Annotated in this window: 52 protein-coding genes and 1 riboswitch (1 of these 53 only partly in view); of the genes, 35 read left to right on the top strand and 17 right to left on the bottom strand. The window is 71.6% G+C overall.

Translation table 11 applies throughout. From position 1 onward, the window contains the following. Positions 1-227: hypothetical protein (locus KZ829_RS21145; protein ID WP_220145645.1), on the bottom strand; the 227-nt coding region annotated here is incomplete at its 3' end. 252 nt (positions 228-479) lie between these two features. Next, a complete protein-coding gene (lexA, locus tag KZ829_RS21140) occupies positions 480-1,253 on the bottom strand; it encodes a transcriptional repressor LexA (RefSeq protein WP_183216292.1) in 774 nt (257 codons plus the stop codon). Between the two features lie 253 nt (positions 1,254-1,506). On the opposite strand from lexA, the gene KZ829_RS21135 reads away from it, so the two are divergent. The 4 genes from KZ829_RS21135 (at position 1,507) to KZ829_RS21120 (ending at position 6,212) form a co-directional block, all read left to right on the top strand. After that, complete coding sequence (locus KZ829_RS21135; RefSeq protein ID WP_220145644.1) at positions 1,507-1,644, top strand: hypothetical protein; 138 nt, start codon at positions 1,507-1,509, stop codon at positions 1,642-1,644. A 350-nt stretch (positions 1,645-1,994) separates the two neighbouring features. Then, on the top strand, positions 1,995-2,513 hold the full coding sequence (nrdR, locus tag KZ829_RS21130) for a transcriptional regulator NrdR (protein WP_220145643.1): 519 nt from the start codon (positions 1,995-1,997) through the stop codon (positions 2,511-2,513). 86 nt (positions 2,514-2,599) lie between these two features. Continuing rightward, the gene (locus KZ829_RS21125; protein WP_220145642.1) at positions 2,600-5,503 is read left to right on the top strand and encodes a vitamin B12-dependent ribonucleotide reductase; all 2,904 of its coding nucleotides are present in this window, start codon (positions 2,600-2,602) and stop codon (positions 5,501-5,503) included. A 160-nt stretch (positions 5,504-5,663) separates the two neighbouring features. Next, positions 5,664-6,212 carry a hypothetical protein gene (locus KZ829_RS21120; RefSeq protein ID WP_220145641.1) on the top strand — a complete coding sequence of 183 codons (549 nt, stop codon included), beginning with the start codon at positions 5,664-5,666 and terminating at the stop codon, positions 6,210-6,212. A gap of 19 nt (positions 6,213-6,231) precedes the next feature. On the opposite strand, the gene KZ829_RS21115 is transcribed toward KZ829_RS21120, so the two are convergent. Further along, positions 6,232-7,131, bottom strand: coding sequence for an alpha/beta fold hydrolase (locus KZ829_RS21115; RefSeq protein WP_220145640.1), 900 nt, complete (start codon positions 7,129-7,131; stop codon positions 6,232-6,234). Further along, entirely contained in the window at positions 7,128-7,586 is a 459-nt protein-coding gene (locus KZ829_RS21110) for a MerR family transcriptional regulator (protein WP_220145639.1), read from the bottom strand. The genes KZ829_RS21115 and KZ829_RS21110 overlap by 4 nt, the downstream gene beginning before the upstream one ends. Positions 7,587-7,639: 53 nt before the next feature. Between KZ829_RS21110 and KZ829_RS21105 the strand changes: the two genes are divergently transcribed. Together KZ829_RS21105 and KZ829_RS21100 are read left to right on the top strand one after the other, a co-directional pair. Further along, on the top strand, positions 7,640-7,870 hold the full coding sequence (locus tag KZ829_RS21105) for a DUF5522 domain-containing protein (protein ID WP_220145638.1): 231 nt from the start codon (positions 7,640-7,642) through the stop codon (positions 7,868-7,870). A 72-nt stretch (positions 7,871-7,942) separates the two neighbouring features. After that, entirely contained in the window at positions 7,943-8,503 is a 561-nt protein-coding gene (locus KZ829_RS21100) for a hypothetical protein (protein ID WP_220145637.1), read from the top strand. Here the strand turns inward: KZ829_RS21100 and KZ829_RS21095 are convergent. Continuing rightward, positions 8,500-9,186, bottom strand: a complete 687-nt coding sequence (locus tag KZ829_RS21095) for an iron-dependent transcriptional repressor DtxR (protein ID WP_308285598.1) — start codon at positions 9,184-9,186, stop codon at positions 8,500-8,502. The two genes, KZ829_RS21100 and KZ829_RS21095, sit on opposite strands and share 4 nt — an antisense overlap. Before the next feature lie 151 nt (positions 9,187-9,337). On the opposite strand from KZ829_RS21095, the gene KZ829_RS21090 reads away from it, so the two are divergent. Both KZ829_RS21090 and KZ829_RS21085 read left to right on the top strand, forming a co-directional pair. Further along, complete coding sequence (locus tag KZ829_RS21090; RefSeq protein WP_220145635.1) at positions 9,338-10,519, top strand: acetoin utilization protein AcuC; 1,182 nt, start codon at positions 9,338-9,340, stop codon at positions 10,517-10,519. Between the two features lie 2 nt (positions 10,520-10,521). Continuing rightward, positions 10,522-13,068, top strand: a complete 2,547-nt coding sequence (locus KZ829_RS21085) for a bifunctional acetate--CoA ligase family protein/GNAT family N-acetyltransferase (protein ID WP_220145634.1) — start codon at positions 10,522-10,524, stop codon at positions 13,066-13,068. An 11-nt stretch (positions 13,069-13,079) separates the two neighbouring features. Here the strand turns inward: KZ829_RS21085 and sigB are convergent, their stop codons facing one another. Beyond that, a complete protein-coding gene (gene sigB / locus KZ829_RS21080; RefSeq protein WP_220145668.1) occupies positions 13,080-14,033 on the bottom strand; it encodes an RNA polymerase sigma factor SigB in 954 nt (317 codons plus the stop codon). Between the two features lie 270 nt (positions 14,034-14,303). Between sigB and KZ829_RS21075 the strand changes: the two genes are divergently transcribed. Next, positions 14,304-15,092 carry a sporulation protein gene (locus KZ829_RS21075; RefSeq protein ID WP_220145633.1) on the top strand — a complete coding sequence of 263 codons (789 nt, stop codon included), beginning with the start codon at positions 14,304-14,306 and terminating at the stop codon, positions 15,090-15,092. Here KZ829_RS21075 and dtd read toward each other — a convergent pair. Then, on the bottom strand, positions 15,089-15,508 hold the full coding sequence (dtd, locus tag KZ829_RS21070) for a D-aminoacyl-tRNA deacylase (protein ID WP_220145632.1): 420 nt from the start codon (positions 15,506-15,508) through the stop codon (positions 15,089-15,091). The two genes, KZ829_RS21075 and dtd, sit on opposite strands and share 4 nt — an antisense overlap. 34 nt (positions 15,509-15,542) lie before the next feature. On the opposite strand from dtd, the gene KZ829_RS21065 reads away from it, so the two are divergent. Together KZ829_RS21065 and KZ829_RS21060 are read left to right on the top strand one after the other, a co-directional pair. After that, positions 15,543-16,130, top strand: a complete 588-nt coding sequence (locus tag KZ829_RS21065) for an HhH-GPD-type base excision DNA repair protein (RefSeq protein WP_220145631.1) — start codon at positions 15,543-15,545, stop codon at positions 16,128-16,130. 67 nt (positions 16,131-16,197) lie between these two features. Next, positions 16,198-16,578, top strand: coding sequence for a DUF3099 domain-containing protein (locus KZ829_RS21060; RefSeq protein ID WP_220145630.1), 381 nt, complete (start codon positions 16,198-16,200; stop codon positions 16,576-16,578). A gap of 150 nt (positions 16,579-16,728) precedes the next feature. Here the strand turns inward: KZ829_RS21060 and KZ829_RS21055 are convergent, their stop codons facing one another. Next, positions 16,729-17,610, bottom strand: a complete 882-nt coding sequence (locus tag KZ829_RS21055) for a carbohydrate kinase family protein (protein ID WP_220145667.1) — start codon at positions 17,608-17,610, stop codon at positions 16,729-16,731. Positions 17,611-17,612: 2 nt separating this feature from the next. Beyond that, complete coding sequence (locus tag KZ829_RS21050; RefSeq protein ID WP_220145629.1) at positions 17,613-18,566, bottom strand: pseudouridine-5'-phosphate glycosidase; 954 nt, start codon at positions 18,564-18,566, stop codon at positions 17,613-17,615. A gap of 103 nt (positions 18,567-18,669) precedes the next feature. On the opposite strand from KZ829_RS21050, the gene KZ829_RS21045 reads away from it, so the two are divergent. The 5 genes from KZ829_RS21045 to KZ829_RS21025 all read left to right on the top strand — a co-directional run bounded on the left by KZ829_RS21045 (position 18,670) and on the right by KZ829_RS21025 (position 22,107). After that, the gene (locus KZ829_RS21045; protein WP_220145666.1) at positions 18,670-18,894 is read left to right on the top strand and encodes a DUF3039 domain-containing protein; all 225 of its coding nucleotides are present in this window, start codon (positions 18,670-18,672) and stop codon (positions 18,892-18,894) included. 7 nt (positions 18,895-18,901) lie between these two features. Next, complete coding sequence (locus KZ829_RS21040; RefSeq protein WP_220145628.1) at positions 18,902-19,516, top strand: trimeric intracellular cation channel family protein; 615 nt, start codon at positions 18,902-18,904, stop codon at positions 19,514-19,516. A 91-nt stretch (positions 19,517-19,607) separates the two neighbouring features. After that, positions 19,608-21,338, top strand: coding sequence for a DEAD/DEAH box helicase (locus tag KZ829_RS21035; protein ID WP_220145627.1), 1,731 nt, complete (start codon positions 19,608-19,610; stop codon positions 21,336-21,338). Positions 21,339-21,385: 47 nt separating this feature from the next. Then, the gene (locus KZ829_RS21030; protein ID WP_220145626.1) at positions 21,386-21,883 is read left to right on the top strand and encodes a hypothetical protein; all 498 of its coding nucleotides are present in this window, start codon (positions 21,386-21,388) and stop codon (positions 21,881-21,883) included. After that, positions 21,883-22,107, top strand: a complete 225-nt coding sequence (locus KZ829_RS21025; RefSeq protein ID WP_220145625.1) for a helix-turn-helix transcriptional regulator — start codon at positions 21,883-21,885, stop codon at positions 22,105-22,107. The genes KZ829_RS21030 and KZ829_RS21025 overlap by 1 nt, the downstream gene beginning before the upstream one ends. A gap of 77 nt (positions 22,108-22,184) precedes the next feature. On the opposite strand, the gene KZ829_RS21020 is transcribed toward KZ829_RS21025, so the two are convergent. Both KZ829_RS21020 and KZ829_RS21015 read right to left on the bottom strand, forming a co-directional pair. Next, complete coding sequence (locus tag KZ829_RS21020) at positions 22,185-22,427, bottom strand: DUF7455 domain-containing protein (RefSeq protein ID WP_183216247.1); 243 nt, start codon at positions 22,425-22,427, stop codon at positions 22,185-22,187. A 246-nt stretch (positions 22,428-22,673) separates the two neighbouring features. Beyond that, a complete protein-coding gene (locus KZ829_RS21015; protein ID WP_220145624.1) occupies positions 22,674-24,224 on the bottom strand; it encodes an RNA polymerase sigma factor in 1,551 nt (516 codons plus the stop codon). A 253-nt stretch (positions 24,225-24,477) separates the two neighbouring features. Between KZ829_RS21015 and KZ829_RS21010 the strand changes: the two genes are divergently transcribed. Further along, on the top strand, positions 24,478-25,299 hold the full coding sequence (locus KZ829_RS21010; RefSeq protein ID WP_220145623.1) for an inositol monophosphatase family protein: 822 nt from the start codon (positions 24,478-24,480) through the stop codon (positions 25,297-25,299). A gap of 4 nt (positions 25,300-25,303) precedes the next feature. Here the strand turns inward: KZ829_RS21010 and KZ829_RS21005 are convergent, their stop codons facing one another. After that, positions 25,304-25,852 carry a LytR C-terminal domain-containing protein gene (locus tag KZ829_RS21005; protein WP_183216242.1) on the bottom strand — a complete coding sequence of 183 codons (549 nt, stop codon included), beginning with the start codon at positions 25,850-25,852 and terminating at the stop codon, positions 25,304-25,306. A gap of 334 nt (positions 25,853-26,186) precedes the next feature. Between KZ829_RS21005 and KZ829_RS21000 the strand changes: the two genes are divergently transcribed. Beyond that, positions 26,187-26,483, top strand: coding sequence for a DUF4193 domain-containing protein (locus tag KZ829_RS21000; protein WP_014446959.1), 297 nt, complete (start codon positions 26,187-26,189; stop codon positions 26,481-26,483). 144 nt (positions 26,484-26,627) lie between these two features. After that, entirely contained in the window at positions 26,628-27,440 is an 813-nt protein-coding gene (locus KZ829_RS20995; RefSeq protein ID WP_220145622.1) for a hypothetical protein, read from the top strand. Here the strand turns inward: KZ829_RS20995 and KZ829_RS20990 are convergent. Continuing rightward, on the bottom strand, positions 27,403-27,903 hold the full coding sequence (locus tag KZ829_RS20990) for a DUF3093 domain-containing protein (RefSeq protein ID WP_220145621.1): 501 nt from the start codon (positions 27,901-27,903) through the stop codon (positions 27,403-27,405). The two genes, KZ829_RS20995 and KZ829_RS20990, sit on opposite strands and share 38 nt — an antisense overlap. Positions 27,904-27,996: 93 nt before the next feature. Here KZ829_RS20990 and dut point away from each other — a divergent pair, with 93 nt between their 5' ends. The 4 genes from dut (at position 27,997) to KZ829_RS20970 (ending at position 30,434) form a co-directional block, all read left to right on the top strand. Continuing rightward, the gene (dut, locus tag KZ829_RS20985) at positions 27,997-28,449 is read left to right on the top strand and encodes a dUTP diphosphatase (RefSeq protein WP_220145620.1); all 453 of its coding nucleotides are present in this window, start codon (positions 27,997-27,999) and stop codon (positions 28,447-28,449) included. A gap of 29 nt (positions 28,450-28,478) precedes the next feature. Next, positions 28,479-29,153 (top strand): DUF3710 domain-containing protein, encoded by a 675-nt coding sequence (locus KZ829_RS20980; RefSeq protein ID WP_220145619.1) that lies wholly within the window; start codon positions 28,479-28,481, stop codon positions 29,151-29,153. An 88-nt stretch (positions 29,154-29,241) separates the two neighbouring features. After that, on the top strand, positions 29,242-29,619 hold the full coding sequence (locus tag KZ829_RS20975; protein ID WP_183216232.1) for an OB-fold nucleic acid binding domain-containing protein: 378 nt from the start codon (positions 29,242-29,244) through the stop codon (positions 29,617-29,619). A gap of 122 nt (positions 29,620-29,741) precedes the next feature. Then, positions 29,742-30,434, top strand: a complete 693-nt coding sequence (locus tag KZ829_RS20970) for a DUF3159 domain-containing protein (RefSeq protein WP_372453885.1) — start codon at positions 29,742-29,744, stop codon at positions 30,432-30,434. Here KZ829_RS20970 and KZ829_RS20965 read toward each other — a convergent pair. After that, the gene (locus KZ829_RS20965; protein ID WP_183216229.1) at positions 30,431-31,093 is read right to left on the bottom strand and encodes a potassium channel family protein; all 663 of its coding nucleotides are present in this window, start codon (positions 31,091-31,093) and stop codon (positions 30,431-30,433) included. The two genes, KZ829_RS20970 and KZ829_RS20965, sit on opposite strands and share 4 nt — an antisense overlap. Before the next feature lie 2 nt (positions 31,094-31,095). After that, positions 31,096-31,761 carry a potassium channel family protein gene (locus tag KZ829_RS20960; protein ID WP_220145617.1) on the bottom strand — a complete coding sequence of 222 codons (666 nt, stop codon included), beginning with the start codon at positions 31,759-31,761 and terminating at the stop codon, positions 31,096-31,098. A gap of 112 nt (positions 31,762-31,873) precedes the next feature. Here KZ829_RS20960 and KZ829_RS20955 point away from each other — a divergent pair, with 112 nt between their 5' ends. Further along, entirely contained in the window at positions 31,874-33,895 is a 2,022-nt protein-coding gene (locus KZ829_RS20955) for an APC family permease (RefSeq protein ID WP_220145616.1), read from the top strand. After that, positions 33,892-35,169 (top strand): class I SAM-dependent RNA methyltransferase, encoded by a 1,278-nt coding sequence (locus KZ829_RS20950; protein WP_220145615.1) that lies wholly within the window; start codon positions 33,892-33,894, stop codon positions 35,167-35,169. Before KZ829_RS20955 ends, KZ829_RS20950 begins: the two co-directional genes overlap by 4 nt. A 246-nt stretch (positions 35,170-35,415) precedes the next feature. Here the strand turns inward: KZ829_RS20950 and KZ829_RS20945 are convergent, their stop codons facing one another. Then, complete coding sequence (locus KZ829_RS20945) at positions 35,416-36,273, bottom strand: bifunctional 5,10-methylenetetrahydrofolate dehydrogenase/5,10-methenyltetrahydrofolate cyclohydrolase (protein WP_220145614.1); 858 nt, start codon at positions 36,271-36,273, stop codon at positions 35,416-35,418. Positions 36,274-36,286: 13 nt separating this feature from the next. After that, positions 36,287-36,369, bottom strand: a riboswitch (ZMP/ZTP riboswitch). Between the two features lie 142 nt (positions 36,370-36,511). Between KZ829_RS20945 and dxs the strand changes: the two genes are divergently transcribed. The 10 genes from dxs (at position 36,512) to KZ829_RS20895 (ending at position 48,636) form a co-directional block, all read left to right on the top strand. Then, positions 36,512-38,425: a 1-deoxy-D-xylulose-5-phosphate synthase gene (gene dxs / locus KZ829_RS20940; protein WP_220145613.1), complete on the top strand. Its 1,914-nt coding sequence runs from the start codon at positions 36,512-36,514 to the stop codon at positions 38,423-38,425. A 16-nt stretch (positions 38,426-38,441) separates the two neighbouring features. Next, on the top strand, positions 38,442-39,749 hold the full coding sequence (locus KZ829_RS20935) for an outer membrane protein assembly factor BamB family protein (protein ID WP_220145612.1): 1,308 nt from the start codon (positions 38,442-38,444) through the stop codon (positions 39,747-39,749). A gap of 16 nt (positions 39,750-39,765) precedes the next feature. Further along, positions 39,766-41,118: an outer membrane protein assembly factor BamB family protein gene (locus KZ829_RS20930; RefSeq protein WP_220145611.1), complete on the top strand. Its 1,353-nt coding sequence runs from the start codon at positions 39,766-39,768 to the stop codon at positions 41,116-41,118. A gap of 25 nt (positions 41,119-41,143) precedes the next feature. Next, complete coding sequence (locus KZ829_RS20925; RefSeq protein WP_220145610.1) at positions 41,144-41,563, top strand: hypothetical protein; 420 nt, start codon at positions 41,144-41,146, stop codon at positions 41,561-41,563. A 50-nt stretch (positions 41,564-41,613) separates the two neighbouring features. Then, positions 41,614-42,453 (top strand): hypothetical protein, encoded by an 840-nt coding sequence (locus KZ829_RS20920; RefSeq protein ID WP_220145609.1) that lies wholly within the window; start codon positions 41,614-41,616, stop codon positions 42,451-42,453. Positions 42,454-42,512: 59 nt separating this feature from the next. Next, positions 42,513-43,187, top strand: coding sequence for a response regulator transcription factor (locus KZ829_RS20915; RefSeq protein WP_220145608.1), 675 nt, complete (start codon positions 42,513-42,515; stop codon positions 43,185-43,187). Next, entirely contained in the window at positions 43,184-44,386 is a 1,203-nt protein-coding gene (locus tag KZ829_RS20910) for a sensor histidine kinase (protein ID WP_372453883.1), read from the top strand. Before KZ829_RS20915 ends, KZ829_RS20910 begins: the two co-directional genes overlap by 4 nt. A gap of 116 nt (positions 44,387-44,502) precedes the next feature. Then, positions 44,503-45,699 (top strand): thiolase family protein, encoded by a 1,197-nt coding sequence (locus KZ829_RS20905; protein WP_220145607.1) that lies wholly within the window; start codon positions 44,503-44,505, stop codon positions 45,697-45,699. Further along, the gene (locus KZ829_RS20900; RefSeq protein ID WP_220145606.1) at positions 45,696-47,756 is read left to right on the top strand and encodes a 3-hydroxyacyl-CoA dehydrogenase NAD-binding domain-containing protein; all 2,061 of its coding nucleotides are present in this window, start codon (positions 45,696-45,698) and stop codon (positions 47,754-47,756) included. The genes KZ829_RS20905 and KZ829_RS20900 overlap by 4 nt, the downstream gene beginning before the upstream one ends. 142 nt (positions 47,757-47,898) lie before the next feature. Further along, entirely contained in the window at positions 47,899-48,636 is a 738-nt protein-coding gene (locus tag KZ829_RS20895; RefSeq protein WP_220145605.1) for a hypothetical protein, read from the top strand. A 63-nt stretch (positions 48,637-48,699) separates the two neighbouring features. On the opposite strand, the gene KZ829_RS20890 is transcribed toward KZ829_RS20895, so the two are convergent. Beyond that, positions 48,700-49,463, bottom strand: the 3' portion of a protein-coding gene (locus tag KZ829_RS20890; protein ID WP_220145604.1) for an HRDC domain-containing protein. 556 nt of this gene lie beyond the right edge of the window; the window shows 764 of its 1,320 coding nt (coding positions 557-1,320); its start codon lies off the right edge, out of view; it ends in the stop codon at positions 48,700-48,702.

Raw genomic sequence — 49,463 nt, 5'->3', positions numbered from 1 at the left:
GCGGCCCCCAGCAGGCGCCGCGCGGCCCGCAGGAGCAGCCGCCCCGCGGTCCTCAGCAGGCGCCCGGCCGTGGTCAGCAGCCGCCGCCCGGCCGTGGCCCGGGCCAGGTGCCGCCGCGCAACCCGCAGCAGCCCCCACGTGGCCCGCAGCAGCAGCCCGGCCGTGCTCCGCAGCCGCCCGGTGGCGGTGGCGGCTACGGCGGCCAGCAACCCCGTGGCCCCCAGCAAGGCTCGGGCATGTATGGCGGCGGTGGCCGCCCCCCGGGCCCCGACAGCCGCTAGTCCCCTCTCGACCCAACGAAGGCCGGCCCTCGCGATGCGGGGCCGGCCTTCGACGCTTTCCCGCCTGCCGGGCCGGGCGCCGTCCCACCGTTGCCGTCCGGGGCAGGGCCGTCGGCCGGGGCGGATCCGGGTCCCGGCTGTCGGCTGGAGCAGGTCCGGGCTGTCGGCCGGGATCCAGGGCCCGGAGGGGCGGGTGGGTCAGACGCGGCGCAGGACGGCCACCACGCGGCCCATGATGGTCGCGTCGTCGCCCGGGATCGGATCGAAGGCCGGGTTGGCCGGCATCAGCCAGACGTGCCCGTCCCGCTGGCGGTAGCTCTTCACCGTCGCCTCGCCGTCGATCATCGCGGCCACGATGTCGCCCGCCTCGGCGTTGGGCTGCTGGCGGACCACCACCCAGTCGCCGTTGCAGATCGCCGCGTCGATCATCGAGTCGCCCTTGACCTCCAGCATGAAGACATCGCCCTCGCCGACCAGCTCGCGTGGCAGCGGGAAGAAGTCCTCCACGGCCTGCTCGGCCAGGATCGGGCCACCAGCGGCGATCCGGCCGACCAGGGGCACATAGGCCGGCTGCGGCCGGGCGGCCCGCAGGGCCTCGTCGTCGACCAGCTCGCCGGGCGCCCGCACGTCGACGGCGCGGGGCCGGTTGGGGTCGCGCCGGAGGTATCCCTTGCTCTCCAGAGCCTTCAACTGGTACGCCACGCTGGACGGGGAGACCAGGCCGACCGCCTCGCCGATCTCGCGGACGCTGGGCGGGTAGCCGTACTTCTCCACCCAGTCTCGGATGAACTCGAGGATGCGGCGCTGCCGGGCGGTGAGGTCGGAGGCCACCACCTCGGGCAGGTGGCTGACCGGTGTGACCGCGCGTAACTGGGGCGCCTCGGGACCGCGGGAACGGCTCGTCGTCCGGCGGCGGGCGGTCTCGGTCTTCCTGGTCTGCTGCTGTCGGCTCGTGCGGTCGTCGGTCGACACGTCCGCCCTCCCTGTCGGCCAGTGCCTAGTCGGCACGTGGTGCGTCGCGGAGCCGGGGGCAACGCCGTGGGGATGGCGTTTGTCCGGCTGACCCCTCTTGACGGAAAACCTAATGGGCAGGTGCGACATATTCAAACATCTGTACGAGATTTCACCGGCGTGTCGCTCCCGGGTGCTCGACTTCCGTACCCCTGTTCTGATAGACCGTCGTACGGACGTTCTATCGAACGGGTGTCCTAGAGGAGGGATCGCCATGACGGTCGGTGGTGCGCGACACGTCGGGCCGCCGTTGCGGCTCACGCGGCGTGGCCGGGTCGTGCTGCTCGGTGCCTTCTTCGTCATGGTGGCCCTGGCGAGTGTCGTGCTCTTCACTACGGCTTCCCAGGCCTGACCTGGCTGTCCCGGGCGTCCCAGGTTGATCTCCGTCGGGTGTCCCGCCCGATTCTCCGGCGCGTCGCGTGGTCCGTTCCGGGCGCTGCGAGTGATCGTGACATCACCGGTGGTGGTGAGGTGCAAAATACGGCGCGTCGGCACGTCGCTGAGCTTGCATCGGCGTCCGCCGGGGCCTAGCGTCTACCCCAACATCTAGTGGTTACACTGATGCAAGTTGTCCACAGGTTGGGTTTCTTTCTCCCTGGTTATCCACATGCCATCCACAGCGTTACCGGTCGTGCCGACATCGGTTCCGCTGCGCTTCGGCGTGCCCGGAGTCCGTTGAGAAGGGGCCGAAGGGAGATCGCGGTGCGCTGCCCGTACTGTCGCCATGCCGATTCGCGCGTGGTCGACTCGCGTGAGGCCGACGACGGTCAGTTGATCCGTCGCCGGCGGGCGTGCCCCGAGTGCGGCAAGCGCTTCACGACCGTCGAGGAGGCGGTCCTCGCGGTCGTCAAGCGCAGCGGCGTCACCGAGCCCTTCAGCCGGACGAAGATCATGAGCGGGGTGCGCAAGGCCTGTCAGGGCCGGCCCGTCGACGAGGACTCCATCGCTCTGCTCGCGCAGAGGGTGGAGGAGACCGTCCGGGCGCGTGGCGCCGCCGAGATCCCCAGCCACGAGGTGGGCCTGGCGATCCTCACGCCGTTGCGTGAGCTGGATCAGGTGGCCTATCTCCGGTTCGCCAGCGTGTACAAGTCCTTCGACTCTCTCGACGAATTCGAGAAGGAGATCGCCGCGCTGCGCGACGCCGTTCCCGTCCGGGAAGCCGGGACGCGACATGCTGTCGCGCCACGGTCCGGGGGACGCGCACCCAAGATCAACGGCTGAGAATCCGCGGCAGCGGCCGACCTCAGTCCGACTCACTTTCTTACCGACACACCTGTAGCGGTACCTACGAGGGGGAGCACATCCATATGGCCGGAGACGGCATCACTGCAGGTCGTCAGCGCAGCCGGGCGAACGGCGGCGGCGGCGCGGCGGCCGGGGGGCTGCGAGTGGAGCGGGTCTGGACGACCGAGGGCGTTCACCCGTACGACGAGGTCGAGTGGGAACGCCGCGACGTCGTCATGACGAACTGGCGCGACGGCTCGATCAACTTCGAGCAGCGCGGCGTGGAGTACCCCGCGTTCTGGAGTGTGAACGCGGCGAACATCGTCACGACCAAGTACTTCCGTGGCGCGGTGGGCACCCCGGAGCGGGAGTGGTCGCTGAAGCAGTTGATCGACCGCGTCGTCCAGACCTACCGCAAGGCGGGCGAGGAGCACGGCTACTTCGCCACCGCGGCCGACGCCGAGCTGTTCGACCACGAGCTGACGTGGATGCTGCTGCACCAGGTGTTCAGCTTCAACTCGCCGGTCTGGTTCAACGTCGGCACCAAGTCGCCGCAGCAGGTCAGCGCGTGCTTCATCCTCTCCGTGGACGACTCGATGGACTCGATCCTCGAGTGGTACAAGGAGGAGGGCCTGATCTTCAAGGGCGGCTCCGGCTCGGGTGTGAACCTCTCCCGGATCCGGTCCTCCCGTGAGCTGCTCTCGTCCGGCGGCACGGCCAGCGGCCCGGTCAGCTTCATGCGCGGCGCCGACGCCAGCGCCGGCACGATCAAGTCCGGTGGCGCCACCCGCCGCGCGGCCAAGATGGTCATCATCGACGTCGACCACCCCGACGTGGAGGAGTTCGTCTGGACCAAGGCGCGCGAGGAGAACAAGATCCGCGCGCTGCGGGACGCCGGCTTCGACATGGACCTGGGCGGCGCCGACATCGTCAGCGTGCAGTACCAGAACGCCAACAACTCGGTGCGGGTCAGCGACGAGTTCATGCGGGCGGTCGAGGAGGGCGGCACGTTCGCGCTCCGTGGCCGGCTGAACGGCGAGGTGATCGAGGAGATCGACGCCAAGAAGCTGTTCCGCGACATCGCCCAGGCCGCCTGGGAGTGCGCCGACCCCGGCCTCCAGTACGACGACACCATCAACGACTGGCACACCAACCCCGAGACCGGCCGCATCACCGCGTCCAACCCGTGCTCGGAGTACATGTCGCTGGACGACTCGTCCTGCAACCTGGCCTCGCTCAACCTGATGAAGTTCCTCAAGGCCGACGGTGGCTTCGAGGTGGAGAAGTTCGTCAAGAGCGTCGAGTTCATCATCACCGCGATGGACATCTCGATCTGCTTCGCCGACTTCCCGACCGAGAAGATCGGGATCACCACCCGCGCCTACCGTCAGCTCGGCATCGGGTACGCGAACCTCGGCGCCCTGCTCATGGCGTCCGGCCTGCCCTACGACTCGGAGGGTGGTCGCAGCGTCGCCGCGGCGATCACCTCGCTGATGACCGGTACCGCGTACCGTCGCTCCGCCGAGCTGGCCGGTGTCGTCGGCGCGTACGACGGCTACGCCCGTAACGCCGATGCGCACCAGCGCGTCATGCGCAAGCACGCCGCCGCGAACGACGAGATCCGCCCGCAGGGCGCCGTCGCAGCGGAGATCGTCCGCGAGTCGACCCGTCAGTGGCAGACCGGCAACAAGATCGGCGCGAAGACCGGCTGGCGCAACGCCCAGGCGTCGGTGCTCGCCCCGACCGGCACCATCGGCCTGATGATGGACTGCGACACCACCGGCATCGAGCCCGACCTGGCCCTGGTCAAGTTCAAGAAGCTGGTCGGCGGCGGCTCCATGCAGATCGTCAACCAGACCGTCCCGCGGGCCCTGCGCAGCATCGGCTACCCCGAGGAGCAGGTCGAGGCGATCATCGAGCACATCGCCGAGCACGGCAACGTCGTCGACGCGCCCGGCCTCAAGCCGGAGCACTACGCGATCTTCGACTGCGCCATGGGCGACCGGGTGATCGCCCCGATCGGTCACGTCCGGATGATGGCCGCGGTGCAGCCGTTCATCTCCGGCGCCATCTCCAAGACGGTCAACATGCCGGAGTCGGCGACCGTCGAGGAGATCGAGGACATCCACTTCCAGGGCTGGAAGCTGGGCCTCAAGGCGCTCGCGATCTACCGCGACAACTGCAAGGTCGGTCAGCCGCTCTCCGCTGCGAAGAAGAAGACCGAGGCGGCCCCGGCCGAGGTCGCGAAGGCGGTCGCCCAGGTCGAGAAGATCGTCGAGAAGGTCATCGAGTACCGCCCGGTCCGCAAGCGGCTGCCGAAGAAGCGCCCGTCGGAGACGGTGTCGTTCTCGGTCGGGGGCGCCAAGGGCTACCTCACCGCGTCGTCCTACCCGGACGACGGCCTCGGCGAGGTCTTCCTGAAGATGTCGAAGCAGGGCTCCACCCTGGCCGGGGTGATGGACGCCTTCTCGGTCGCCATCTCGATAGGCCTCCAGTACGGCGTGCCGCTGGAGACGTACGTCGGGAAGTTCACCAACATGCGTTTCGAGCCGGCCGGCATGACCGACGACTCGGACGTCCGCATGGCCTCCTCGGTGATGGACTACATCTTCCGTCGCCTGGCACTGGACTTCCTGCCGTACGAGACCCGCGCTGAGCTGGGCATCTTCACGGCGAAGGAGCGCACCGCGCAGGCCGCCGCCGAGGCCGCCGCGGAAGCGGCCGCCGAGGAGATGGCCTCGATGGCCACCTCCGCGCCGGTCGTCATCCCGGCGAGTTCCGCCAAGGTGACGGTGGCCGAGGTCAAGGCCGCGTCGGCTCCGGAGAAGGAGACCCCGGTCTCCGCCGGATCCTCGACCGAGCTGCTGGAGATCGTCACCGGCCACGCCGCCGACGCGCCGCTCTGCTTCACCTGCGGCACGAAGATGCGCCGCGCCGGAAGCTGCTACGTCTGTGAGGGCTGCGGCTCCACCTCCGGTTGCAGCTGACCCTCCGGTCATCACGGTGATGCCTCCCACCCGCACCGGGTGGGAGGCATCACCGTCTTCAGGGGGCTCGCCACGCCCCGAACCCACTCACCGATCGGCCACATCCGACAATGTCCGTCTACGGGGGTCATGAAGGCATCCGGATGGGAAGGAGAGCGGGATGGGCCGGCCCGAGGATCTGCAGGCGGAGGCGCGTTCGGTGCTCGCGCTGCTGGAGCCCCTGGGGCCGCTGCTGCCCACCGGCAGCTACGTCTCAGGGCTCATGGTGTGGCGCGACCTCGACGTGATGCTGGCCGGGAGCCCGGAGCTCGCCCCGGGTGACGTCGTCGCCCTGCTCGGGCGGGTGGCCGCCATCCCCGGACTGACCGGTTTCACCTACACCGACGAGCGGGGCGACCGGTCACCGACCGGGAAGCCGCGGGACGAGCGCTACCACGTCACCCTCACCGTGGGGGAGTGGCGTGTCGACCTGTCGATCTGGCTGCACGACGACCATGCCGACGGCGCCGAGTGGCACCGTGAGCTGGCCGGGCGGCTCAGCGACGAGGAGCGGCAGGCCATCCTCGCGATCAAGAACGTGTGGCATCAGCGCCCGGAGTACCCGGACGAGGTGAGCGGCTTCGACATCTGCACGGCGGTGCTGGAGCACGGGGTGCGGACCGCGGTGGAGTTCGGCGTCTGGTTGCGAACCGAGCGCAACACGCGCTGAGAGCCGACGGCTCAGGACGCTAGTGGGAGCCGAGGAAGTCCGTGATCACCCCGGCCAGGGCGGTCGGCTGCTCGATCACCATGGCGTGCGAGGCGTCGGCCAGTGACAGGTGGCGCAGATGCGGCACGGCCCGCGCCTGCTCCACCAGGAACCGGCGGTGGGCTTCGTACAGCTCGGCGAAGGGCTCCTGCTCGGGCAGGTTGCGGGTGGGCAGCACGACCAGCTCGGGGCAGGTGGTCGCCGCGTACACCGGGGTCAGGTCCAGCTCGTTCATCGCGGTCCGGAGCTGGGCGGTGAGCCCGGCCGACGGGCGGATCGAGGTGTCGCCGTGCTGGTGGACCAGGTTGCGCCGGAAGCCCTCGACCCACACCTTCTCGTTGGCGCCCATGTCGCGGGCAGCCATCTGCTGCCGCTCCACCAGGTCGGGCAGCTGGTCGGCCGGGATGACCTGGCCGGCGGCGGCCTGCATGGCGTCGAAGACCGCGTGCAGCCGGGCCAGCTCGGCCGCCGCCTTCTCCGGGTCGAGGCCGGGCAGGTGCTCGGGGCTGGTCGGCGGCGGGTTGCCGTCGAGGCTGACGATGCCCGGGGACTCCGGGTGGCGCTGACCCCACAGCGCGGCCAGCATGCCGCCGAGCGAGTGGCCGACCACCGCGGGCCGCTCCAGCTCCAGCTGGACGCAGACGGCGGCCATGTCGCCGAGCGCGGCCTCCCATGTCCATGAGCCGTCGGCGGAGCGGCCGTGCCCCCGCAGGTCGAGGGTGACCACCCGGTGGTGCGGGCGCAGCGCCCGGGCCAGCGTGGTCATGTGGGCCAGGTTGCCCCCGGCGCCGTGCAGGAGCAGGAGCGGCGGCTGGTCGCCGCCGAAGTCGCGGACGGCCAGCTGAACCTCGCCGGCGTCGATCAGGCGGTCGTTGATCATGAGGACTCCTCGGTGGGAGGGTTGTCGCGAAGTCGGTCGCGGATGGCGGAGACGGGCACACCGCCGTCCGGGTGGCGGGGCAGGCGGCCCCGGCGCACCAGGTCGTGCACGCCCTGCCGGCTGATGCCCAGCATCGCGCCGGCGGTGGACAGGGACACCGTGGTCGCGAACGGGTGACCGACCCGGCGGACCACGACGCGGCCGAACGGGGTGCGCCACCAGCCGGCCGGTGGGTGGAAGGCGTGATCGTCGGGGTAGAGCGTGCCGATCAGCCGGGCGATCACGTGGACGGCCGCCGCGTCGTCGTCGCCCTCCAGCACCCGGGTCCACTCGATCACCCGGTGCCGCAGGAGCGGACGGACCGCATCGCCCGGCCGGGCGTCCTCCAGGAGGATCTCCAGCGGGTCGAGCAGGCGGTTGTCGAGCAGGCGGAACAGCTGCCCGGCGAGGTCCATGAGGCCATCCTGTCCCTACTTGACAGCAGGTGTCAAGCGATAGGGTTCCGGGTGTGGAGCCGGCGCCGCGTCCGTTGACCGAACCTCATCCCAGCCGGCTGGCGCCGGACCATCCGCGCCGCCCGGAGATCCTGGCCGCCCACGCCGCGGCCCTGGCCGGCGGTCGGCCCGGCTACCTGGATCCGGATTCCGGCCTGTTCGTCCTGACCGCCGGATTCCTGGCGAAGCGCGGCACCTGCTGCACCCGCGGCTGCCGGCACTGCCCGTATGTGGCCGACACGTGATCGCCCGCTCTTCCGCTGCCACCGGGCCGCCCAGTACGGTGTGTCCGCTCGTTCCCCCGGAAGGATCGCTTGGTGCGTACGCGTTTGGCTCTGCTCGGCGCCGTGGTGCTGCTCGCCGCCGCGGGCTGCGAGGCCGGTGAGGACGCCGCCGCGGCCACCCCGTCGGCCCCGGCCGAGGAGATCGTGGAGGAGCCCGCGGCGGTGGCCGGTGGGGCCTGCATCCTGTGGGACTACGAGCTCATCGAGCAGACCACCGGCGTGCGTTTCGCGGTGGCCGCCTCGGACCAGGTGCAGGACACGTCGAGCTGTGTGGTGCAGACGCTGGAGGCCGCCTGGCCGGATCTGACGCTCTCGGTGGTGGAGACCACGAAGGCGAACGCCGACATCTTCCTGAGCGAGCGGATGCCGGCGAAGGCGACGAAGCTGAGCGGCCTGGGGCGTGCCGGTTACCGGCTCACCACGAAGGCCGCCGCGGGCCACGGGCCGGCCGTGGAGATCGGCTGGCTCAGCGAGGCCAAGCAGCTCCAGACGTTGCGCTTCACCTTCGCCAAGGGCGCGCCGGCGGCCGAGGTGAAGGACATGAACGCGAAGCTGCTCGAACTCGCCAAGGCGCTGAGCACCACCAACGGCTAGCCGGCGGCGACGAACACCCGCGACGCCACCTCACGCGGCAGCCGGATCTTGTCGCCGGAGCGGTCGATGGTCACCCCGTCGCGCTCCTGCGCCACCGTCACCGTCGTGCCCGGGTTGATGCCGGCGGCGTGCAGCTGGCGCAGCACGTCGGAGTTGGTCTGCACGCTCTCGCAGATGCGGCGGATCTCGACGCTGCCGCTCAGTCCGGGGAAGGCGAGGTTGCGCTCGCCCCGGGTGAGGGCCTCGGCGGCGTCGTCCACGGCGCCGAGCTGTTCGAGGCCGGGGATCGGGTTGCCGTACGGCGAGCGGGTCGGCTTGTTGAGCAGCTCGTAGACCCGCTTCTCGACGGCGTCGCTCATCACGTGCTCCCACCGGCAGGCCTCCTCGTGGGCCTCCTCGTAGGGCATGCCGATGACGTTGACGAGCAGCAGCTCGGCGAGGCGGTGCTTGCGCATCACCGCGACGGCCCCGTCACGGCCCAGCTCGGTGAGGACGAGATGACGGTCGCCCTCGACGGTGAGCAGGCCGTCCCGTTCCATCCGGGCGACGGTCTGGCTGACCGTGGGACCGCTCTGGTGCAGGCGCTCGGCGATGCGGGCGCGAAGTGCGGGCACACCCTCTTCCTCGAGCTCGAGGATGGTGCGAAGGTACATCTCGGTGGTATCGACGAGATCGTTCACGATGCGGTCCTCCCAGCAGCGATAATAACGCGTTGCGGGGGGTTGACCTCCGCCCCGGACAGGTGCCGTCCGACCCTACCCGACGCCGGAACACCTGTGCTAACGGCACGTCGTGCCCGTCCGGGGGACCATGTCACATGGCAGCATGACGGTCATGGCGGACGATGTGGCGGCGGTGGTCTGGGACAGTGCCCTGCTGGACTATGACATGGGCGACCATCCGCTCAATCCGGTGCGGGTGGAACTCACCATGGCACTCGCCCGCGAACTGGGCGTTCTGGACCGCCCCGGAGTTCAGATGATCACTCCCGGACAGGCTAGTGATCTCGATCTCACCCGCGTGCACCGTGCGGACTATCTGGACGCCGTCCGTCTCGCCCCCATAGATCCCTTCTTCACGGGCTGGGGACTGAACACACCGGACAACCCCGTCTTCGACGACATGCACGAGGCCTCCGCCCGGATCTGCGGCGCCACCCTCGCCGCCGCGCAGGCCGTCTGGCACGGGACGGCCCGCCGCGCGGTCAACGTGGCCGGTGGGCTGCACCACGCCATGCCGGCCCGGGCCGCCGGATTCTGCGTCTACAACGACCCGGCGGTGGCGATCGCCTGGCTGCTGGAGAACGGGGCGCGGCGGGTGGCGTACATCGACGTCGACGTGCACCACGGCGACGGTGTGCAGGCGGTCTTCTACGACGACCCACGGGTGCTCACGGTGAGCCTGCACGAGACCCCGCTGGCGCTCTTCCCCGGCACCGGGTTCGCCGACGAGATCGGCGGGCCGAACGCCGAGGGCACCGCGGTCAACGTGCCGCTGCCACCGTCCACCGGCGACGCCGGCTGGCTGCGGGCCTTCCACGCGATCGTCCCGTCGGTGGTCCGCGCCTTCGCCCCGGAGATCATCGTCAGCCAGTGCGGCGCCGACGCCCACCGGCTCGACCCGCTCGCCGACCTGCGGCTGTCGGTGGACGGCCAGCGCGCGGCGTACATCGCCATGCGGGCCCTGGCCGACGAGCTCTGCGACGGCCGCTGGGTGGCCACCGGCGGCGGGGGCTACGCGCTGGTCGAGGTGGTGCCCCGGGCGTGGGCACACCTGCTCGCCGTGGTCACCGGCGACCCGCTGCCCCCGGAGACCCGGATCCCGCAGCCGTGGCGCGTGCTGGCCGGGTCGCGCCGGCCGGGGACCACCGTCCCGGAGACGATGACCGACGGGACCGAGCCGCCGGTGGAGCCCTGGCCGGGAACCAGCGAGGACGCCGTGGACCGTGCCGTCCTCGCCACCCGGACGGCGGTCTTCCCGCTGTACGGCCTCGACCCGCACGATCCCCGGGACTGACGGTGGAACGCAGCGCGGACGTCCTGCTCTCCGACGGCACCACGGCACACCTGCGCCGGATCCGGCCGGAGGACGCGCCGGCCATCGTGGACTTCCACTCCCGGATGAGCGACCGGACCCGCTACCTCCGCTACTTCTCGCCGTACCCCCGGATCCCGGAGCGCGACCTGCACCGGTTCGTGAACGTCGACCACCGCGACCGGGAGGCGTTCGTCACCGTCGCCGACGGCCGGATCACCGCGGTCGGCCGGTACGAACGGCTCGGCCCCGACTCGCCGGAGGCCGAGGTCGCCTTCGTGGTGGAGGACGCGCTCCAGGGCCGGGGCATCGGCTCGGTGCTGCTGGAGCATCTCGCCGACGCGGCCCGCGAGCACGGCATCACCCGGTTCGTGGCCGAGGTGCTGCCGGAGAACAGCGGCATGCTGCGGGTCTTCGGCGACACCGGCTACCAGGTGCAGCGCCGCTACGCCGACGGGGTGGTGCACCTGAGCTTCCCGATCGCGCCGACCGAGAAGTCCCGTGAGGTGCAGGAGTCCCGCGAGCACGTCACCGAGGCGCGGTCGATCGCCCGGCTGCTGGCGCCCCGGGGAATCGCCGTCTACGGCGCCAGCGCCACCGGCCACGGGATCGGCGCGCACATCCTGGGCAACCTGCGTGACGGCGGCTACACCGGCGGAATCGTCCCGGTGCATCCGTCCGCCGAGCGGGTGGCCGGGCTCACCGCGTACCGGAGGGCCTCGGAAGCCGGTGTCCCGATCGACCTGGCCCTGATCGCCGTGCCCGCGGACCGGGTCGCCGAGGCCGGGCGCGACGCGGCCCGCGCCGGAGCGGGCGGCGCGGTGGTGGTCTCGGCCGGCTTCGCCGAGACCGGCACGGAGGGCGCCGCCCAGCAGCGCGGCCTGATCGAGGCCGCGCGGGCCGCGGGGTTGCGCGTGGTGGGCCCGAGCAGCTTCGGGATCGCCAACACCGACCCCGGGGTACGCCTGAACGCCACCCTCTCCCCGCGCCTGCCGATCGCCGGCCGGGTCGGCTTCTTCAGCCAGAGCGGCGCGCTCGGCGTGGCGCTGCTGGCCGAGGCCGACCGCCGGGGTCTGGGCCTGTCCAGCTTCGTGTCGGCCGGCAACCGCGCCGACGTCTCCGGCAACGACCTGCTCCAGTACTGGCAGGACGACCCCGGCACCGACGTGGTGCTGCTCTACCTGGAGACCTTCGGCAACCCGCGGAAGTTCGCCCGCCTGGCCCGCCGGATGAGCCGGATCAAGCCGGTGGTGGCGGTGGCCTCGGCGACCCGCCCGCCCGGTCTGGCCGGTGACACGCCCGGCCCGGACGCGCACGCGGTGACCGCCCTGTTCGCCCGCTCCGGCGTCATCCGGGTCGACACCGTGCAGGAGCTCTTCGACGTCGGCATGATCCTGGCCCACCAGCCGCTGCCGGCCGGCCGCCGGGTCGCCGTGGTCGGCAACTCGTCGGCGCTCGCCGAACTGGCCGTGGTCGCCTGCCGGTCGGCCGGTCTCCTGGTGGCCGACGGCTACCCGCGGGACACCGGCCCGGACGCCGGCGCGCACGATCTCGCCGACGCGCTGGCCGACGCGGCCGTCGACGACCGGGTGGACGCGCTGCTGGTGGTCTTCGCCCCGCCGGTGCCCGGCCGGCACGCCGACGAGGACGCCGACTTCGCGGCGGCCCTGGCGAGCGTGGCGCTGGCCGGGGAGAAGCCGACCGTCGCGACGATGGTCTTCGGGCAGGCCCCGCCGCGGGTGCCCGGCTATCCGTCGGTGGAGGAGGCGGTCCGCGCGCTGTCCCGGGTGGCCGACTACGCCGACTGGCTGCGGCGCCCGCCGGGCGTGCTGCCCGAGCTGTCCGGCATGGACCCGGTGGCCGCCGAGACGGCGGAGGACCCGGCCGGGTTGCTCGCCGCCTACGGCATCGCGATGGTGCCGGCGGTGCAGGCCGGCGACGAGGACGCGGCGGTCGCCGCGGCGGCCGAGGTGGGCTATCCGGTCGCCCTCAAGGCGGCGGGCGGTGCGCTGCGCCATCGGATCGACCTCGGCGCGGTGCGCCTCACCCTCTCCGGAGAGGAGGGGGTACGCGCGGCGTACCGCGAACTGGCGGGGGCGTTCGGTCCGGACGTGCTGGTGCAGACCATGGTGCCGCCGGGCGTCGCCTGTGTCGTCGAGATGGTCGAGGACCCGGCGTTCGGCCCGGTGATCGGCTTCGGGCTCGGCGGTGTGGCGAGTGAGCTGCTCGGCGACCTGGCCTGGCGGGCCGCGCCGCTCACCGACCGCGCGGCCGAGGCGCTGGTCGACGAGCCCCGGGCGGCCCCGCTGCTGCACGGTTACCGTGGCTCCACGCCGGTGGACCGGGCCGCCCTGATCGACCTGCTGCTGCGGGTGGGCCGGCTGGCCGACGAGCACCCGCGGGTCCGGTCGCTGACCCTGAACCCGGTGCTGGCCCGCCCGGACGGCTGGACCGTCCTGCACGCGGCCGTCGAGTTCGGTGACCCGGGGGCCCGGCCGGACACCGGCCCCCGGAGGTTGCGGAGGGTCTGACGGTCTGAGGGTCAGCTCGCGTAGGCCTCGAGGCGGGACGCCCGCTCCGGGTCACGCAGCTTCAGCATGGTGACCTTCTCGATCTGGCGGATCCGCTCGCGGCTCAGGCCGAACTCGCGGCCCACCTCGTCCAGGGTGCGCTGGCGGCCGTCGTCCAGGCCGAAGCGCAGCCGGATCACCGCGGACTCCCGCTCGGAGAGGGTGCTGAGCACGATCTCCACCTCGCTGCGCAGCTCGCCCTGGGTGTGGCCCTCGCCGGGCACGTTCGGGTCGACGGCGGCCACGAAGTCACCGAGGGCGCTCTCGCCGTCCTCGCCGACCGCCTGGTCCAGGCTCACCGGCTCCCGGTCGTACGAGATCAGCTCGATGACCTGGAACTCGGGCACGTCCATGGCCTTGGCGATCTCGGCGATGCTCGGCTCGCGGCCGATCGTGGCGGCCAGGTCGCGGCGGCAGCGGACCATGCGGTTGACCTGCTCGACCATGTGCACCGGGATGCGGATGGTGCGGGCCTGGTCGGCCATGGCGCGGGTGATGGCCTGCCGGATCCACCAGGTGGCGTACGTGGAGAACTTGTAGCCCTTGGTGTAGTCGAACTTCTCGACGGCGCGGATCAGGCCGAGGTTGCCCTCCTGGATCAGGTCGAGGAACGCCATGCCCCGTCCCGTGTACCGCTTCGCGATGCTGACCACCAGGCGCAGGTTCGCCTCCAGCAGGTGGTTCTTCGCGGCCTTGCCCTCGGCGACGATGACCCGCAGCACGGGCGCCAGGTCGGCGGGAGCCGACGGCAGCTTCTCCTCGGCGTACAGGCCGGCCTCGATGCGCTTGGAGAGCGTCACCTCCTCGACGGCGGTGAGCAGCCGGGTCCGGCCGATGCCGTTGAGGTAGGCGCGGACCAGGTCGGCCGAGACGCCCCGCTCGTCGGTCGCGTCCAGGTCGGCCAGCGTCTCGACTTCGTCGGTCATGATGTCCTCGACGACCGTGGACTCCGACGCCTTCATCTCCAGGACCACTTTGAGTCCCCTCCCCCGCGATAACGTCTCGTGCGAACCAGCCGCTGCGTGCCGGTGTGAGGGCTAGCTTCGTCCGAGGCGCGTTAAGCGGAGGTGAGGCCAGCGTCCAGGTGGCATGAATCGGGGAGAAGCCTGTGGTCGTCAAACCGACAACCGGGCGTTCGAGGCACCGGGACACTTGCCGCAGGCCGATAATGTGCTTGGCCCTAGGAGGGGATCTGCGTGGTCTTCAAGAAGATGTTGCAAGCGCTCGGCGTCGGTGGGCCGTCGGTCGACACCGTGCTGACCAACCCCAACACCTATCCGGGCGGCTTCCTCGAGGGGCACGTCCATGTGGTCGGCGGTGACCACGCGGTGGATATCGAGTACGTGGCCGTCGCCCTGACCACCCGGGTCGAGGTGGAGAGCGGCGACAGTGAGTACCAGTCGAATCAGGAGTTCCACCGGCAGCGGCTGACCGGTTCCTTCAAGCTGGAGCCGGGCGTCCGTCACGACGTGCCGTTCCGGTTCGAGGTGCCGTGGCAGACCCCGATCACCGAGGTGTACGGGCAGCATCTGCACGGCATGACGATGGGTCTCGCCACCGAGCTGGAGGTGGCCCGCGCCGTCGACAAGTCGGATCTCGACACGGTCGCCGTGCACCCGCTGCCGGCCCAGGAGCGCATCCTCAACGCGCTGCTCCAGATCGGTTTCCGGTTCAGCAAGGCCGACGTGGAGCAGGGCCGGGTCTACGGGGTGGAGCAGCACCTGCCGTTCTACCAGGAGATCGAGTTCTACCCGCCGCCGCAGTACGCGAGCGGCATCAACCAGCTGGAGCTGACCTTCCTGCCCACCCCGCAGAAGCTCCAGGTGGTGCTGGAGCTGGACAAGCGCGGCGGTGTCTTCACCGAGGGGCACGACGCGTTCGGCAGTTTCGACGTCGACTACGCCACCGCCGACCAGGTGGACTGGGTGTCGCGCCTGGACCAGTGGCTGCGCCAGTCGGCGTCCCGCCGGGGGCTGTTCTTCTAGAGCTCCAGCAGGACCGTGCAGGGTCCCACGTTCACGCTTTCCACCAGCATGTGCGCCCGGAAGCGGCCGGTCTCGACCGTCGCTCCCCGGGCGCGCAGTGCTTTCACGTACTCCTCGACGAGCGGCTCGGCGGTCTCGGCCGGCGCGGCCGCGCTCCAGCTCGGGCGGCGCCCCTTGCGGGCGTCGCCGTAGAGGGTGAACTGGCTGACCACCAGGACCGGCGCGTTGTGGTCGGCGGCCGACCGGTCGTCCAGCACCCGCAGCTCCCAGGTCTTGCGGGCCAGCTCGGCGGCCTTGGCCGGGGTGTCGTCGTGGGTGACCCCGACCAGGACCAGCAGACCGTTCTCGATCTTGCCGACCACCTCGTCGCCGACCGTCACACTCGCCCGGCTCACGGTCTGTACCACTGCGCGCATGATCGTGGACGGTACCGGAGCCCGGCCTGCCATCATGATTGGCGTGACGTTCTCCCTGCCGGTGCCGGCCGAAGCCAACGACCTCCTCAACCGCGACCCGCTCGCCGTGACCCTGGGCATCGTGCTGGACCAGCAGATCACCCTGGAGAAGGCGTTCACCTCGCCGTGGGTGCTGGCGCAGCGGCTCGGGCACGAGCCGACCGCCACCGAGATCGCCGACTTCGACACCGAGCGGCTGATCGCGATCTTCGCCGAGCCGCCGGCCCTGCACCGCTTCCCCAAGGCGATGGCGGTGCGGTCCCAGGAGGTGTGCCGGATCATCGCCGACCGGTACGACGGCGACCCCGCGAACCTGTGGCGCGACGCGAAGACCGGCGCCGAGCTGTACCGCCGGATCCTCGCCCTGCCCGGCTTCGGCAAGCAGAAGGCGCAGATCTTCGTGGCGCTGCTCGGCAAGCTCTACGACGTGCGGCCGGAGGGCTGGCGGGAGGCGGCCGGCGGCTACGGCGAGGAGGGGTCGTACCGGTCGGTGGCCGACATCGTCGACGCCGATTCGCTGGCCCGGGTGCGCGCCTACAAGAAGCAGGCCAAGGCCGAGGCGAAAGCGGCCAAGGAGGCCTGAGGTCCCGACCCGGTGGGCGGGACGGCCCGTCCGGTGCAAGGATGGCGGGGTCGATCGGAGAGCTCGCGTGAAGAGACACCCGGAGCGTCCGGTGTTGATCACCGACGCCGCCACCAGCCAGGAGGACCAGCTCCGCAGCCGGCAGATCCGCTACGTCTCGATGATGTCGGTGCGTGCCGGATGCCTGATCCTCGGCGCGATCCTGATCAGCGCGCAGGTCCCGTTGCTCCCGCTGTGGCTGGCCCTCTGCGCGCTCGGCATGGTCCTCCTGCCCTGGATGGCGGTGCTGATCGCGAACGACCGGCCGCCCAAGAGCAAGGCCGAGCGGGCCGCCGACGCGGCCGCCCGGGAGGACACCCGGCGCGCCCTGACCCAGCCGGCCCCCGAGCCGGACCACATCACCATCGACGCCGAGGTGGTCGACGAGACGCGAGGCCGCACCGACTGACCCCCGAGGCGCGCCTCCCGCTCCGCGTCTCTTTCCAACCCCTCATCGGTACGCCGTCCGCGCGGCCCGATCCTCGAAAGAGGCAGGCGGGCCGGCAGGGTGAGTCCTGTCCAGCCCCGCCTGCCGACCGTCGTCGGCCCCCCGGTTCCCTCAGCGGGGTGTGGGACGCCCGCCGACGGTCGAGACCGCGGTGGCCCCGAGCGCGTTGCCGGCCCGCAGCGCCGCTTCCGGATCGGCCCCGGAGCACCACGCCGCGAGCAGCCCGCCCGCGAAGGCGTCACCCGCCCCGGTCGGGTCCCGCACCGGCACGACCTCCGCCGCCACAGCCGCGACCCCGTCCGTGCCGTGCCAGAGGGCCCCGCCCGCGCCCTGCTTGATCACCACGTTGCGGACCTGACGGGCGAGCCGTGCCGCCTGCTCGACGGGCGTGCCCGGACCGGCCAGCGCTTCGGCCTCGTCGGCGTTGCACAGGAGCAGGTCGGCTCCCCGTACCCAATCCAGGAAGACCTCGGCCCCGACGGCGCGCAACGGGGCCGCCGAGGCCGCGTCGACGCTCACCGTGAGTCCTCTCGAGGCCGCGGCCGCCAGTGCCGCGAGGCCCGCCGGGCGCGACCCGGCGTGCAGCAGGGGATAGCCGGAGAGATGCAGGTGCCCGCCGGCCGGCGCGGCCGACACCACCGCGGTGACGTGGTCCGGGTCGAGCAGCAGCGACGCGCCGCGATCGGTGATCATGGTGCGTTCCGCGGCGCCGGTGAGCACCACCACGCTGCCGGTCGCGGCGTCCGCGATCCGCACCGCGCACCGCACACCGCCCGCCTCCAGCTCGGCGACCCGGTCCCGGCCGGCCCGGTCGTCGCCGACCGCCGCGACCAGGGTGACCGCCCGGCCGGCGTGGGCGAGCCAGGCGGCCGTGTTCGCGCCCTGGCCGCCACCGGCGACCCGGATCGCCGCGTCCGTGTCCGAGCCGGGCTCGATCGGCCCGTGGTGCTCGACCAGGACGTCGGTGACCAGGTCGCCGACGACGAGGATCATGGTCACGCCGGGACGGCGAATCCGACCGGCGCGGACGACCCGCTGCTGGTCGCCACCGCGATCTTCGCGGCCAGCGCGGCGTTGCGCAGGATGATCTGGATGTTGACCGCCAGGCTCTTCCCCTCGGTGCTGGAGTGGAAGTGGCCGAGCAGGAACGGCGTGACCGCCTTGCCGGTGATGTTCTGCTCGGCGAGCAGGTTCAGCCCGGTCGCCAGGGTCCGGTCGTGCAGCGCCGGGTCCAGCTGCTCGTCGGTGGGCAGCGGGTTGGCCAGCACCAGCGCCCCCTCGGAGACGCCCTGCGCGGCACGGGCCCGGATGAAGTCGGCCACCTGCTCCGGCGAGTCCAGTTGCCAGTCCAGGTCGAAGCCGCCGTCGGTGATGAAGAAGCCGGGGAAGCGCAGGGTCCGGAAACCGGCCACCGACACGCCGAGCGTCTCCAGCCGCTCCAGGGTGGCGCCGACGTCGAGGATCGACTTGACCCCGGCGCAGACCACCACGATCGGGGTCCGGGCCAGCGCCGTGAGGTCGGCGGACTCGTCGTACGTGACGTTCGCCTCCCGGTGCACCCCGCCGAGGCCGCCGGTGGCGAACACCCCGATGCCCGCGGTCGCGGCGATCGCGCTGGTGGCCGCCACCGTGGTCGCCCCGTCGGCGCGCCGGGCCGCCGCGACGGCCACGTCCCGCACCGAGAGCTTGGCCACCGACTCGGCCGACGCGAGCCGCTCGACCTGGTCGTCCTCCAGCCCGACGATCACCTCGCCGCCGATCATGCCGATGGTGGCCGGGACCGCGCCGTTGTCCCGGACGGCCTGCTCGATCTCCCGGGCCACCCGGATGTTGTCGGGGTGCGGCAGACCGTGCGAGATGATCGTGCTCTCGAGCGCCACCACCGGCCGGCCGTCCCGGCGGGCACGGGTCACATGCTCGCCGTATCGAATCGCGAAGTCAGTCGTCACGCTGGTTACCGTACGGGCCGGACCCCCTGCGTTGTCGTTGGACCGACCAGGCGTGAGGTGTCAGACTTGGCCGCTGAGGCTTTGCTGATTTCCCGAAGGGCAGATAACCGTGAGCACCCAGATCCTGGAGCGTCCGGACACCCGTGACGCCGACACCGGGCCGGAGATGTTCCACTACGTCCGCAAAGAGAAGATCGCTGAGAGTGCCGTCATGGGCACCTACGTGATCGCTCTCTGCGGTGAGACCTTCCCGGTGACCAAGTCGCCGAAGCCGGGGTCGCCCGTCTGCCCCCAGTGCAAGGAGATCTACGAAGCCATGAAGGCCTGATCCGGGCGTGACGGGCGGAAACGCACTGCTCGTCGCGGACCTGATCGGTGTGGCGGTGTTCGCCGCCTCGGGCGCCTCGGCCGGCGTCGCGAAACGACTCGACCTGTTCGGTGTCGCGTTCGTCGGCTTCGCGGCCGCGCTCGGTGGTGGCATTCTGCGCGACCTGGTGATCGGCGCGGCGCCCCCGCTGGCATTCGCCGACTGGCGCTACGCGGTGACCGCGGTGGCCGTCTCGGTCGCGGTCTTCTGGCTGCATCCCACGCTGCACCGGGTCCGGCGCAGCGTGCTGGCGCTGGACGCCGCCGGCCTGGGCCTGTTCACCGTGACCGGCACGCTCAAGGCGCTCGACGCCGGCGTTCCGGAGGTCGGCGCCTGTCTCGTGGGGATGCTCACAGCGATCGGCGGAGGCCTGACCCGCGACCTGCTCACCGGGCAGATCCCGGCGGTCCTGCAACGAGAGATCTACGCGGTGGTCGCACTCGGCGGCGCCGTGCTGGTGGCCGTCCTGCACCGGTTCCAGCTCACCGGTCTGCTGCCGCTGGCCACCTCCGCGGCCCTGATGACGGTGGTCCGGCTGCTCGCACTCCACCGCCGCTGGTCGGCTCCGGTGGCGGTGCCGTAGACCCGCTCCGCAACCTCACGTGGCTATGCTGAAGCCCGCCTCCGCGCCTCTCATCGCGGGGGTTTTTCCGTGGAGAAGGGATCACCGCAGCTTGAGCCCGCCTGTGCCGAACCTGGAGATCTTTCCGCCGCTGCGGGACTGGCAGCGCAAGGCGATGGTGACGTACCTGCGTCGCCGTTCCGAGGACTTCATGGCCGTGGCGACGCCCGGCGCCGGCAAGACCACGTTCGCCCTGCGGATCGCGGCCGAGATGCTCGTCGACGGCACCTGCGACGCGGTCACCGTGGTGTGTCCCACCGAGCACCTCAAGACGCAGTGGGCGCTCGCCGCGGCCCAGGTCGGCATCCAGCTGGACCCGCACTTCCGTAACTCGGACGTGCACTCGTCGCGGGACTTCCACGGCGCCGTCCTGACCTACGCGCAGGTCGGCATGGCGCCGGCCGTGCACAAGCGGCGCACCATCACCCGGCGCACGTTCGTGATCCTGGACGAGATCCACCACGCCGGTGACTCGCGTACCTGGGGGGACGGGGTCAAGGACGCCTTCGAGCCCGCTGTACGGCGTCTCCTGCTCACCGGGACTCCGTTCCGGTCCGACGAGAACCCCATCCCCTTCGTGTCGTACGAGCGGGGTTCTGACGGTGTCCAGCGGTCCCACGCCGACTCGGTGTACGGGTACGCCGACGCCCTCCGCGATCAGGTCGTCCGCCCGGTGCTGTTCATGGCGTACTCGGGGGAGACCCGCTGGCGCACCAATGCCGGCGACGAACTGGCCGCCCGGCTGGGTGAGCCGATGACCAAGGACCTGGTGGCGCAGGCCTGGCGTACCGCCCTGGACCACCGGGGCGACTGGATGCCGCAGGTCATGCGGGCCGCCGACGCCCGGCTCACGAAGATCCGCGAGCACGGCATGCCGGACGCGGGCGGCCTGGTCATCGCGAGCGACCAGCAGTCGGCCCGGGCGTACGCGAAGCTTCTCCACGACCTCACCGGCGAGTCGGCCGTCGTGGTGCTCTCCGACGACGAGGGCGCTTCCGGGCGGATCGCCGAGTTCGCCGCGTCCGAGAAGCGCTGGATGGTCGCGGTCCGGATGGTGTCGGAGGGCGTCGACATCCCCCGCCTGGCCGTGGGGGTGTACGCGACGAGCGCCTCCACCCCGCTCTACTTCGCCCAGGCGATCGGCCGGTTCGTCCGGTCCCGGCGCCCCGGCGAGACCGCCACCGTCTTCCTGCCCAGCGTGCCGCACCTGCTCGGGCTGGCCAGCGAGATGGAGGCGCAGCGCAACCACGTGCTGGGCGCGCCGAAGGACCCCGACGGCCTGGACGACGAGCTGATCGAGCGGGCGCAGAAGTCCGAGGACGCCCTGGGCGACCTGGACAAGAAGTTCGAGGCGCTGTCCGCCACGGCCGAGCTCGATCAGGTCATCTACGACGGCACCTCGTTCGGCATGGCGGCCCGGACCGGCACCCCCGAGGAGGCCGACTATCTGGGGCTGCCCGGCCTGCTCACCCCGGACCAGGTGACCACCCTGCTGAACAAGCGGCAGCAGGAGCAGATGGCGGCCGCGTCGAGGCGGCAGGCGGAAGAGGCGAGGAACCAGGAGCCCGCGGTCCGGGAGCCGGTCGTGCCGATGAGCGCTGGCGAGCGCCGCAACAGCCTTCGCCGCCAGCTCAACACCCTGGTGGCGGCGCATCACCACCGGACCAACCTGCCGCACGGGAAGATCCACGCGGAGCTTCGCCGGATCTGCGGCGGGCCGCCCAGCGCGCAGGCCACGATAGAGCAGCTCGAGGAGCGGATCGCGACGATCCAAACGTTCTGATGTAAAGAGGACTTGACGTCAAGTCGACTTAACATCATCATTGATGCATGACCACGACGCTGATGGATCGATTCGTTCGCTGGAACCTCGACTTCGACGGCGACCTCTATGGCCGCGACGAGCGCGAGCGCCTGCGGTGGTACGAGGCCGTCACCGTCTCCTTCCAGCTCCAGGCCATCGTCGTCCCGTGGACGGCCACCGCCCTGGTCTGGGCCGTCGGTGAGCCGGTCGCCTGGCCGCTGCTCATCCTGCTGGCCGTGTTCCTGGTCCCGATCGGCTTCTCCTCGATCTACGTGCAGAGCCGCCGGGTCGACACCACGCCGCGGGTGTGGAGCCGCAAGCGCCTGTTCATCTCGACCCTGCTGGGCGCCCCCTACGTGGCCTTCGGGATCGGTTTCCTCTACCACGCCTACCCCGAGTCGGACGTCTGGCGTTCGGCCCTCATCGGCTCGCTCATCGGCCTCGCCGCCGGTGCGGTGATCCAGGCCGTGCAGACCCGCCGCGTGCGCCGCCGGGACGCGCTGCTCGTCGGGGACGACGACTGATGGCCCCGGTGCGGGCCGCCGAGTCCGACGGCACGACCGGCGCCCGGATCAGGGACGCCCGAAAGGCGGCCGGGCTGACCCAGCAGGGCATGGCCGCCGAGATCCAGGTGAGCCGGCAGACCGTCATCGCGATGGAGACCGGCGACTACGCGCCCTCGGTCTACCTGGCCATCAAGGTGGCCCGGGCGCTGGGTGTCACCGTCGAGGACCTCTGGGGCCACTGAGCCGGGCACGGCAGAGAGGGCGCTCCCTGCAGGGGGAGCGCCCTCTCTTCGTCACATGTATCGGTTGGGGACCGCTGCTAGTTGCTTGAGTTCGACATCATGTCCGCGCCGCGCCAGGTGAACTCGGGATCGGCCGCGTACTGCACCGCGATCTTCACCAGGTCCTCGGCGTACCGGTTGGCGTGGTGGCCGCAGAACACCAGCTCTCCACCACCCGCCAGGGTCAAACGGAGCTTCCCGGCTGCATTGCAGCGGTCGCACCGTTCATCGGCTGCGGGGCCGGCCAGACTTCCGGCCGGCGGCGTGAGGGTCGGGGTCATCGCCTTCCTCCTCTGTTCGTCACCGATGAACATGTTCCTCGGCTACTGCTCACACATCGTGCAACACCCTGCACCGTTGCAGCCTTCCCAAGGTGCCCCGGGGGGACCAGGGTCACACGTTGGTTCCAGCTAGTGTGCCGTGATCCAAGGGTGCCACGTCAACGATCACTTCTGCACAACGGTCTGATCACCACCCGTTGATGTACGGGTGGTGACCAATTGGACACGCAATGTTGACCAAAGGTCCTAGTCGAGGTAGTCGCGCAGAACCTGCGACCGGGACGGGTGACGCAACTTCGACATCGTCTTCGACTCGATCTGCCGGATCCGCTCCCGGGTCACCCCGTAGACCTGGCCGATCTCGTCGAGCGTGCGCGGCTGGCCGTCGGTCAGGCCGAAGCGCAGCCGGACGACGCCCGCCTCCCGCTCGGAGAGCGTCTGCAGAACCTGCTGGAGCTGATCCTGCAGCAGCGAGAAGGAGACCGCGTCGACCGCGACGACCGCCTCCGAGTCCTCGATGAAGTCACCGAGCTGGCTGTCGCCCTCATCGCCGATCGTCTGGTCCAGCGAGATGGGCTCACGCGCGTACTGCTGGATCTCCAGCACCTTCTCCGGCGTGATGTCCATCTCCTTGGCCAGCTCCTCCGGGGTGGGCTCGCGGCCCAGGTCCTGGAGCAGCTCGCGCTGGATCCGGCCGAGCTTGTTGATCACCTCGACCATGTGCACCGGGATGCGGATGGTGCGGGCCTGGTCGGCCATGGCGCGGGTGATGGCCTGCCGGATCCACCAGGTGGCGTACGTGGAGAACTTGTAGCCCTTGGTGTAGTCGAACTTCTCGACGGCGCGGATCAGGCCGAGGTTGCCCTCCTGGATCAGGTCGAGGAACGCCATGCCGCGCCCCGTGTACCGCTTCGCGAGCGACACGACGAGCCGCAGGTTGGCCTCGAGCAGGTGATTCTTCGCCCGCTCGCCGTCCCGGTTGATCCACTTGAGGTCGCGCTCGAAGTTGCGCTCGAGTGCCTCCTCGCCCTCCTCGGCGGCCCGCAGGCGCTCGGCGGCGTAGAGGCCGGCCTCGATCCGCTTGGCGAGCTCGACCTCCTGCTCCGCGTTGAGCAGCGGAACCTTGCCGATCTGCTTGAGGTAGGCGCGGACCGAGTCGGCGGAGGCGGTGAGCTCCGCGTCCCGGCGAGCCTGCTTGAGCGCCTCGGACTCCTCGTCGTCCCACTCGAAGTCGCCGTCGGTGGCCGAGCTGGCGGCGTCGGTGGCGGCGGCGGCGACCATGGCGGCCGGCTCCTCGATCACCACGTCCTCGACCGCGGCGGCGAGCTCCTCGGGATCGATCTCCTCGCCCTCGGGGCCCTCACCGGGCTTGGCGGCCTTGGCGGCGGTGGCCTTGCGGGCCGGAGCGGCCTTCGCGGCCGCGGCGGTGGCCTTGCGGGCCGGAGCGGCCTTGCGCGCGGCGTCGCCCTCGGCGGCCGGAGCGGCCTGCTTGGGCGCGGGCGCCGCCTTCTTGGCCGGCGCGGTCTTGGCGGTGGTGGCCCGCGAGGCCGGGGTGGTGGCGCGAGCCGCCGCCACCTTCGGCCGGCGGGTGCTGGCCGATCCGTCGACCACGACGGTGATGCCGGCGTCCACCAGCGCCCGCAGGATCTTCTTGGCCTGCGCCGGGTTGACCGCGGCGGACTCGAGCGTGTGCGCGACCTGTGCCGAGGTGAGTTGCCCGCCAGCACCCTGAGCATGGGTGATCAAGGCCTCGGTGAGAGAGCGAACGTCGGCACCGTTCTGGTGGGCTTCTGTCACGAATGACCTTCCGGAGGCGATGAGATTGGGCACGGCCAGGTCCAGCGCAGCACGCGGGGGCGAGTGTCGCCGGAGTCGGTTTGGGGACCCCCGGGTCACGGACCGTCCCGGTGGTCGGTGTCCGTGAAGCGGGTGCAGGGGTGAATTGTAGCGCCGCTTACCGAGATCCTCCGCCCACAGCACGCCGCCGGGGCCCGGCGACCTCGTCAGAGGCGCCTGACGCGAGAATGGTATCGGCGGAAAGGACCCATACGTGAGCGAGATTCCGGTGGCATCGACACCCGATGAGTTGTTGGCCCTGGCGGTTCGAGTGGCCCGGGAGGCGGCCGCCACGGCCCGGCGGATGCGCGCCGCGGCGATCGGCGACGTCGAGACCAAGAGCACCGACACCGACGTCGTCACGGCGGCGGACAAGGCGGTCGAGCGGCAGGTCGTGGAGGCGCTGCTGGCCGAGCGGCCAGGCGACGGCGTGCTGGGCGAGGAGTACGGCGACTCCGCCGAGGTGGCGCCCGGCGCCGTCCGGTGGATCCTCGACCCGATCGACGGCACGGTGAACTACCTGTACGGACTGCCCCAGTACGCGGTCTCGCTGGCGGCCGAGCGGGACGGCGAGGTGGTCGCCGGGGTGGTGGTCAACGCGGCCACCGGCGACGAGTGGACGGCCACCCGGGGCGGTGGGGCGTGGCGGGCCGGGCGGCGGCTCAGCGGCTCGGTGCGGGCCACGCTGGACCAGTCCCTGGTCGGCACCGGGTTCGGCTACGACGCGCGGCGACGGGCCCATCAGGGCGCCGTACTGGCCGGTCTGATCACCCGTGTGCGTGACATCCGGAGATTCGGTGCGGCGGCGCTGGACCTCTGCATGGCCGCCGAGGGGCAGCTCGACGCGTACTTCGAGAAGGGTCTCAACGCGTGGGACCACGCGGCGGGCGGCCTGATCGCGGCCGAGGCGGGTCTCACCGTGGCCGGGCTGGCCGGCGCGCCGGCCGGCCGGACGATGCTGGTGGCCGCGCCGCCGGCGATCTTCCCGGCCCTGCACGACGCCCTGGTGGAGCTGGACGCGGCGGGTGGCCCGTGAAGGCCTATTCCGGGTCCTTGGTCGCCTCGACCGGCTTGACGCAGGCGCCCGGCGGGAGGGTGGGCTCGCCCACCTCGACCAGCGACTGGTTGACCTCGGTCGTGGTGGCCAGCTGCTGGAACTGGTCGCCGATGACGATGTCGATGACGTCGCCCTTGCGCTTGGCGTTGTAGACCATCTTGGACTGGGCCAGGAAGTATGCCCTGATCAGCTGGGCCTTGCCGGCCGCGTCCGGGCCGAACCGGACCTCGGCGACCCCGGCGAACTTGGTCTTGCTCTTGCCCGGGTCCTGGACGGTGAAGCGCCGGTTCTTGAACTCGGTGGTCACCTGGTCGGCCAGGCCGGCCCGGTTGGTCCCGTTGAACACCTTGACGGTGATCTCGGCCGGATCGTCCGGGAGCCGCATGTCGGCCAGCGGGGCCCCGGCCGGGCAGTCGCTGCCGTTCGCGGTGTTCCGCTGCGTGTCCCGGAAGAGGGCGACGACGACGAACACTATTGCGGCCACGGCGAGCACGCCGACGACGACCAGCGCTCGGACGCGGGCAAAGCTCATGGGGCAGGCTCCAGGATCGGACGGCGGCCCGGGTGAGGCGCCCGGACCTGTCGAGAGGTTAGCGTCTGTCCGCCAGGGGCGCGGAAACAGGGAATGCTTCCGGCGCGTTGACGATGATCCAGAGGCTGGTGCCCCTACTTTGATGTCGCCTCAGTCACATCGGGAACAATGTGCCGCCAGAGCGCGTACAAGCCTGCCGCGACAGGGGTAAGGTTCCGCGCCCGGCAGGCCGGTTTCTGGTGTCAGAAATCGTCCACCGAAACAGGGAACCGAAACCTTGTCATCGGCGTTACAAACGCCAAAGTGACACATCGATACAGGAGAGTGAAAACCGATGGCCACCGACTACGACGCCCCGCGTCGCGATGAGGTCGACCTCGGCGAGGACAGCCTCGAGGAGCTCAAGGCCCGTCGCGCCGACTCACAGTCGGGCGCAGTGGACGTCGACGAGGTCGAGGTGGCGGAGAGCTTCGAGCTGCCCGGCGCCGACCTCGCTGATGAGGAACTCACCGTGAAGGTCCTGCCGATGCAGACCGACGAGTTCCGCTGCTCCCGCTGCTTCCTCGTGCACCACCGGAGCCAGCTGGCTACGGAGCGCAACGGGGAGCTGATCTGCCGCGAGTGCGCCTGACGCACTCGCGCGCAGGTCGCGTCACCACCCGGTCGCGGTTTCCGCGGTCGGGCCCACGGCGTTCTCGCCGCTGTTTGACACGGGGTTTGACCCTGGGGCGGAACCGGGCACTGACAGCCGGTGACGACCACGGGAAGGACGACGATGAGCCATCCGGATCGCGCGACCGAACCCGGCGCCGAGATCGAGCCCGTCGCGCCCCGTGCGCCGGAGGAGGTGGGCCGCACCGTCGCGGCCCTCACCGCCGACGACCTGGAGCAGGGTGGCCGGAGCCGGTTGCTCGGCCGGCTGGCCGGTCAACTGCGCGGGCGTGGGATCGGCCGGGTGTTCCGGCCGAAGGCGGCGCTGCGCTGGGTCGCCGACACCGTCGCCGAGCTGGCCCCGCACGTGCCGGTCCGGGATCGGGAGACGCTGTGCCGGCACTTCCCCGGCATGGACGACGGGGAGCTGGCCGAGCGCCTGATCCGCAACGCCGCCCGGGCGACCGCCGGGGTGGGCGCTGCCGGGGGCGGCATCGCCTCGGTCGAGTGGGTCGCCGCCCCGACCCTGCTCTCCGTGCCGGTGCTGCTGGCCACCGAGACGGTCGCCGTGGTGGCGATCGAGATCAAGTTGATCGGGGAGCTCCACGAGCTGTACGGCCAGCCGATCACCGGCGACGTCGGGGAGCGTGCTCTGCGCCTGATCGAGGCGTGGTCCGGGCAGCGCGGTGTCAACCCCATGGTGCCCGGCGTCGGGGTCGCCACCGTGCTCAGCACGGCGTCCCGCAGCGAGTTGCAGAAGTCGTTGATGAAGCGGTTCGGCCGCAACCTGACCACGCTGGGGCCGATGCTCACCGGCGCGGTCGTCGCGAGTTACCTGAACCGGCGGGCCACCCGGGTGGTCGGTGACAAGGTGCACGACGACCTACGGAGGAAGGCCCTCAGGACGCCGCCCGCTCGGCCCGCGCTCGGCCGCTGACCTCGAGCAGGGCGGTGGCCAGCTCGACCGGGCGCCGGGTGCTGACCACCCAGAACGGGGTCGGGTCGGCCGGGTCGTCGAGCAGCACCTGCACCGCCGGGCCGATCCAGGCGCGCTGCACCACGAAGGCCAGCGGGTGCGAGCCGACGCCCAGCGCCTCCCGCTTGCCGGCGGCGTCCAGCGCCACCACGCCGGAGATGAACTCGACCGGGAGCCGGGCGTCGTCGACCCGGAACTCCTCCGGTGTCACCTCGACGCGCAGCCGGTTCAGCGGGAGCAGCAGCAGGACACCGAGCGGGGGCAGCACCGCGAACGGCAGCCAGACCGGCAGATCGGGCACGCCCAGCACCAGTTCGACGGCGAGGATCGCGGCGGCGGCTAGGGCGGCGGGCCAGGCCCACCACGGCAGGCCGAGGCGTTCCTGATGGGCCGTCACCGTGCGGATCGGGGACTCGGGTGTCACCCTCGAAGGGTACGGCGCGCCTCCGTGGCGGGGCGCGGCAGGATGGCAGGGTAAGTGCCGCCCGCAGTGCCCGTGCCAGTGAGGAACCCCGACGTGCCCGACGTGAACATCCAGGTCCTCCGGATCGACCCGGACCTGCCCGTACCGGCCTATGCCCACCCCGGGGACGCCGGCGCGGACCTGTTCGCGGCCGATGAGGTCGAGCTCGTCCCGGGCGCCCGGGCGAAGGTGCGCACCGGGATCGCGATCGCCCTGCCGGACGGCTTCGTCGGCCTGGTGCACCCACGCTCCGGGCTCGCCGCGCGCCTGGGCGTGACGGTCCTCAACGCGCCCGGTACGGTCGACGCCGGCTACCGCGGCGAGATCCTGGTGAACCTGATCAACCATGATCGGCAGAACACCGTCAAGATCTCCCGGGGCGACCGGATCGCCCAGCTCGTCGTTCAGCGGGTGGAGCGGGCGGTGTTCCACCAGGTGGACACGCTCGACGACACGGCGCGGGGCGCGGGCGGACACGGTTCGACCGGCGGCCACCAGGCCCTCTGAGCCCCGAAGAGAAGGAAAGGCTGGCAGTGATGTTCTCCCGTAAGCGTGGTGCCGCGAAACACGTCCGGGCGGCCGACGCGCCGCCCTCCAAGGCGCTCGCCGACAGCCTCGCCTCCGACGGTTCGGCGCCGGCGCCCGAGTTCGGGCCGTGGGACGCCCAGCACGCCCCGGCCGGGGTGCGGCGGCTCGATCTGGGCAGCCTCCAGATCCCCGCGCTCGACGGCGTCGAGGTCCGGGTGCAGGCGAACCCGGACGGCAGTGTGGAGCAGATCGTCCTGGTCGACGGCGAGAGCGCCCTGCAGCTCGGGGTGTTCGCCGCGCCGCGTACCGAGGGCATCTGGGTCGAGGTGCGTGAGGAGATCGCCCAGGCGATGGCCGCGGACGGGGTCTCCCCGCGCGAGGTCCAGGGACGGTACGGCGTGGAGCTGCTGGCCCGGGTGAACACCCCGGACGGCCCGGCGGAGGTCCGGTTCGTCGGCGTGGACGGGCCCCGCTGGATGGTCCGGGCGCTGTTCCAGGGCGCGGCCGCCGCCGCGCCGGGGAACGAGGGCGTGCTCGGCGAGGTGCTCTCCGGTCTGGTCGTGGTCCGGGACAACGAGCCCCGCCCGGCGCGCGAGCCGCTGCCGCTGCGCCTGCCGAAGGAGATGGCCGAGCAGGGCCAGGCCGCGGCCCAGCAAGCGGCGAACGGCAGCCAGCCGGAGTGACCTAGATCACCGGGGCACTCTGGGCGTAGCGTGGACGTCCGGCACACGCGCACACTGCGTCGCGTCGACGAAGGGTGACGGCGAAGTCATGACGACCGAAGAGCGCACCGGACTGCGCCGGTTCCTGGACCGGCTGACGGCGACCGATTCGGAGCTGGACGCGAGGGAGCTGCAACGGGACAGCGCCAAGTGCGGCGCCGTCCCGGTGGGCGGCTGCCAGCGCGGACAGGTCGTCTCGGTGTCGGGACGACTGCGGACGGTGGCGTACACTCCTCGCACCAACCTGCCGACGCTCGAGGCCGACCTCTACGACGGCAGTGACGTGGTCACGCTGGTCTTCCTGGGGCGCCGGTCCATCTCCGGCATCGAACCGGGGCGTCAGCTCACCGCGCGAGGCCGGATGGCGATCCGGGACGACCGCAAGGTGATCTACAACCCCTACTACGAGCTGGAGGCGCCCCGGTGACATCCGGAAGCGAGCCGCGCCACGCCGCGCACGAGTCGGTCGAGGAGCGGCTCTCCGAGATGCTCTCCTCCGCCGAGGAGAAGATCGCCGAGGAGATCATCGCGGATCATGACCTCCACGAGATGAGGCCGGCCGGGAAGCCCGGTGACGACGAGGAGCCACTCCCGTCGATGAGCGAGCAGATCGCCGAGCAGCTCGGCGGTGTTCGCGGCCTGATCGAGTCGAGCGTTCCGGTGCTCGCCTTCGTCCTGCTCAACGTGCTGCTCGGTGAGTCCGTGGCGGGGCTGGAGAAACGTACCGCCCTGCTGTGGGCGATCATCGGCTCGGTCGGTTCGGCGCTGGCCATCGGCGCGGTGCGGCTGGCCCGCCGGCAGCCGGTCCGGCACGCGGTCAACGGCCTCTTCGGCATCGCGCTCGGCGCCTGGCTGGCCTGGCGCAGCGGTGACGCCAAGGACTTCTACCTGCCCGGCATCCTGCTGACCTTCGGTCAGGCGGCGGTGCTGCTGGTCTCGGTGGCGATCCGCAAACCCCTGATCGGGTACGCCTGGGGCATCATGGCCAACAAGGGCAAGCAGGACTGGTTCGACAACGGCCGGCTCGTCCGTACCTTCCAGTGGCTGACCGTGCTCTGGGCCGTCTCACTCAGCACGCGCGCCGGCATCCAGGCGGTCCTCTACGCGATGGACAAGGCGAACGCGCTCGGCATCGTGCGCATCCTGGTGAGCTGGCCGATCTACGCCGCCACGTTCGCCTTCACCATCTGGGCCATCCACCGGGTGACGTCGGCCCAGCGCCGGGACACCGCCGTCGCCTAGGAGGAACCGAGGACCACGGCGCGGACCTGGTCCTCCACCTCGGCGGTGCACACGAAGATCAGCTCGTCGCCGGCCTCCAGCGGATCGTCGGGGGTCGGCACCACCACCCGCTTGCCACGCAGGATGGCGACCAGGGCGGCGTCCCGCGGCATCGGCACCGAGCGGACCGGCTGGCCCTCGTAGGGCGCGTTCTTCGGCAGGGTGATCTCGACGAGGTTGGCCTCGCCCTGCCGGAAGGTCATCAGCCGGACCAGGTCGCCGACCGTCACCGCCTCCTCGACCAGGGCCGCCATCAGGCGGGGCTTGCTCACCGAGACGTCGACGCCCCACTGCTCGGTGAAGAGCCACTCGTTCTCCGCCCGGTTCACCCGGGCCACCACCCGGGGCACCGCGAACTCGGTCTTGGCCAGCAGCGACACCACCAGGTTGGCTTTGTCGTCGCCGGTGGCCGCGACCACCACGTCACAACCGGCCAGGTCGGCGTCCTCCAGGCTGCTCAGCTCGCAGGCGTCGGCGAGCACCCAGCGGGCCTCCGGCACCCGTTCCGGGCACAACTGCCGGGGCTGCCGCTCGATCAGCATGACCTCGTGACCGTTGCCGATCAGCTCCTGGGCGATGGACCGGCCCACGTTGCCGGCGCCGGCGATGGCGATCCGCACGATCAGTTTCCTTCCTTGTCGGCGCCCTGGGCGGTGTCCAGCACCTGCTCAACGGTGTCGTCGGTGACGATCATGTAAACCTGGTCGCCGTCCTGGAGGATGGTGGACGGCACGGCGAGGGTGCCCACCCCGAAGCGGACCAGGTAGGCCACCCGGGCGCCGGTCCGGTCCTCCAGCGTCTTGACCGGGCGGCCGACCCAGTCCCGGTGCAGCGGCGTCTCCACGATGCTGACCACGCTGGTCGGGTCGCGGAACACCTCGACCCGCTCCGAGGGCACCAGGAACCGGAACATCCGGTCGGCGGCCCACCGGATCGTCGCGATCGTCGGGATGCCCAGCCGCTCGTAGACCTGCGCACGGCGGGAGTCGTAGATCCGTGCCACCACCCGGGAGACGCCGAACGTCTCGCGGGCCAGGCGCGCCGAGATGATGTTCGAGTTGTCACCGCTGGAGACCGCCGCGAAGGCGTCCGCCCGCTCGATGCCGGCGGCGCGCAACACGTCCCGGTCGAAGCCGATGCCGTTGACCGTGACGCCGCCGAAGTTGTCCCCGAGACGCCGGAACGCGTCGGCGTCCCGGTCGATCACCGCGACCTGGTGACCCTGAGCGTCGAGCTTCTGAGCCAGCGTCGAACCGAGCCGGCCACACCCCATGATCACCACGTGCACGGTCCGTGCCCTCCCGATTCGATACGAACAGTGTGAGCCTGCCATGCCCCTGTCGCGGGCGCTGTCCGGGGCGGACCGCACGCCGAAAGGTCCGCCCGTACGCTTGGCACTCGTGGCAAGTACCACCTCCCTAGCCAAGCGGCTGCTCCTGGGCCGGCCGTTCCGCTCGGACAAGCTGCAGCACACGCTGCTGCCCAAGCGGATCGCCCTGCCGGTCTTCGCGAGCGACGCGCTGTCCAGCGTGGCGTACGCGCCCGACGAGATCCTGCTGACCCTGTCCATCGCCGGTGCCGCGGCGTACGCCTTCTCGCCCTGGGTGACGCTGGCCGTCGCGGTGGTGATGGTGACGGTGGTCGCCAGCTACCGGCAGAACGTGCACGCCTACCCCTCCGGCGGCGGCGACTACGAGGTGGCCACGGTCAACCTCGGTCCGAAGGCCGGGCTCGGCGTGGCCAGCGCGCTGCTGGTCGACTACATCCTCACGGTCGCGGTGTCGATCTCCTCCGGGGTGAGCAACCTGGGCTCGGTGGTCCCCTGGGTCGCCACCCACAAGGTGCCCATCGCCATCCTCGCGATCGTCGTGCTCAGCGCGCTCAACCTGCGTGGCCTGCGGGAGTCCGGCGCGGCCTTCGCGGTCCCCACCTACCTGTTCATCGTGGTCATCGTCGGCATGATCCTCATCGGGGTGTTCCGGGTCTTCGTGCTCGGCGACGACCTGCGGGCGCCCAGCGCGGACCTGACGATCGACGCGGAGGAACACCATCTGACCCAGATCGGGTTCGCCTTCCTGCTGCTCCGGACGTTCTCCTCGGGCTGCGCCGCGCTCACCGGCGTGGAGGCGATCTCCAACGGGGTGCCCGCCTTCAAGAAGCCGAAGAGCAAGAACGCGGCGACCACCCTGATGCTGCTCGGCGGGCTCGCGATCGTCATGCTCTCCGGCATCATCCTGCTGGCCCAGCGCACGAAGTTGCAGTATGTGGAGGATCCGCTCCTCCAGATCGTGCCGAACGCCGCGTCCGAGGGCTACGTCCAGAAGACGGTCACCACGCAGCTCGCCGAGACCGTCTTCGGATCCGGCTCGATCATGCTGTTCGTGGTCGGCGGCGTCACCGCCCTGATCCTCTTCCTGGCCGCGAACACCGCCTTCAACGGCTTCCCGGTGCTCGGCTCGATCCTCGCCCAGGACCGTTACCTGCCCCGCCAGCTGCACACCCGCGGCGACCGGCTGGCCTTCAGTAACGGCATCCTCTTCCTGGCGGGCGCCGCCATGGTGCTGATCGTGGCCTTCGAGGCCGAGGTCACCAGGCTGATCCAGCTGTACATCGTGGGTGTCTTCGTGTCGTTCACGCTGTCCCAGGCCGGCATGATCCGGCACTGGAACCGACATCTACGGACCCAGCGCGACCCGATCCAGCGCCGGAAGATGATGCGGTCCCGGGCGATCAACACGTTCGGCATGATCCTCACCGGCGCCGTGCTCATCGTCGTCCTGATCACCAAGTTCCTGCTCGGGGCCTGGATCGCGATCGCCGCCATGATCGTGATCTACGGGCTGATGGTCGCCATCCACCGGCACTACACCCGGGTCGCCGAGGAGCTCAAACCCACCGACGAGCGGCCCGTGCTGCCGTCCCGCAACCACGCCATCGTGCTGGTCAGCAAGGTGCACCAGCCGACCCTGCGTGCGCTCGCCTACGCGCAGGCCACCCGGCCGGACACGCTCACCGCGGTCACCGTCAACGTCGACGACAACGACACCCGGGCCATCCAGGCCGAATGGGAACGGCGGCAGCTGCCGGTCGCGCTCACGGTGGTCGACTCGCCGTACCGGGAGATCACCCGGCCGATCATCGACTTCGTGAAGAACACCCGGCGGGCGTCACCGCGCGACGTGGTCACCGTCTTCGTCCCGGAGTACGTGGTGGGCCGCTGGTGGGAGAACCTGCTGCACAACCAGAGCGCGCTGCGGATCAAGGGCCGGCTGCTGTTCGAACCCGGCGTGATGGTCACCAGCGTGCCCTGGCAGTTGCGCTCCAGCCAGGACCGCGACCTCGACCGGATGGACCGGGGGCTCACCCGGGCGCCGGCTCGTGGGCCGCGTATCCACGACGAGGAAGACGAGGCGCCACGATGACGGGTGCGATCATCGACGACCTGGTCGAGGGGGACCGGGTCGAGGTCACCGTGGGCGCGCCCGCGCACGGCGGGCACTGCGTCGCCCGGCTCGGCGGCCCGCACGGACGGGTGATCTTCGTCCGGCACGCCCTGCCCGGCGAGCGGGTCACCGCCGAGATCACCGAGCTGCACCGCGGCTACCTGCGGGCCGACGCTGTGGAGATCCACGAGCCGTCCCCGGACCGGGTCACCCCGCCGTGCCCCTACGCCCATCCGGGCGGGTGCGGCGGCTGCGACCTCCAGCACGCCTCCGGCGAGGCCCAGCTGCGATGGAAGGCCGAGGTGGTCCGGGAACAGCTCGTCCGGCTGGGCGGCCTCGACCCCGAGGGCATATTCGTACGGGTGGAGCCGCTGCCCGCCAAGGATCCGCTGCTCGGATGGCGGACCCGGGTGCGGTACGCGATCGACGCGGCCGGGCGCCCCGGGCTGTTGCAGCACCGGTCGCACCAGGTGGTGCCGATCGACCGCTGCCGGATCGCCCATCCGGCGATCCAGGACCTCGACGTGCTCGCCGAGGAGTGGCCCGGCGTGGACGCGGTGCAGGCCGTCGCCTCCACCGGCGGGGACGTCGCGGTGCTGGGCCGCCCGTCCGGCACGGCCGGCCCGGCCCACGGCGACGACCTCGGGGAGGCGCCGGAGGGCGGCTCGCTGGTCCGGCTCGCCGGACCGGCCGAGGTCACCGAGCAGGCGGCCGGGCGGGCCTGGCGGATCCCGCCGCAGGGCTTCTGGCAGGTCCACCCGCAGGCCGCGGACACCCTGGTCACGGCGGTCCTGGAGATGCTGCGGCCGGCCGCCGGCGAGACCACCTGGGATCTCTACGGGGGCGCCGGCCTGTTCGCCGCCGCGATCGCCGGGCGGACCGGGGCCCGGGTGACCGTCGTCGAGTCGTCCCCGGCCGGGGTGGCCGCCGCCCGCGCCAACCTGGCCGACCTGCCCCACCTGGACATCGTCGAGGCCCGCGTGGAGACGGCGCTGTCCCGGCGCCGCGTCACCGGCCCGGTCGACCTGGTCGTCCTCGACCCGCCCCGGGCCGGTGCCGGCGCCCGGGTGGTCCGGGCCGTCGCGGCGGCCCGTCCGCGGGCCGTCGCCTACGTGGCCTGCGACCCGGCCGCACTGGCCCGTGACCTGAAGACGTTCCGTGCCGAGGGCTGGCGCGTCGAGGGGGTGCGGGCCTTCGACTGCTTCCCGATGACCCAGCACGTCGAGTGCGTCGCCCACCTGACCCCCGCCTGAGGGCGCGCTCCCCGTCGTTGTGCGGGTGGTAGCGCCCCACGCACTCTTCTCGTCCTCGGCTCACCATGCTCAACGTCCCCGCAAAACGCCGCCGGTGTCGAGGCAAGTGATTTGCCGACGCCAGCGGGGTTTGCTGGCGGCGGGAAATCACCTGCCTCGACACCGGTTACCAGGCGTTTTGCCGCGGAGCGAAGCGGAGCCATCAGGCCCAGCGTTTTGCCGCGGAGCGAAGCGGAGCAATCAGGCTCAGTTGGCGCGCTCGGCGGCCGTGACCGCGTTGCGGAAGAGCATGGCGACCGTGGTCGGGCCGACGCCGCCGACGCGGGGGGTGATGGCGCCGGCCACCTCGGCGCAGGACTCGTCGACGTCCGGGAGGAGGCGGCGGCCCTCGTAGCGGACGCCGGCGCCGATGACGACCGAGCCGGGCTTGACGTGCTCGGGCCGGACGATGCCGGGGACGCCGGCCGCGGCGATCAGCACGTCGGCCCGCTGGGTGTAGCGGGGCCAGTCCTTGACGCCGGTGTGCACCACGGTGACGGCGGCGTTGGCGGTCGGGCGCTTCTGCGCCAGCAGCATGGCGAGCGGGCGGCCCAGGGTGGCGCCGCGGCCCAGGATGACCACCTCGCGGCCGGCGACCTCGATGCCGTGGAAGGCGAGCAGCGCCTCGATGCCGGCCGGGGTGCAGGGGAGCGGGCCGGGCAGGCCGACGGCGAGCCGGCCCATGTTGAGCGGGTGCATGCCGTCGACGTCCTTGTCCGGGTCGAGGGTCTGCAAGGCCGCGTCGTAGTCCAGGTGGGCGGGGATCGGGTACTGGATGAGGACGCCGTGCACGTTCTTGTCGTCGTTGAACTCGGCGATCACCTTGAGCAGGTCGGCCTGGGTGACATCACCGCTCAGGTGCTGGTGCGGGGAGGAGAAGCCGAGTTCGGCGGCCTGCTTCTGCTTGATCCGGATGTAGCCGGCGCTGGCGTCGTCGTCACCGACCAGGATGGTGGCGAGGCTGGGCTGGACGCCGCGGTTCTGGAGACGTGCGACACGTTCGCGGACGTCGTTGAGGACCGATTCGGCGACCGGGGCGCCGGGCAGCAGACGTGCGGTGGACATGTGGACTCCTCGTGCGGGGAGCCCAGGCGGTCGACTCCTCGTGACGAGCTCCCCGATGGTTGGACCATCCCCGTGCCGCCAGTCGCTGTGTGCCTTCCAGGATGCCCGAAGGTCGCGCGGGAGAACCAGCCGGGGGCCGATTCGCGCCGGTCGGCGGAGGTTCCAATTGTGTGGAGGATTGGTGACGGTCCGTTCGCTCAAGTCGCGGCGCGGCGGGGCACGGATAGACTCTGCCCTCATGAGTGACTCCCCCTCGACCCCGGCCGGCCTGCTGAGCAGCATCACCGAACCCGGTGATCTCAAGCGACTGACCGCGGAGCAGTTGACCCTGCTCGCGGCCGAGATTCGTGACTTCCTGGTGGCCAAGGTCTCGCGCACCGGCGGTCATCTGGGTCCGAACCTGGGCGTGGTCGAGATGACCCTGGCGATGCACCGAGTCTTCGACTCCCCACGCGACAAGATCCTCTTCGACACCGGCCACCAGGCGTATGTTCACAAGATCGTGACCGGCCGGCAGGACGGCTTCGACCTGCTCCGCCAGCGCGGTGGCCTGACCGGCTACCCGAGCCAGGCGGAGAGCGAGCACGACCTGATCGAGAACTCGCACGCCTCCACCGCCCTGTCGTACGCGGACGGTCTGGCCAAGGCGTTCACGCTCCGTGGCGAGGGCCGGCACGTGGTGGCGGTCGTCGGTGACGGCGCGCTGACCGGCGGCATGTGCTGGGAGGCGCTGAACAACATCGCGGCCACCCGCAACCGCCTGGTGATCGTGGTCAACGACAACGGCCGCTCCTACGCGCCGACCATCGGCGGGCTCGCCGACCACCTGTCCACGCTGCGCCTCAACCCGGGCTACGAGAAGGTGCTCGACCTGGTCAAGGACGCGCTGGGCCAGACCCCGGTGGTGGGCAAGCCGGTCTTCGAGGTGCTGCACGCGGTCAAGAAGGGCATCAAGGACGCGATCAGCCCGCAGCCGATGTTCGAGGACCTGGGCCTGAAGTACATCGGCCCGGTCGACGGCCACGACCAGCAGGCCATGGAGTCGGCGCTGCGCCGGGCCAAGGGCTTCAACGCCCCGGTCATCGTGCACGCGGTCACCAGGAAGGGCTACGGCTACCGCCCCGCCGAGCAGGACGAGGCGGACTGCCTGCACGGCCCGGGCAGCGCTTTCGACGTGGAGACCGGCAAGCTGCTGGCCGCGCCGACGCTCAAGTGGACCAAGGTGTTCTCCGAGGAGCTGGTCCGGATCGCCGACGAGCGCCCGGACATCGTGGGCATCACCGCGGCGATGGCCGAGCCGACCGGCATCGCGGCGCTGGCGAAGAAGTACCCGGAGCGGACGTACGACGTGGGCATCGCCGAGCAGCACGCGGCCACCTCCGCGGCCGGCCTGGCGATGGGCGGGCTGCACCCGGTGGTGGCGGTCTACGCGACGTTCCTGAACCGGGCCTTCGACCAGGTCCTGCTGGACGTGGCGATGCACCGGCTGCCGGTGACCTTCGTGCTGGACCGGGCCGGGATCACCGGGCCGGACGGGCCGAGCCACTACGGCATGTGGGACATGAGCGTCTTCGGCGTGGTCCCGGGGCTGCGGATCGCCGCCCCGCGGGACGCCGCCACCCTGCGCGAGGAGCTGCGCGAGGCGGTCGCGGTCGACGACGGGCCGACCATCGTGCGGTTCCCGACCGGCTCGGTCGCCCCGGACACCCCGGCGCTGCGCCGGGTGGGCCAGGTCGACGTGCTGCGCGAGGGCGACCGCAAGGACATCCTGCTCGTCGCCGTCGGTTCCTTCGTCGGGCTGGCCCTGGACACCGCGGAGCGGCTCACCGAGCAGGGGTACGGAGTGACCGTCGTCGACCCGCGCTGGGTCCGCCCGGTGCCGATCGAGCTGACCGGTCTGGCCGCCCAGCACCGCTCCGTGGTCACCCTGGAGGACGGCGTCCGCACCGGTGGTGTGGGCGACGCGGTGGCCAGCGCGCTGCGGGACGCCGGTGTGACCACCCCGCTGCGGGACTTCGGTGTGCCGGCCGGGTTCCACCCGCACGGCACCCGCGCCGAGATCCTCACCGCCCTGGGCCTGACCGCGCAGGACATCGCGCGGGACGTGACCGAGTGGGCATCGAGTCGTGAGGCGAGCATTCCCGTTACATAATTGTTACCTTTGATGGATGAGCGCCTCCAGTGGGCCGGTCGTCATCGATCTGGGGCTGGAGCGGGGTGAGCCGGAGACGTACCACCGGCCGGAGCGGCGGACCACGCCGCTCTGGCTCGGTCCGGCCCTCCTCGCCGTCCTGCTGCTCCTCTCCGTCGCGGCCGCGGCGCCGCCGCCCGGCCCGCCGCTGTCCGAGCTGCTCCGGCTGGCGATCAGCCCGGGCGACCCGGACACCCTGACCAGCGACGGCCGCCTGGTCATCCAGCGGGCCGGAGAGCTGAGCTCCTACGACCTGGCGACCGGCGAGCGGCAGTGGCGGGTCGCGCAGGACATCCCGGTCTACCGTTTGCGCACCGGCGGCGGCCAGGTGCTGCTGCGCCCCTGGGCGCCGGGCCGGGGCGAACCCGGGACCACCGCGGTGTCCCTGCGGACCGGCGCCCGCACCTGGCACAACGAGCGCAACGTGATCACGTTCCCCGGCGACGACCTGATGCTCGCGGTCGAGGGCGTGCGCAGCCTGTCCGGCAGCGGCCGCCGGGTGGAGAAGTGGATCGAGATGCTCGATCCGGCCGGCGGGGACGCGCGCTGGCGGCTCTGGGTGCCGTCCACCGCCGTGCTGCTCGCCGTGCCCGGCCCGCCCGGTGGACCCGGCCGGCTGCTGCTCGTCCGGGACGACCTGACGGCCCAGCTGTACGAGGTGGCGACCGGCACCCCGCTGGCCGTGCACCGGATGCCGCCCGCCAACTACGACCCGGAGAACCCGGTGGTCGCCGGTGGCCTGGTGCTGCTGCGGCACCCCGGGCCGTCCGGGATCGAGATCTCCGCGTACGACCCGTTGACGCTGCGGCCGATGTGGACCCAGCCGGCCACCGGCACCCGGGAGGTCCGGGCGTGCGGGCCGCTGGCCTGCCTCATCGGGCTGGACGGGGTGCGGGCCATCGACCCGGCCACCGGCGACCAGCGCTGGCACCGGCCCGCCTGGCGATCCGTCGAGGACTCCGGCGCCGGCCTGATCGCGTACGCCGACGGCCCCGAGTACCCGGCCGGGGTGGTCGACGCCCGGACCGGACGGATGCTGGTCGACCTGACCGGGTGGCGGCCGGTCGGCGGTGCGGCCACCGGCGGGGAGCTGCTCGTGACCCGGGAGATCGGGCCGGGCCCGCGTACGATGGTCGCCGTCGCGGCCCCGGGCCTGCCCCATCCGCGCCTGCTCGCCGAGCTGCCCACCGGCACCGGGGAGTGTCAGGCCGCCCCGGAGCGGCTGATCTGCCGGTCGGTGTACGGGGAGTTGGTCGTCTGGGCGTACCGGCCCCGGACGGCGTGAGCGAGGAGGGCGCGGCGTGACGTTGATCGAGCTGGACCGGGACGCCCCGCTCGATCCGGAATCGCCCCGCCGCACCCCGCCTCCCTGGCGCTACCGGCACCTCGGCCTGATCCTGTCCGCCGCCCTCGCCATGACGCTGGGCGGCGCGGCCCTCCCGGGCGGCACGTTCTGGCGCTATCTGGGCCTGATCCCGGCCTCGGCCGGCACCGACGCGCCGATCCAGCTGGCCGGCGGGCGGCTCTTCACGGTCGTCTCCTCCGGTCAGGAGCGGACGCTGACCGCCTGGGCGCCGAAGCCGGAGCCGTACCGGATGTGGAGCGCCGCGCTGCCGGTCAGCGCCGACTACGACCCGGCGAGCGGCCTCTTCGGGCCGGTCTCGGTGCGGGCGGCCGGCGGGGTGCTGCTGGTCACCGACGGGCCGGGCCCGACCACGGCCCTGGACCCGGAGAACGGGCGGGCCCTCTGGACCTCGGCGGGCCGGGTCACCACGGCCGGCGACACCGCGTTCACGGTGGACCGGATCTTCCGGCCCGGCACGCTGTACGACCAGGAGTCCGGCGACCCGGGCATGCTCTACTTCTCGGCCGACGGGCAGCCGCACACCGAGCCGCCGGAGCGCACCGAGGTGCGTGGCCTGGACCTGGGCACCGGGGAGACGCTGTGGACCGCGTCGTCGCCCGGCTCGGTCACCGCCGATCCGGTCGCGGGTTCGCCGCGGGCCGTCCTGGTCACCGCCTCCGAGCGGCTCATCCTGCTGGACGCGGCGACCGGCCGGGTGCTGCGCGAGAAGCCGCTGCCGCAGGTCGACGGCGCCGGGCCGAGCACCGCGTCGGTGCTCGGCGACCTGGCGCTGGTCGGCTACCAGGGTGTGAACGTGCAACTGGGCTACGACGCCCGTACGCTGGAGCGCCGGTGGAAACGGGAGATCGTCGACGACCCCGCCCCGGCCGACTGCGACGGACTGCTCTGCTCCCGCGTCGAGGCCCAGACGGCCGTGCTGGACCCGGCCACCGGTGATCCGAAATGGTTCGTGCCGGCGGACACGCGCCTGACGGCGCGGGCCGGCGGGGTGCTGTTCGCCGACGGGGAGACGGGCGCCCCGATCCACCTGATCGATTCCGGCACCGCGGCGCCGCTGGTGGGCCTCCGGGGCTGGACCGAGGCGGTCGACGGCCCGCCCGAGCGGATGCTGCTGCTACGCCGCTACGAGCGTGGCGGCGGGAAGACGTTCGGCATCGTGCTGGCCGGTCAGTCCGAGGTCACGGTGCTCGGGACGACCGGCTTCCCCGGCAATGAGTGCGTCGGTGACGATCGATACGTAGTCTGTCGGGACACCGGGGGCCTGCGGGTCTGGGCGTACCGGGCTTGACCGTCTGCCGGACCAGGGGGCCGACGTGCGGGACCGCGTGATCGACCTCGGCGAGGTGCCGGCCGGTGCGCCGGACGAGGCCGGGCTGCCGCGCGCTCCGCTGCCGTACCGGTGGATCTTGGGCCCGCTCGCGGTGATCCTGCTGGTCGCGCTCGGTGGCGCGGTGCCGCCCGCGGCGCCTCCGCCGCCGCCCCAGGTCATCCCGCTCACCCTGCGCGACGCCATCCGGGTGGACGGCGACCGGCTCTACCTGATCGGGCCCGGCGAGCCGATCGGCAGTGCGGTGCGGACCCACACCATCCGCGCCTTCGCGCTGCCCGGCATGACCCTGTCCGGCACCTGGACGGCCACGATCGCGGGCGACATCTCCTTCCTCACCGACGCCGGCGACGGCATCCTGCTCATCGCGTCCACCACGCAGGGCGGGGCCGGCCGAGCGGGCTGACCGCTGTCCGGGCCGGGTCGGCCGAGCCGCTCTGGCGACGGGCGGCGGGCATGTTCGGCCTCTCCGGCGACCGGAGTACGGCGCTGGTCTACGACGACACCATCGATCCCGACCTGGCGCCCTTGCACGGGCTCGATCCGCGGACCGGGAAACCCCGCTGGACGATGTCGCCACCACCATCGCCGGGTGGGTGGGTGCTGCAAACCGGCTACTTCTACACCGGGTTCCCCGGTCTGATCTACACGTCGTGGCCGGACGGGCGGCTGGAGGCGCGGGAGACGCACACCGGCCGGATCACCGCTTCCACTCGTACGTCGCTGCCGGTGGACCGGGACACGATGCTCCGGGTGGCGGGCGGCCTCCTCATAGTCACGCACGGCGCCGACACTGTCGCCTACGACGACACCACCCTGGCCGAGCGCTGGCGGGGCGGGCCGCTGGTCAGCCCGGACGGGTACCTGCTGGACTGCCGTCCGGTGATCTGCGCCGTGCGGTGGGAGAACGGCCTCGCCGGCATCGACCCGGCCACCGGGCGCGAGGTGTGGCGGCAGGACGGCTGGGACCTCAGCGAGGCGCTCGGCGACCACGTGCTGCTGAGCGCGGCGAGCCGGGGGGATCCGGAGCTGTCGGTGCTCGACTCGCGTACCGGCCGGATCACCGCCCGGGCGGGCGCCTGGATCAACGGTGGTCCCGGTCCGCGGCCCGACACGGCCTACGTCCACCGCATCCTCTCGATCGACAACACCATGCGGTACGGGGTGCTCGATCTGGCCACCGGAAAGGTCCGCCTGCTCGGCGGGGCGGCGTGGATCGCCGGTGACTGCCGGTTCGGGTCGGGGGCGCTGATCTGCCGCCGGCTGGACGCGTCGGCCGCGGTCTGGCGCCTCTGACACCGCTGGGCGAGGCTGGGTAGCCTGCACGTACGGCCGGGTGTTTCAGGAGGTCTGCGGTGCGTGTGCTGGTGGTTGAGGACGAGCGGGACATGGCCGACGCGATCGTGCGGGGCCTGCGCCGCAAGGGGATGGCGGTGGACGTCGCCTACGACGGCCTCCAGGGTCACGAGATGGCCTACGTGACGCGGTATGACGTGGTCGTCCTCGACCGCGACCTGCCCGGCATGCACGGCGACGAGATCTGCGCGGCCCTGGTCGAGTCGGGCACGCTGACCCGGGTGCTGATGCTGACCGCCAGCTCGTCGGTGGACGACAAGGTGGAGGGCCTGGAGCTGGGCGCCGACGACTACCTGGCCAAGCCGTTCGACTTCAAGGAGCTGGTGGCCCGGGTGCAGGCGCTGGGCCGGCGGGCCACCCCGGTGGCGCCACCGGTGCTCACCGCCGGCGATCTGGTGCTGGACCAGTCCCGCCGGGTGGCGACCCGGAGCGGGGCGCCGCTGGAGCTCACCAACAAGGAGTTCTGCGTCCTCGAGGAGCTGCTCAAGGCCAAGGGCGGGGTGGTCTCCAGCGAGGAGCTGCTGGACCGGGTGTGGGATGCCAACACCGACCCCTTCACCACGACCGTCCGTGTGACGATCAACACCCTGCGGAAGAAGCTGGGTGATCCGCCGCTGGTCGAGACCGTGGTGGGCGCCGGTTACCGGATCGCCGAACCGGTCGTGGCCTCGTGACCGTCTACCCCGGCGATCGCGGCCGGATGCGCCCCACCCTCCGGCTGCGCCTCACCCTGCTCAACGGCATCCTGCTGGTCGGCGCCGGGGTGATCCTGGTGCTGCTGGCCTGGCTGATGGTCAGTGAGTCGCTGCACCCGGTCGATGAGCTGCGGACCGGCTCCACGGTGACCCTGCGCGACGGGCGCACCCAGGAGGCGATCGTCTGGCAGACCGAGATGGTCGCGCAGGCCTCCCGCGAGGTGCTGGTCAAGGGCTTCAGCGCGCTGATCGCGGTCGGCCTCATCGGCGTCGCCCTGGCGTACCTGATGGCCGGCCGGGCGCTGCGCCCGCTGCACTATGTGACCCAGACCGCGCAGCGGCTCGGCGAGGAGACCCTGGACCAGCGGATCCGCTACTCCGGCGCGGACGACGAGGTGGCCGAGCTGGCCCGGACCTTCGACGCCATGCTGGACAGGCTGACCGCCGCGTTCGAGTCGCAGAAGCGGTTCGTGGCGAACGCGTCGCACGAGCTACGGACCCCGCTCGCGGTGATGCGGACCGAGATCGACGTGACGCTCAGTGACGACGAGGCCGACGTGGCGGAGTACCGGCGGATGGCCAAGGTGGTCCGCAACGCCTCGGAGCGGGCCAACGGGCTGGTCGACGCGCTGCTGGTGCTGGCCCGGTCGGAGGCGCAGTCCGGCCGCAGGCTGGTCCGCAAGGTGCCGGCCGACCTGGCGACCAGCGTCTACAACGCGCTGTCCGCGGTGAAGGCCGAGGCCGAGCGCCTCAAGCTCGACGTCAGCACGGAACTGGCGCCGGCCCCGGTGGTCGGCGACCCGAGCCTGCTGGACCGGCTGGCCGGGAATCTGATCGAGAACGCGATCCGTTACAACCACCTGCTCGGGCAACTGTGGCTGCGGACCGAGTCGGTGGGCGGCCAGGCCCGGCTGGTGGTCGGCAACACCGGCTACGAGGTGGAACCGGGCGATGTGCCGGGACTGTTCGAGCCGTTCCAGCGGGGCGGCTGGGAACGCACCGGCTCCCGCGGCTCGGGCCTGGGTCTCTCCATCGTGCGGGCGGTCTGCGACGCGCACGGCGGCACCGTGTCGGCGGTGGCTCTGGAGGGCGGCGGGCTGGAGGTCACGGTCGCCCTGCCGGCCGCCGACACCACCCCCGTGGCGACGGCCACCGCCAGCGTCCCCCGCGCCGGCTGAGACGTCGCCCGGCAAGCCCCGGGTTGTGACCTTTTCCCGGTGGGCCTGGCAGCTACTAGTTACTGGCGAGTAGCATTGCCGACACATTTGGGTTCACGCCCGCAAGGAGGCTTGCTGTGCCCCGTGAAGTACGCGAGGTCGTCTTCGTCGACGGCGTCCGCACCCCGTTCGGCAAGGCGGGCGGCATGTATGCCGAGACCCGCGCCGACGACCTGGTGATCCGCTGCATGCGAGAGCTGCTGAAGCGAAACCCCAACCTCCCGCCGGAGAAGGTGGAGGAGGTCGCGATCGCGGCCACCACCCAGATCGGCGACCAGGGCCTGACGCTCGGCCGGACCGCCGCGCTGCTCTCCGGTCTGCCCAAGACCACCCCCGGCTACTCCGTCGACCGGATGTGCGCGGGCGCCATGACCGCGGTGACCAACGTCGCCGGCGGGATCGCGATGGGCGCGTACGACATCGCCATCGCCGGTGGCGTCGAGCACATGGGCCGCCACCCGATGGGCGAGGGCGTCGACCCCAACCCGCGGATCCTGGCCGAGAAGCTGGTCGACCCGTCCGCACTGGTGATGGGCTCGACGGCGGAGAACCTGCACGACCGGCTGCCGCACATCACGAAGGAGCGGGCCGACGCGTACGGCCTCAACTCCCAGATCAAGACCGCCAAGGCGTACGCCGATGGCAAGATCCAGCCGGACCTGGTGCCGGTCGCCCTCCGCTCCGCCGAGCTGGGCTGGGGCCTGGCCACCGTCGACGAGGCCCCGCGCCAGACGTCGCTGGAGAAGCTGGCCACCCTGAAGACCCCGTTCCGCCCGCACGGCCGGGTCACCGCCGGTAACGCGGCCGGTCTCAACGACGGCGCGACCGCGGCCATCCTGGCCGACGAGGCGACCGCCCGTGAGCTGGGCCTGCCGGTCGCCATGCGGATGGTGTCCTACGCGTTCGTCGGCGTCGAGCCGGAGATCATGGGTTACGGCCCGGTTCCGGCGACCGAGAAGGCGCTGAAGAAGGCCGGCCTGACGATCGACGACATCGGCCTGTTCGAGCTGAACGAGGCGTTCGCCGTGCAGGTGCTCGCCTTCCTCGACCACTACGGCATCGCCGACGACGACCCGCGGGTCAACCCGTGGGGTGGCGCGATCGCCATCGGCCACCCGCTGGCGTCCTCGGCCATCCGCCTGATGACCCAGCTCGCCCGGCAGTTCGCCGAGCGCCCCGACGTCCGCTACGGGATCAACGCGATGTGCATCGGCATCGGCATGGGCGGCACCGTTATCTGGGAGAACCCGTATTGGGAAGGCGCGGCCAAGTGATCGAGAACCCGAACGAGGTAGTCACGAAGGCGATCCTCCGTCTGGTCCCGGTACCGGGGCTGGAGAAGCCCGCGGCCCTGATCACGCTGGACAACGGCTTCGACTACAAGAAGCCGAACAGCTTCGGCCCGGGCGGCCTGCGGTCGCTGGACGAGGCGATCACCGCGGCCACCGCGGCGGACCCGTCGTTCATCGCGCTGACCGGTAAGCCGTTCATCTTCTGCGTCGGCGCCGACATCACCGGCATGCCACTGATCAACTCGCGCGAGCAGGCCCTTGCGCTGGGCGAGCTGGGCCACAAGGTCTTCGCCCGCCTCAAGAACAGCCAGATCCCGACGTTCGCGTTCGTGAACGGCGCGGCCATGGGCGGCGGCCTCGAGGTGGCGCTGCACTGCCACTACCGGACCGTCTCCACCGGCGCGGCGGCGCTCGCCCTGCCCGAGGTCGCGATCGGCCTGATCCCCGGCTGGGGCGGCTCGCAGATCCTGCCGAACCTGATCGGCATCATCAACGCGGCCACGGTCATCCTCCAGAACCCGCTGACGCAGAAGACGCTGCGCCCGAAGCAGGCCAAGGAGATGGGTGTCGCGGACGCCCTGTTCGAGGCGGCCGACTTCCTGGAGGACTCGCTGGCCTGGGCGGCCGGCGTGGTCAAGGGCGAGGTCACCGTCGAGCGCCCGGAGATCGAGCGCAAGGACTGGGACGGCGTCCTGGAGTTCGTCAAGGCGATGCTGGACGAGAAGCTGCACGGCGCCGTCCCGTCCGCCAACAAGGCCGTCGAGCTGCTGGCCCTGGCCAAGGACGCGTCCTTCGAGGACGGCACCGCGGCCGAGACCGAGGCCCTCGCCGACCTGATCATGGGCGACGAGGCGCGTGCCAGCCTGTACTCGTTCGACCTGGTCCAGCGCCGGGCCAAGCGCCCGGTCGGGGTGCCGGACAAGTCGCTGGCCCGCAAGGTCACCAAGGTCGGCATCATCGGCGCCGGCCTGATGGCCTCGCAGCTGGCGCTGCTGTTCCTGCGCCGCCTCCAGGTCCCGGTGGTCCTCACCGACCTGGACCAGGAGCGGGTCGACAAGGGCGTCGCCTACGTGACCGGCGAGATCGACAAGCTGGTCGCCAAGAAGCGGATGGACGAGGGCACCGCGGCCAAGCTGCGCCTGCTGATCAGCGGCTCGGTGGACAAGTCCGTCTTCGCTGACGCCGACTTCGTGATCGAGGCGGTCTTCGAGAACCTCGACCTGAAGAAGCAGATCTGGGCCGAGCTGGAGAAGATCGTCAAGCCCGAGGCGATCCTCGCGACCAACACCAGCTCGCTGTCGATCACCGAGATGGCTGCCGACCTCGAGCACCCGGAGCGGGTCGTCGGCTTCCACTTCTTCAACCCGGTCGCCGTCCTGCCGCTGCTGGAGATCATCCGCGGCGAGAAGACCGACGACGCCACGCTGTCCACCGCCTTCGAGGTCGGCAAGCAGCTGAAGAAGTCCTCGGTGCTGGTCAAGGACGCCCCGGCGTTCGTGGTCAACCGCCTGCTCACCCGGGTGACCAGCGAGATCTTCCAGGCCGTCGACGCCGGCACCCCGCTGGACGTGGTGAACGTGGCGATGGACCCGCTGGGCCTGCCGATGCGCCCGATCGCGCTGCTCCAGCTGGTCGGCCCCGCGGTGGCGTACCACGTGGGGGAGACCCTGCACGCCGCCTTCCCGGACCGCTACGTCGACTCGCCGAACCTCAAGCGGATCGTCGACTCGCGTCTCCCGGTGATGGTGGACAAGGAGATCAACCCGGAGATCATCAAGATCCTCGAGGTGGGCGACGCGCCGCTCACCGCCGACGAGGTCCGGCAGAAGGCCCTCGACGGCCTGGCCGAGGAGATCCGGATCATGCTGGACGAGGGCGTCGTCGCCGAGGCGCAGGACATCGACCTGTGCATGATCCTGGGCGCCGGCTACCCGTTCCACCTGGGTGGCGTCACACCGTACCTGGACCGCAGCGGCACCGCGGCGCGGGTCGCCGGCAAGCGTTTCCTGCCGGACGGCGTGGCCAACGTCCGCTCCTGATCGGTTAACCCCTTCGGAGGCCCCCGCACTCTCAGTGCGGGGGCCTTCGGCGTACGGGTGTGACTACTCACGGCATGAACGGTCCGTTCCCGCTCCCCGGCGTCGATAAGATCCACCGACCTTCACGAGTCATGGAGCGTTGATGACATACCCTCCGCCGTCCGGCCAGCCGGAGTACCCACCCTCCGGGTACAGCGCGCCGCAGCCCGGGTACGGCCCCTATGGTCCGCCGCAACCCGGCTACGGGCCCCCGCAGCCGGGCTATCCGGGCTTCCCGCCGCCGTTCCCGCCGGAGAAGCCCAAGTCCCGGACCGTGCCGATCGTCCTGCTCTCGGTGGCGATCGCGCTGGTGCTCTGCGTCGGCGGCGCCGCCACGCTCGTGCTGATCGGCAAGAACGCGGTCGACGACGCGGAGGCCGCGGCCGCCCGGATCGCCATCACGCAGCCGCAGACGCTGGGCGGCCTGCCCCTCGTCGACGACCCGCAGTTCGCGGCCATCACCGAGGACATGGAGCGCAGCCTGGCCGCCTACCCGGGCGCGTCCGGCTCGTTCGGCGCCATCTACGGCTCACCCGCCGAGCAGAACATGGTCGCCGCCCTGGCCACCAAGGCCACCATCTCCGACCCGGAGAAGGAGCTCACCGAGTCGTTCCGGGTCTTCGGCAAGTTCAACCAGGTGTCCGGCCTGTCCGACGCCTCCACCGGTGAGCTGGGTGGTGTCGCCCGGTGCGGCACCAGCAGCACCTCCGGCGTCGACCTGGCGATCTGCGGCTGGGCCGACGAGGGCAGCGTCGGCATGATCATGTGGTTCTTCAAGACCGCCGACGACGTGCGGGCGGACTTCCCGGCGCTGCGCGCCGAGATCGAGACCACGAGCTGAACGTGACCGTTCGAGCAGGATGTGCCGGTCCTGGTGGCCGGCACATCCTCCAGGTCGTTCCGCTCAGAGGGTTTCGGGGAGGACCTCGGCCAGGTCGTCGGCCAGCAGGACCACCTGCCAGTTGCGGGCGCCGAAACCGAGCAGCGTGTCGCCCACCGTGCGGGACGTGATCTCGTCCGGCGGGGACCAGGCCAGCCGGCGGACGAAGTCCGGGCTGACCAGGTTCTCCGGCGGGAGGTTGTGCTGTTCGGCGGTGCCCACCACGATCTGCCGGCACCGGGCCAGCCGGGCCGCCGCGATCGGGTCGCGTTCGGCCCAGCGGTGCGGCGGGGGCGGCCCTTCCACCGGCTGGTTCACCGGCAGCGCGTCGTCCGGCAGGGCTCGCGCCTGATCCAGCGCGTCCAGCCAGATCCGGGCCAGCCGGCGCACCGAGCGGCCGCCGAAGCCGGGGATGCCGAGCAGGGTGCGCTCATCCTTCGGATCGGCCTCGGCCGCCGCCACTATCGCCGAGTCGGGCAGCACCCGGCCCGGCGCCGAGTCCCGGCGGGCCGCCACGCCGTCGCGGGCGTACCAGAGCGCGCGGACCCGGGACTGGGCGCGGGCGCCGCGCACCCGGTGGATGCCCGAGGTGCGCCGCCACGGATCGGGGCGCACCCGCGGCGGGCGGTCCGCGCCGGCCACCAGCGCGGCGAACTCCTCGGCCGCCCACGCCGTCTTGCCCTGCTGTTCCAGTTCGGCGGCGAGCATGTCGCGCAGGTCGGTGAGCAGTTCCACGTCGAGGGCCGCGTACGTCAGCCAGGACTCCGGCAGCGGCCGGGTCGACCAGT

This window comes from Actinoplanes hulinensis, from assembly GCF_019429605.1.
GTDB lineage: Bacteria > Actinomycetota > Actinomycetes > Mycobacteriales > Micromonosporaceae > Actinoplanes > Actinoplanes campanulatus.
This window is presented reverse-complemented; position numbering and strand designations above follow the sequence as displayed.

Excerpts from the sequence above, each read along its gene's own strand:
- KZ829_RS21135 (WP_220145644.1), top strand. The coding sequence starts at position 1,507 with ATGACGGTCGGTGGTGCGCGACACGTCGGGCCGCCGTTGCGGCTCACG.
- KZ829_RS21125 (WP_220145642.1), top strand. The coding sequence starts at position 2,600 with ATGGCCGGAGACGGCATCACTGCAGGTCGTCAGCGCAGCCGGGCGAAC.
- KZ829_RS21120 (WP_220145641.1), top strand. The coding sequence starts at position 5,664 with ATGGGCCGGCCCGAGGATCTGCAGGCGGAGGCGCGTTCGGTGCTCGCG.
- KZ829_RS21115 (WP_220145640.1), bottom strand. The coding sequence starts at position 7,131 with ATGATCAACGACCGCCTGATCGACGCCGGCGAGGTTCAGCTGGCCGTC.
- KZ829_RS21110 (WP_220145639.1), bottom strand. The coding sequence starts at position 7,586 with ATGGACCTCGCCGGGCAGCTGTTCCGCCTGCTCGACAACCGCCTGCTC.
- KZ829_RS21090 (WP_220145635.1), top strand. The coding sequence starts at position 9,338 with ATGGCGGACGATGTGGCGGCGGTGGTCTGGGACAGTGCCCTGCTGGAC.
- sigB (WP_220145668.1), bottom strand. The coding sequence starts at position 14,033 with ATGACCGACGAAGTCGAGACGCTGGCCGACCTGGACGCGACCGACGAG.
- dtd (WP_220145632.1), bottom strand. The coding sequence starts at position 15,508 with ATGCGCGCAGTGGTACAGACCGTGAGCCGGGCGAGTGTGACGGTCGGC.
- KZ829_RS21065 (WP_220145631.1), top strand. The coding sequence starts at position 15,543 with ATGATTGGCGTGACGTTCTCCCTGCCGGTGCCGGCCGAAGCCAACGAC.
- KZ829_RS21055 (WP_220145667.1), bottom strand. The coding sequence starts at position 17,610 with ATGATCCTCGTCGTCGGCGACCTGGTCACCGACGTCCTGGTCGAGCAC.
- KZ829_RS21030 (WP_220145626.1), top strand. The coding sequence starts at position 21,386 with ATGACCACGACGCTGATGGATCGATTCGTTCGCTGGAACCTCGACTTC.
- KZ829_RS21025 (WP_220145625.1), top strand. The coding sequence starts at position 21,883 with ATGGCCCCGGTGCGGGCCGCCGAGTCCGACGGCACGACCGGCGCCCGG.
- KZ829_RS21020 (WP_183216247.1), bottom strand. The coding sequence starts at position 22,427 with ATGACCCCGACCCTCACGCCGCCGGCCGGAAGTCTGGCCGGCCCCGCA.
- KZ829_RS21005 (WP_183216242.1), bottom strand. The coding sequence starts at position 25,852 with ATGAGCTTTGCCCGCGTCCGAGCGCTGGTCGTCGTCGGCGTGCTCGCC.
- KZ829_RS21000 (WP_014446959.1), top strand. The coding sequence starts at position 26,187 with ATGGCCACCGACTACGACGCCCCGCGTCGCGATGAGGTCGACCTCGGC.
- KZ829_RS20995 (WP_220145622.1), top strand. The coding sequence starts at position 26,628 with ATGAGCCATCCGGATCGCGCGACCGAACCCGGCGCCGAGATCGAGCCC.
- KZ829_RS20980 (WP_220145619.1), top strand. The coding sequence starts at position 28,479 with ATGTTCTCCCGTAAGCGTGGTGCCGCGAAACACGTCCGGGCGGCCGAC.
- KZ829_RS20975 (WP_183216232.1), top strand. The coding sequence starts at position 29,242 with ATGACGACCGAAGAGCGCACCGGACTGCGCCGGTTCCTGGACCGGCTG.
- KZ829_RS20970 (WP_372453885.1), top strand. The coding sequence starts at position 29,742 with ATGAGGCCGGCCGGGAAGCCCGGTGACGACGAGGAGCCACTCCCGTCG.
- KZ829_RS20950 (WP_220145615.1), top strand. The coding sequence starts at position 33,892 with ATGACGGGTGCGATCATCGACGACCTGGTCGAGGGGGACCGGGTCGAG.
- KZ829_RS20945 (WP_220145614.1), bottom strand. The coding sequence starts at position 36,273 with ATGTCCACCGCACGTCTGCTGCCCGGCGCCCCGGTCGCCGAATCGGTC.
- dxs (WP_220145613.1), top strand. The coding sequence starts at position 36,512 with ATGAGTGACTCCCCCTCGACCCCGGCCGGCCTGCTGAGCAGCATCACC.
- KZ829_RS20935 (WP_220145612.1), top strand. The coding sequence starts at position 38,442 with ATGAGCGCCTCCAGTGGGCCGGTCGTCATCGATCTGGGGCTGGAGCGG.
- KZ829_RS20920 (WP_220145609.1), top strand. The coding sequence starts at position 41,614 with ATGTTCGGCCTCTCCGGCGACCGGAGTACGGCGCTGGTCTACGACGAC.
- KZ829_RS20895 (WP_220145605.1), top strand. The coding sequence starts at position 47,899 with ATGACATACCCTCCGCCGTCCGGCCAGCCGGAGTACCCACCCTCCGGG.